A 57540-nucleotide genomic window follows, 5' to 3' on the forward strand; every position below is an offset into this window, starting at 1 on the left:
ATCCGTCGGCCGAGGCGGGCCGTGCGGCTTCGGGGGCCGCCGCCGGGGACTGCCGCCGGTCACCGCCGCGCCGCCGCGCGCCGGTGTCACGAGTGGCGGGCGCCGTGGGGACGGAGCCGGACCGGCGAACCCGGCACCGGCCATGGCGAGGGTCTGCGTCGCATACCCCGCTCCGGCGCGGGAAGGCGTGACGATCTCGGTGCGGGGCCGCCCGGCCGCCTTCTGGGCGGGCCCGGCGAAGTCCGGTGCGGTTCGGCAGCACCCCAAGGGGGCGCGGTCAACTGCGCGATCAGCCACGACGAACCCGCGGCTGGTGTACCGGACTTCCAGCGAAGCGCTCAGGCGGGGCCGCCGAGGGCCTCGGGGGTCGTCTCCCTGAGCCCGCCTTCCAGCAGCAGCCAGCGGGTGACCCCGATCGACTCCAGGAAGGGCAGGTCGTGGCCGGCCACGATCAGCGCGCCCTCGTACGACTCCAGGGCCGTGACGAGCTGCCGCACGCTCGCCATGTCGAGGTTGTTCGTCGGCTCGTCGAGCATCAGCAGCTGCGGTGCCGGCTCGGCTAGCATCAGCGCGGCCAGGGTGGCGCGGAAGCGTTCGCCGCCCGACAGGGTTCCGGCCGGCTGGTCGGCGCGCGCGCCACGGAACAGGAAGCGGGCCAGACGTGCCCGGATCCGGTTGCCGGTGGCGCCGGGGGCGAACCGGGCCACGTTCTCCGCGACCGACAGACCGTCGTCGAGAACGTCCAGCCGCTGCGGCAGGAAACGCAGCGGCACGTGCGCCGTGACCTCGCCCGCCACGGGTTCCAGCTCGCCCGCGATCGTGCGCAGCAGCGTGGTCTTCCCCGCGCCGTTGCGTCCGACGAGCGCGATCCGCTCCGGACCGTGCACATCGAGGCCGCCCTCCATACGGGCACCGTACGCCGGCTGCAGATCCCGCAGCGTCAGCACGGACCGCCCCAGCGGCACCGCCGTGTGGGGCAGGTCGACACGGATCTCGTCGTCGTCCCGCACCGCCTCGACCGCCTCGTCGAGGCGCTCCCTGGCCTCGGCGAGCCTCTCCTCATGCAGGATGCGGTGCTTGCCGGCGGACTCCTGGGCCGCCCGTTTGCGCGCCCCCATGACGATCTTCGGTTCGCGTTTGCTGTCCCACATCTTCTGGCCGTACCGCTTGCGGCGGGCCAGCTTCATCTGGGCCTCGGCCAGTTCGCGCTTCTGCCTGCGCAGGTCGGACTCGGCGACGCGCACCATGCGCTCGGCCGCCTCCTGCCCGACGGCCAGGGCCTCCTCGTACGCGGAGAAGGTGCCGCCGAACCAGGTGACCTCTCCGGCACGCAGATCCGCGATCTGGTCGACCAGATCGAGGAGTTCACGGTCGTGGCTGACCACGACCATCACTCCCGGCCATGCCTCGACCGCCGCGTACAGCCGCCGACGGGCGTACAGGTCGAGGTTGTTGGTCGGCTCGTCCAGCAGCAGGACGTCCGGGCGCCGCAGCAGCAGCGCGGCCAGCCGCAGCAGGACGGACTCGCCGCCGGAGACCTCGCCGATCGTGCGGTCCAGACCGATGTGGCCGAGGCCGAGTTCGCCGAGCATCGCCTCGGCGCGCTCCTCCACATCCCAGTCGTCGCCGACGGTCGCGAAGTGCTCCTCGGCCGCGTCGCCCGCCTCGATGGCGTGCAGTGCGGCGCGCCGCGCCGCGATGCCGAGCGCCTCGTCCACCCGCAGGGCGGTGTCGAGCGTGACGTTCTGCGGCAGGTAGCCGATCTCGCCGTGGACGTGCACGGTGCCGCCGGACGGGGTGAGTTCACCCGCGATCAGTTTCAACAGGGTGGACTTTCCGGCACCGTTGGCGCCGACGAGGCCGGTCCGGCCGGGGCCGAACGCGATCTGGAGGCCGTCGAAGACACGGGTGCCGTCGGGCCAGGAGAAGGACAGGGACGTACCGGTGAGTGAAGGGGAGAGTGACATGCGGGCCTCGCGACTGTTCGGGATGGGCGGGGGCGACGCGTGTGAGACACCGCACGGGGCGACGGCCGTGAACAGGGGAAGAGCCCTGCACCGGGGGACGGCTCGAATGCCGAGGTCGCACGCTACGCACACGGACGCGGACAGCGCCGTGTGACGCGGTGTCTCAAGACCTCAGACGAGCAACGTCCTTCTCCCCTCGACGGCGACAGAACCGCTGTACACCGTAGGAACGGGCCTGAGGGGTGTCAACGCATTAACGTGGTCGGCGGCCGGGGCGTGTCCACGGCCGCCCGAGGCGAGCCCGGACCGGCCGTGCCGCCCGACCCCGCAAGGAGACCTCGTGCCCGACGGCTCCCCCTCGCCGGCCGCGCTGTTGTACCTGCTGGCCTGGGACACCACCAGGCTCAGGCTCACCGGCGAGACCCGGCTCGCCTACCTGGTGCGGGCCGGCGCCCTCACCGAACTGGCCCAGCGCGGGCTGCTCGTCGACGTGGACGGCGTCGCCACCCCGGCAGACCCCGACGCCCGCACCGGTGACCCCGTCCTCGACGGTCTCCTGGAACTCGTCGAGGAGTCCCGGCCCCGCCGCTGGAAGACCTGGGTCACGCTGCGTGCCGGCGTCACCCTCGATGCCGTCCACGCCCAGCTCACCGCCGGCGGCTGGCTGCGCGCCGGGAAGAAGCGGACGCTCGGGGTCTTCCCTTCCGTGGAGTACGAGCTGGAGCGGGTGCCAGGGGTGGTGGCGCTGCAGCAGGAGGTGCGGCAGGTGATCGAAGGGCCGGTGCCCGTCACGGAGGTCTCCGACCGTGACGCCGCCCTCGCGGCCCTGGCCGCGGCGGCCGAACTGGGCACGGTCGTGACCGCCGCGGACCGCAAGCGTCACAGGGAGCGCATCGAGGCGCTGACGGAGCGGAGCGGTGCCGCGGCTCCCGCGCTGCGGAAGGTCGTCCACGAGGTCCGCACGGCCATGGTCGTCGCGGCCACGGCCGGCGGGGCCACGGCCGGCGGGGCGGGGGCGACGGCCGGCTGAGGCGGGCCGGGCGGACGTGGCCGTCGGATTCCCGCCAGCCGGCGCCCGGTGCCCGCTGGTCGACTCGTCCCCGGGAGCGACGACACCCTGCCGCACGAGCGGGCCCTGGCCTGGCCTTCCGCGCCCTGTACATCCCCGGCCGTCCCCTCGCCCCCAACGTCTGGGACGCCCCGGTGCGCGGCTCGTCGAGGAGGCGGGCGCGGCCGCCGTCGCCACCACCAGCGCCGGGCTCGCCCGGGAACCGGGGTCCGCCGACGGCGACCGGCTCTCCCGTGACGACGCCCTGGCAGCGCTCGCGCGGATCACGGACACGACGGACACGGTGGCGGTCCCGGTGAGCGCGGACACTGTGAACGGGCTACGCGCACGACCCGGCGGGCGTCGGAGACACGGACAGGGCGGTGCTCGCGGCGGGTGCCTTCGGCGTGAACATCGAGGACGGTCTGTACGGCGGCGAGAGCCCGCTGCGTCCGGTCGCCGGACAGGCCGCGCGCATCGCCGCGGCGCGCGCGGCCGCCGACGCGGCCGGGGTGCCGCTGTTCGTCAACGCCCGTGTCGACACGTATCTGCGGGGCGCCGGGGGCACGGCGGACACGCCGGAGCGGGCCGCCGCCTTCCTCGCCGCCGGAGCGGACGGCGTCTTCGTCCCCGGGGCCGTCGACCCGGTGACCGTCAAGGCGCTCGCCGAGGGCATCGAGGGGCCGCTGAACGTGCTGGCCGGGCCCGGTGCGCCGACCGTCGCCGAACTGGCCGCCCTCGGGGTCGCCCGGGTCAGTGCCGGGTCCGGTGTCGTGCAGGCCGTCCGCGGCCCGGTCCGCCGCGCCGTACGGGAGCTGCTGGTCGCGGGGACGTACGAGGCGCTGTCCGGCGGGCTCGACCACGAGGAGCTCAACGGGCTGCCCGGCGCCGGACGTCGGCCCCCACGGGGTGGGTCCGGTCGCTGAACGGCCGCCTCCGGCGGCCCCTCAGCAGGCGTCGCGTATCAACTCGGCGAGATCGCGGTCCAGATCCACCTGCAGATGCTCCAGACCGACCGGCACCAGATCCGTGGTCCGCCGCAGGAAGCGGCGGATCTCGCCCGAGTGGACGTGCACCACGGCGGTCCCCTCCGGCGCGTGGAACTCCAGCACGGTGCGGTCGTAGCCGTACGGCCGCACCCGGACGTCGCCGTGGCCCTCAGGGCCCTCCAGGCCCGCCGTGAGCAACTCGCGGGCGAAGGTCCAGCAGACCTCCACACCTTCCAGGGTGGCCGGGGCCGGGAAGGTCATGCGGACGGCGAACGGGTCGCGCCGGTCGTAGTGGAGCGTGGCCGGAATGCTCGGCATCCGCGGCGCGGCGGCGACGAGACGGGCCTCCACGGGCTGCTCGATGACGGTGGACAACGCCTTGCTCCCTTGTGACGGCTGGACGGGCTGCGTGCGGGTGAGGCCGGGCACTTGACGAGACGATGAATGGAGCCGACCCGTGCACATGAAACCCGAGTGACCTCTGTCACCGAGACCATGCCGACGGGCGATCCGGGGTGACGGTCCGCTCCGTCCCGAGACCACCGGAACACCGGAGAGGACACCGGGGAACGGGCGTACGGTTCCCGGGCGAGGACGTCTGGACGTTCCCCGCTGAGGCCGTCTGGACGGCGCCGGGGACTGGGCTGGCTTCGCGCGCCTGGGCGCCGCCGTCGGTGGTGCGCAGCACTACGCCTGCCTCGCCTTCTTCGACCGGCGCCACGGCCTGGCGGTGAGCGACCCGGTCGACGGCGGGTTCCGCATTCTGCCCACCGGCGTCGGCGGCCGCCCCTGGAGGACCGTCGACACGGGCTCGTACGACACGGTGGACTGCGGCCCCGACCTCGGGTGCCGGGCCGCTGGGGAGCGGTGCTGGGCCGCCGGGGAGCAGGGACGGGTGGCGCATCTGGAGCCCTGACGGTGGTCCCGGTGGAAATCGGGTACCCGGTGGTCCCGCACCTGAGAGGAAGTGACCTGTCATGCCACGCGGCTCCAGCCCGAAGCGGGAACGCCAGTACGAGCACATCAAGGAGAGCGCTCTCGACCGCGGGGAGAGCGAGCGGCGCGCCAAGGAGATCGCGGCTCGGACCGTGAACAAGGAGCGTGCCCGTTCCGGCGAGTCCAAGACCGCGAGCCGCACGTCCACGCAGGACATCTCGTCCGGCAGGCGAGGCGGTCTGCGCTCGGGGAAGGGCTCGCAGGGGCCCACCTACGACCAGCTGTACGAGGAGGCGAAGCGGCGCAACATCCGCGGCCGTTCGGACATGAACAAGAGCGAACTGCGGCGCGCGCTGGGCGGTAAGTGACGGCAGCCCGCGGGGCCGTACGCTCGGCATCACCATGACGACCGTACGCATCCCCGCGGGCTGGCCCGCGACCGAAGAAGAAGCCCGAGCCGTGCAGGACGAGTTGCGCGGCCGGGTCATCCTCGACGAGCCGGGGCCGCCACCCGGAGCCGGCACCGTGACGGGGGTCGACGTCGCCTACGACGACGAGCGGGGAGTGGTCGCGGCGGCTGCCGTCGCCCTGGACGCGGCCACGCTCGGCCAGGTCGCCGAGGCCACCGCGGTCGGCGAGGTCTCCTTCCCGTACGTGCCCGGCCTGCTGGCCTTCCGCGAGATACCCACCGTTCTGGCAGCCCTGGCGGCCCTGGACCGCGACCCCGGTCTGGTCGTCTGCGACGGCTACGGCCTCGCCCACCCGCGCCGGTTCGGCCTCGCCTGCCACCTGGGCGTCCTCACCGGGCTGCCCACGATCGGGGTCGCCAAGAACCCCTTCACCTCCACCTACGAGGAGCCCGCCGCTCCGCGCGGCAGCAGCAGCCCCCTGCTCTCGGGCGGTGAGCGGGTCGGCCGGGCTCTGCGCACCAGGGCAGGCGTCAAACCGGTCTTCGTCTCCGTGGGCCACCGGACCGGCATCGACAACGCGTGCGCGCACACCCTCGCACTCACCCCGAGGTACCGCATCCCCGATACCACACGGCGCGCCGACGCCCTGTGCCGGCTGGCCCTCCGGAACGCCGTCGGCCGGCCGGGTGCGCCGGGCTGACCCCGTACCGGGCACCCGTGGTGGATACCCGTTCCGACTACCCGTACTGAGTACCCGTGCTGAGTATCTGTACGGATGTGGCCGTGCCGTCGTCATCGGCAGGCTGTGCCCATGACGACGCAGCGTCCCTCCAAAGCCATGAGCAACCCCGCCCAGCCCGTCGAGCGCGCCGTGACGGCCGTGCTCCTGCTGGGCGTGATCACCGGGATCGCCTGGATCGGCGGGATGATCTACACAGTCCTGGAGTGACGGTCCCAGCACCCCTACCGCCGGGCCGCCACCCGGAAGGTGATGCCGGCGGTGCGGAGGCGCTCGATGAGCGCGTTGCCCATCGCTTCCGCCGGGGTGACCTGGCCGGACGTGCGGGGCAGATCGTCGAGGGCGAGGGACAGGGCCGACTCGGCGAACATCTTCGCCGTCTCGTCGTATCCCGGATCGCCGCCCGCGACCTCCGTGAACACCCGCCGCCCGCCGCCCTCGCCCACGAACCGCACCGAGAACCAGCTCTTCGCCCGCTTCTCGGGCCCCGGCCCGTCCCCGGGCCTGAGCCGGTCCGACAGCCATCGCCGGGCGGGCGGCACCTGCGCCGCCGTCAACAGCGCGCCGACGGCCGCGACCCCTGCCACCGCGTACGGCAGGGTCTCGACCGCCGCGTAGTGCCGGTAGCGGAAGTCGGGGCCGTAGCGCTCCAGCACCCGCGCCGAGCGGCGCACCACCTGGGGGTCGATGGTCGGCAGCGGCAGCGCCCAGGCACCGACCTCCGCCGCGTACCGCGGAGCGCCGAACGGCGCCTGCGCCCGCCGCCCCAGCAGCCGAGGCTCGTGGCGGGCGCGGTCGCGGGCCGCGGCCAGCATCTGCGGACCGCGCGCGAACTGGCCGAGCGCGGAGGCGAGCGTTCCGCCCGAGAACATCGCCTGCGAACGGACGTATCCGTCCACCCTGAGCGGCACCCCTTCGGGAAGCTGCTGCACGGTGAAGTACGCCCCCAGGTCGTGCGGTACCGAGTCGAAGCCGCAGGAGTGCACGAGCCGTGCACCCGTCTCCCGCGCCCGGGCGTCGTGCCGCACATACATGAGGTCGACGAATTCGGGCTCACCGGTCAGGTCCAGGTAGTCGGTGCCCGCGTCGGCGCAGGCGGCCACCAGCTCCTCGCCGTACCGCAGATAGGGTCCGACGGTGGTGGCCAGTACACGCGTGTCGCGGGCGAGTCCGGCCAGCGACTGCGGGTCCTGGGCGTCCGCCTGGAGCAGCCCGGGCTCGGCGCCGCCCGCGAGGCGTTCCCGCAACCGCTCCAGCTTGCTGCCGCTGCGTCCCGCGATCGCCCAGCGCAGTCCCTCGGGCGCATGCGCGGCGAGGTAGTGCGCGGTCAGCGCGCCCACGAAACCCGTGGCCCCGAAGAGCACGATGTCGTACGCGCGATTAGATTTCCGCCTGTTCATGACACCTCTCCGCCCCAGCGTCGTTGCCGGGCCTGAGGCTAGCGTGAGGCGGCCGTGGCCGGACGGCGAGGTCGGCGTGGCGCCACCGGCAACCCCCGCTCACCCCGTTTGCCTGTGGTATGAGACGGTTTGACGGCGGGAATTCGACTAAGCGCTTGCTCGTTGAGGTATTGCCCGTGGGGCGGCCTGTTCATAACATCACCGATGTCACATCAGTTGTGTCACAGAGAGCCTGGAGGCTGGATGACAGGGCCAGGGACGCCGGGACACGGCCCGCTCGCCGACGTGCGCGTCATCGAGCTGGCGGGCATCGGGCCCGGCCCGTTCGCCGGGATGCTCCTCGCCGACCTGGGCGCCGACGTCGTCCGCGTGGACCGGCCCGACGGCTCGGGGCTCGCGATCAATCCCGAGTACGACGTCACCAACCGCAACAAGCGCTCGGTGGTCGTCGACCTGAAGGCACAGGACGGCCCGGCCCGCGTCCTGGACCTGGCCGAGCGAGCCGACATCCTCATCGAGGGCTACCGCCCCGGCGTCGCGGAACGCCTCGGCGTCGGTCCCGAGACCTGCCACGCCCGCAACCCGAGGCTCGTCTACGGCCGTATGACCGGCTGGGGCCAGGAGGGCCCGCTCGCCCCGCGCGCCGGACACGACATCGCCTACATCGCGCCCACCGGCACCCTCGGTCTGATCGGAGACCCGGACGCGCCGCCCGCGATCCCCGCCAACCTGGTCGGCGACTACGCGGGTGGCTCGCTCTACCTGGTCGTCGGCGTCCTCGCGGCCCTCCACCACGCGCGTGAAACGGGCACCGGACAGGTCGTGGACGCGGCCATCGTCGACGGCGCGGCGCACCTGGCCTCGATGATCCACGGCATGCTCGCCGCCGGTGGCTGGCAGGACCGGCGGGGCGCCAACCTCCTCGACGGAGGCTGCCCCTTCTACGGCACCTACGAGACCGCCGACGGCCGGTACATGGCCGTCGGCGCCCTGGAGCGGCAGTTCTTCGAGGAGTTCGTGGACCTGCTGGGCATCGGGCACCTGGCCCCGGCCCACAAGGACGTCGCCCGCTGGGGGGAACTGCGCGAGGCGGTCGCGGACCGCTTCAAGACCCGCACACGGGACGAGTGGACGGCCGTCTTCGATGGCTCCGACGCGTGCGTCGCGCCCGTCCTCTCGCTCCGCGAGGCCCCGGCGCACCCCCACCTCGCCGCCCGCGGCACATTCGTGGACCACGGCGGCATCACCCAGCCGGCGCCGGCACCGCGTTTCTCGAACACCCGCACGTCGGTACGCGGCGGGCCCGCGCGGCCCGGCGCCGACACCGCCGGCGTCGCACGCGACTGGGATGTGCCCCGGCTCCTCGGGGACGGAGCCTGATGCAGCCGCCGACGGCACTCGTCCCCACGGCCGCCCGAGCGCGCTCTTCCAGGGCTCCCGCGGCCCCGGGCCCGGCGGTCGCCCGCACCGAGCGCCCGAAGACCGCCGACGGCCCCACGCACCTCCCGGTCCTGCCCGGGAAGACCCACGAGACGCGGGGCGCGGACCGCATCGGGGGCACCGCGCACCCGGGGACGGCCCCGGGTGCGCCCCGGAGCGCCGTCGGCTCCCCGCCCGCGCCCGGTGTCGGCACGGTGTCTGGTGCCGGCACGGCGCCCGGCGTCGGCACCGCCCCCGGCGTCGGCACCGCGCCCGGCGGTGACATCGCCGCCGTCCGCCGCCGTCCCGTTCGCCCGGAAGCCGCCCGGGACCGCGCCGTGCCGGGCCGGGAGGCCCGCCCGATAGCGCGCCGTGGCATGCCGTGCCGTGCGCGCCCCCATGCACCCCGTCAGGCCGGCCGGCCCGGAGCCGGCCCGGCTGGTCGAAAGCGTCGAGAACCGGCTCCCAGGAGGGCGAGCGCGACATGAAGCGGCAGATCTTCACCGCCGACCACGAGGCGTTCCGCGAGACCGTGCGCACCTTCCTCGCCAAGGAGGTGCTGCCGCACTACGAGCAGTGGGAGAAGGACGGCATCGTCTCCCGCGACGCCTGGCGGGCGGCAGGAAAGCAGGGCCTGCTCGGACTCGCCGTGCCCGAGGAGTACGGAGGCGGCGGCACCCCCGACTTCCGCTACAGCGCCGTACTCGTGGAGGAGTTCACGCGCGCGGGAGCCTCCGGGCTCGCGCTCGGGCTGCACAACGACATCATCGGGCCGTATCTGACGGGCCTCGCCACCGAGGAGCAGAAGCGGCGCTGGCTGCCCGGCTTCTGCGACGGCTCGATCGTCACCGCCATCGCCATGACGGAGCCCGGCGCGGGCTCCGACCTCCAGGGCATCAGGACCCGCGCCGAGGACAGGGGCGACCACTGGCTGCTCAACGGCTCCAAGACCTTCATCTCCAACGGGATCCTCGCCGACCTGGTGGTCGTCGTGGCCCGGACGACCCCCGAGGGCGGGGCGCACGGGCTGTCGCTGCTCGTCGTGGAGCGGGGCATGGAGGGCTTCGAACGCGGCCGCAACCTCGACAAGATCGGCCAGAAGGCGCAGGACACGGCCGAGCTGTTCTTCCATGACGTGCGCGTGCCCAAGGAGAACCTGCTGGGCGAGCTCAACGGCGCCTTCGTGCACCTGATGACGAACCTCGCCCAGGAGCGGCTGAACATCGCCGTCGCCGGGATCGCCGCCGCCGAGCACCTGCTGGAGATCACCACCGAGTACGTCAAGGAGCGCGAGGCGTTCGGACGACCCCTCGCCAGACTCCAGCACATCCGTTTCGAGATAGCCGAGATGGCGACCGAGTGCGCCGTCACCCGCGCCTACCTCGACCGCTGCATCGCCGACCACACCAACGGCGAACTGGACGCCGTACACGCCTCCATGGCCAAGTGGTGGGCGACCGAACTGCAGAAGCGGGTCGCGGACCGCTGCCTGCAACTGCACGGCGGCTACGGCTACATGACGGAGCACCGTGTCGCCAGGGCCTTCACCGACGGCCGCATCCAGACCATCTACGGCGGGACCACCGAGATCATGAAGGAGATCATCGGTCGTTCCCTGCTCGGCTGACCCTCCCCGAAAGGCTTACCCGTGAGCACCGAAGCGTACGTGTACGACGCGATCCGCACCCCGCGCGGGCGCGGCAAGGCCAATGGCGCCCTGCACGGCACCAAGCCCATCGACCTCGTGGTCGGACTCATCCACGAGATGCGGCGGCGTTTCCCGGACCTCGACCCGGCCGCGATCGACGACATCGTCCTCGGCGTCGTCGGGCCGGTCGGTGATCAGGGCTCCGACATCGCCCGCATTGCCGCCATCGCCGCCGGCCTGCCCGACACGGTGGCCGGCGTCCAGGAGAACCGCTTCTGCGCGTCCGGTCTGGAGGCGGTCAACCTGGCCGCCGCCAAGATCCGCTCGGGCTGGGAGGACCTGGTGCTCGCGGGCGGTGTCGAGTCGATGTCGCGAGTCCCCATGGCCTCGGACGGCGGCGCCTGGTTCGCCGACCCGATGACCAACATGGCCACCAACTTCGTGCCGCAGGGCATCGGCGCCGACCTGATCGCCACGATCGAGGGCTTCTCCCGCAGGGACGTCGACGAGTACGCGGCACTGTCCCAGGAGCGGGCCGCGACCGCCTGGAAGGAAGGCCGCTTCGAGAAGTCCGTGGTCCCTGTGAAGGACCGCAGCGGACTCGTCGTCCTGGACCACGACGAGCACATGCGGCCCGGCACGACCGCCGACTCGCTCGGCAAGCTCAAGCCGTCCTTCGCGGACATCGGCGACCTGGGCGGCTTCGACGCCGTGGCGCTGCAGAAGTACCACTGGGTCGAGCAGATCGACCATGTGCACCACGCGGGCAACTCCTCCGGCATCGTCGACGGCGCGTCGCTCGTCGCCATCGGCTCCAAGGAGGTCGGCGAGCGCTACGGGCTGCGGCCGCGGGCCCGGATCGTGGCGGGCGCGGTGTCCGGCTCCGAGCCGACCATCATGCTGACCGGACCGGCCCCCGCGACGCGCAAGGCGCTCGCCAAGGCCGGGCTGACGATCGACGACATCGACCTGGTCGAGATCAACGAGGCGTTCGCCGCGGTCGTCCTGCGCTTCGCGAAGGACATGGGGCTGCCGCTGGACAAGATCAACGTCAACGGCGGCGCCATCGCCCTGGGGCACCCGCTGGGCGCGACCGGCGCGATGATCCTCGGCACCCTGGTGGACGAACTGGAGCGGCAGGACAAGCGGTACGGGCTGGCCACGCTGTGCGTGGGCGGCGGCATGGGCATCGCCACCGTCGTCGAGCGCCTCTGACCTTCCCCAACGGATTCCTACGGAGCACCCCTGATGAGCACTGAGTCCACCACCATCCGCTGGGAGCAGGACGACACCGGCATCGTCACCCTGGTCCTCGACGACCCCAACCAGTCCGCGAACACCATGAACCAGGCGTTCAAGGAGTCCATCGCCGCGATCGCCGAGCGCGCCGAGGCCGAGAAGGACTCGATCCGCGGCGTCATCTACACCTCCGCCAAGAAGACGTTCTTCGCGGGCGGAGACCTGAAGGACATGATGAAGGCCGGCCCCGAGGACGCCCAGCAGGCGTTCGAGACGGGTGTGGCGATCAAGAACTCCCTGCGCCGCATCGAGACGCTCGGCAAGCCGGTCGTCGCCGCCATCAACGGCGCGGCCCTGGGCGGCGGCTACGAGATCGCGCTCGCCTCCCACCACCGTGTCGCCCTCGACGCCCCCGGCTCCAAGATCGGCCTCCCGGAGGTCACGCTCGGCCTGCTCCCGGCGGGCGGCGGCGTCACCCGCACCGTGCGCCTGATGGGCATCGCGGACGCCCTGCTGAAGGTGCTGCTCCAGGGCACCCAGTACTCGCCGCGACGCGCCCTGGAGAACGGTCTCGTGCACGAGGTGGCCGCCACCCGCGAGGAGATGCTGGACAAGGCCCGCGCCTTCATCGACGCCAACCCCGTCTCGCAGCAGCCCTGGGACAAGCCGGGCTACAGGATTCCGGGCGGTACACCGTCCAACCCGAAGTTCGCCGCCAACCTGCCCGCCTTCCCGGCCAACCTGAGGAAGCAACTGGGCGGCGCCCCCTACCCGGCCCCGCGCAACATCCTCGCGGCGGCCGTGGAGGGCTCCCAGGTCGACTTCGAGACCGCCCTGACCATCGAGGCCCGCTACTTCACCGAGCTGGTCACCGGCCAGACGGCGAAGAACATGATCCAGGCGTTCTTCTTCGACCTCCAGGCCGTCAACTCCGGTGCCAACCGTCCGGGGGGCATCGAGCCGCGCCAGGTCCGCAGGGTCGCCGTCCTCGGCGCCGGGATGATGGGTGCGGGCATCGCCTACTCGTGCGCCCGCGCGGGCATCGACGTCGTCCTCAAGGACGTCTCTCCCGAGGCGGCAGCCAAGGGCAAGGGCTACTCCGAGGAGCTGTGCGCCAAGGCGGTCGCGAGGGGGCGTACGACCCAGGACAAGGCGGACGCGCTGCTCGCCCGCATCACCCCCACCGCCGAGGCCGCCGACCTCGCGGGCTGCGACGCCGTGATCGAGGCCGTCTTCGAGGACCCGGCGCTCAAGCACAAGGTCTTCCAGGAGATCGAGCACATCGTCGAGCCCGACGCGCTGCTGTGCTCCAACACCTCCACCCTGCCGATCAGCGCGCTTGCCGAGGGCGTGGAGCGGGAGCCCGACTTCATCGGCCTGCACTTCTTCTCGCCTGTCGACAAGATGCCGCTCGTCGAGATCATCAAGGGGGAGCGGACCGGAGACGAGGCACTGGCGCGCGCCTTCGACCTGGTCCGGCAGATCAACAAGACGCCGATCGTCGTCAACGACTCGCGCGGCTTCTTCACCTCGCGGGTCATCGGCCACTTCATCAACGAGGGTGTCGCGATGGTGGGCGAGGGCATCGAGCCCGCGTCCGTGGAGCAGGCGGCCGCCCAGGCGGGCTACCCCGCCAAGGTGCTCTCCCTCATGGACGAGCTGACCCTCACACTTCCCCGCAAGATCCGCAACGAGACCAGGCGGGCCGTCGAGGAGGCGGGCGGCACCTGGACCCCGCATCCGGCCGAGGCCGTCATCGACCGCATGGTCGACGAGTTCGGCCGCACAGGACGCAGCGGCGGCGCGGGCTTCTACGAGTACGGCGAGGACGGCAAGCGCGGGCGGCTGTGGCCGGGCCTGCGCGAACACTTCACCAAGCCGGGCCACGAGATCCCCTTCGAGGACATGCAGGAGCGCATGCTGTTCTCCGAGGCGCTGGACACCGTCCGGCTGCTGGAGGAGGGCGTGCTGACGTCCGTCGCCGACGCCAACATCGGCTCCATCTTCGGGATCGGCTTCCCGGGCTGGACCGGCGGCGTCCTGCAGTACATCAACGGCTACGACGGCGGCCTTCCCGGGTTCACGGCCCGCGCGCGGGAACTGGCCGAGCGGTACGGCGAGCGGTTCACCCCGCCCGCGCTGCTGGTGGAGAAGGCGGAGAAGGGCGAACGGTTCACCGACGCGCGCTGAGGCGTTCCGCGGGTACCCGCAGCGGGCTCCCCCTGGGCCTCTGCGGGTACCCTCCCGGGTCAGGACTCCGGTGCGGGCCGTGCGTCCGTCAGCCACTCCCGCAGCTCCTGCTTCAAGGAGCGCTGGAAGGCGGTGAGCAGGGCCTGGACCACCAGCGGATGCATGTGCGCGGACAGGGACTTCACGGCTGTGGCGTCACGTTCTGCGACCGCGTCCCGGAACAGCTGTGACAACTCGCGGGCCGCCGCACGCGAGTGTTCGATGAGGACGCGGCGGGCGGCGAGGATCGACTCCAGGGCGAGGGGCACGTCGAGGAGCTGGACGCCGAGCCGCAGCAGGCCCGGATCCACTCGGAACGCCCCCTCGTGCGGCGCCACCACGTCCATCGCCCCGAGCCGCTCCAGGTCCTCCTCCCGAAGCGGCCGCCCCGCGCGCCGCTCCAGCTCCTCGCGCGTCATGGTCTCCACCGCGTCCGGAGCCCAGGACGCCACGACGGCGCGGTGCAGGGCGAGGTCCCGGGCGCTCAGGTCCGCCGGCAACTGCTGCAGATAGCGTTCGATCGCGGCCAGCGTCATGCCCTGGTGCTGCAGTTCCTCGATGAGCGCCAGCCGGGCCAGGTGCTCGGGCCCGTAGTGGCCCACGCGCCGGGGGCCGATCACGGGCGGCGGGAGCAGCCCCCTGCTGCTGTAGAAGCGGACGGTGCGGACCGTGACGCCGGCCCGCGCGGCCAGCTCGTCGACGGTGAGCGTCGGCTCCTCGGTCTCGGTCGTCATGTGCAGCAGTATCGCTGTCTCACCAGTACTGTGAAACCTCAACGGCACGCCTCACATCCCGCGCGCTGCACCCCGACCGCGGCATCCCGTTCACCGCGGTGCCGCAGCCCGCCGGCACCAGGCGGGCCGTGGACCTCGTCGACCAGGACGGCAGACGGCTGTCCCTCCACGACGCGACCCGCTCCCACGAGACGGACCCGCCGCCCGAGCCGGCGGTCCGGGCGCCGGGCGGCGCGAGCCACCACGTCCACGTCGCCATCACCCGCCCGTACGCGCACGCGCTGTCCGAGCTGTGTGAGATCGGTGCGTCGTCTTCTGTCCGCGCCGGTGCCGCCGGCCGGCCCGGCGCGCACCATGCGCCGCACCGCTGGGCGGGGCCGGGCCCGGACGGTCGTCGCCACGGCCGACGCCGGGTGCGTGCCTTCTGGCCGGCGGTGGGCTGGCCCGTGCGCTGCCCGTGACGCCGCCCGCCCCGGTGGTGGGCTCCCATGGGGCGGGCGACGCCCTCGCCGCCGGTCTCTCTCCGGCCGCCTGCGCGGTGAGCCACCGCTGCGCTGCGCCCTTTACGGCGCGGGGGCCGCGGCGTACGCCTGCACGGTGCCGTCCACGGGGACGGCCGCGACCGGCCGCGAGGACCTGCTCGCCCGGGCGGCAGCGACCGGGACCCTAACGCGCTGCGGCGCGCAAGCCCGCCCCGGGCCGCCCCGTCCCGGAGGGGTCAGCCCCCGTGCACGCCGTTCGTCGCCGCGATCTCCTTCCAGGACTTCGGCTGTGGCACGGTGGCCGACGTCCTTGCGAGGGACACGGTACGGGCCGCGGACACGGCGGGCTTGGACGGCTGGAACAGCCAGGTGTCGAAGAGCGCGTCCAGCGGCTTCCCGGACACCTTCTCGGCGTACGCCCGGAAGTCCGCGACCGAGGCGTTGCCGTACGCGTGCTCCTTGGGCCAGCCCTTCAGGATGGCGAAGAACGCATCGTCGCCGACCTCGTTGCGCAGGGCCTGGACGGCGAGCGCACCCCGGTCGTAGACCGCGATGTCGAACTGGTTGTCGGGTCCCGGGTCACCCGGCGCGACCGTCCAGAACGGATCGTCCGCCGGGTGCGAGGCGTACACGTAGTCGGCCAGTTCCTGCGTGGTGCCCTCGCCCTCGTGCTCGGACCACAGCCATTGCGCGTAGCGGGCGAAGCCCTCGTTGATCCAGATGTCCCTCCATCCCTTGAGTGACACGTCGTCGCCGTACCACTGGTGTGCCAGCTCGTGCACGACGACGGACGTGTTGGAGCCGTTCGCGAACTGCCTCGGGCTGTAGTAGACGCGGGTCTGGGTCTCCAGGGCGTACCCGGTGGTGGTGTCGGGCACGTACCCGCCGACCGAGTCGAAGGGGTACGGCCCGAAGTATCCGGTCAGCCAGTCGACGAGTTCCCCGGTCCGCTCCACGCTCGCCCGCGCGGCCCCGTCGTTGTCGCCGAGGTTCCTGCTGTAGGCGTTGACGACCGGCACGCCGCCCTCCGACCTACCGGTCGTGACGTCGAACCTCCCGATCGCGAGCGTGGCGAGATACGTCGCCTGCGGTGCGCGGGACCGCCAGGTGTAGCGGGTCCAGCCGAGCCTGGAACTCGTGGACTGCAGTGTGCCGTTGGAGATCGCCTGGGTGCCGTCCGGCACGGTCACCGACACGTCGTAGGTCGCCTTGTCGCTCGGGTGGTCGTTGCTCGGGAACCACCACCAGGCAGCCTCGGGCTCGTCCGCCGCGACCGCGCCGTCCGGGGTGCGGTGCCAGGTGGTGAAGCCGTATGCGCTCTTCGTGGAGGGAACCCCCCGGTAGCGGACCACGACGGTGACCGGCGTGCCCTTCCGCAGCGGGGCGGCGGGGGTGATCTCCAGTTCGTGCTGGCCGGACGTGGCGAAGGCCGCCTTCGCGCCGTTCACCCGCACCTCGCTGACGTCCAGCAGGAAGTCCAGGTCGAAGCGGGACAGATCCTGCGTGGTGGTGGCCAGGACGGTTGCCGTGCCTTCCAGTTCGTCCGTCCGCGGCTGGTACTTCAGCCGCAGGTCGTAGTGCGAGACGTCGTATCCGCCGTTGCCGTAGTACGGGTAGTAGGGATCGCCGATACCCGGAGCGCCGGGCTGGTAGGCGGCGGCCGATGCCGGGACCGCCAGCAGCAGGGAAGCCGCCGCGAGCGCGCCCGGGGCGATGAGTCTGCGATGCACGAGAACTCCAAGTCGTAGGAGCACGAGGTCCGTTCGGAGCCCATTCAGACCCGGTGACCCCCGGCGTGTCCATGGCCACCGCCGTCCCACGATCGCCATCCGGCCGTCACGGGAGCGGCCGTCCGGCGGTGCCCGGCGTGGCCGGGGCCACCCGGACCGACGGCGGCATCTCCGCCGGGCACCCCCACCTGACCGCCGGCCCGGGTGCCGTTCGCCGGAGGGGCCGCCGCGTTCGCCCGCGCCACCGCAGGGCCCGCCTCCACCGGACCGGGGACCACCCGCCGCGACGGTGGGACCCGGCACACCGTCCGCCGGGTTCCCCGAGGCGGGTGCCGCTCAGGCGCCCGGGCGTGCCAGCCCCGCCGCCTCGCGCGCGCAGCCCCAGGCCACCGTGACGCCCGCGCCGCCGTGTCCGTAGTTGTGCACCAGCACTCCGCCGCCGGCCAGCGGTTCCCGCTCCAGCCGGACGGCGTCCCGGGCCGGCCGCAGCCCCACCCGGTGATCCAGGACCCGGGCGCCGGCTATCTCCGGCCGCACCGCGGCGCACCGCGCCACGATCTCCGCTGCCGTCCGCGGATCGGGCGTCAGGGACCAGGCGTCCTCCTCGGCGGTGCCGCCCAGGATGAGCCCGTCGGGCTGCGGGAAGAAGTACGTGCTCACGTCGGCCGTGTGGTCCACCGACGTCAGCCAGGTGGTGATCCCGGGGTTCTCCACCACGACGAGCTGGCCGCGCACCGGGCGCAGCCGCGGGTCCGGTACCAGTTCGCGGGCGCCCAGGCCCGTGCAGTTGACCACAACGGGCGCCTCCGCTGCCGGTTCCGCCAGGTTCGCGACGGCCCGCTCCTCGACCCGCCCGCCGGCCCGCAGCAGCCGCTCGCGCAGCCACGGCAGATGCCTGCCCATGTCGATGAGGGGCAGTCGGGCCCACAGACCGGTCCCGGCGTACTCGGCGTCCGTCGACGGCCTGAGTCCCTCGACGCCCGAGGCCCACGGCCCGAGGCCGTCCAGCCGCGTCTCCCCGTGTACGCCCTCGACCATGCGTACGCCCGTCTCCTCGGGCCGCAGCGCCAGTTCCCCGTACACGACGAGGGAGTCCAGGGCCCATGCACCCACCAGGGACTCCGGTTCGATCCGGTAGGGCCACCACACCGCGCCCGCGACCGCCGAGGTCGTCCGCTCGGCGGGCTCACGCGTCCACACCCGCACGCGCCGGCCGCTCTCCGCCAGGACGATCGCCGTCGTCAGCCCGATGACGCCGCCGCCCACCACGATCACATCACCGCTCTGATCTCTCTCCACGCGGGGACGGTAGCGGAATGCGGGCTGCCGTGCTCATATCACTGTCGGTGTGGGGATACTCACGGGATGTCTGACGCGTACGCGACCTTCGGCCTGGCACCGGCGATGCGTGCCGGCGGTCTCCTCACCGACGGTGACGTCCGGCTGCACCGGGACTTCGTGGACTTCGTCGTCGACGGGCGCTCGCCGCTGTTCCGGCTCTCCGCCCCGGACGCGGTGTCCCCGCTCGCCTCCGACATGCCCCCGGGATCTTCACCGCGCAGGTGCGCGGACTCCTGCTGGAGGCCGACGCCCCGCCGGCGGGCGGCCGCTGCGTCATCCACGGCTGCCCGGAGTGCCAGGACCCGGCTTGCGGGGCCGTCACCGCGGTCGTCCAGCGGGACGGCGACGATGTCGTGTGGCGGGACTTCGCCCGGCAGACCGGCCAGCGGGAGGACCTGGAGCTCAACGGCTACGACGGAACGAGGCCGTTCCGCTTCCGGGGTGAGGAGTACCGCCGCGCCCTCGACGCACTGCTCGACGGCGGTTCGGCCCGGCGGCGCCGGATCCTGCTGCTCGGCGCGCGCGTCGCCGTCCTCGCCCGGCTCGCCGCCGCACTGCGCACCATCGGCATCGGGGCGGAGATCGCGCAGGACGCCACGGACGTGCCCGCCGGCGAACTGCGCGGCCACGGCGCGCTGGTCTTCGGCCGGGTGGCCGGCGAGCGGGAACGTGCCGCAGTACGGTGGGGCTGCGCGGACGCCTGCGTCGACGTGGCGTATGCCGGCGGGCTCGCGCCGATCGTTCCGCTCCTGGTCGCCCGGATCGAGCACGCCCCGGACGGCAGCCCCGGGCAGCAGCACCGCCTCACCCGCCTGACCGCCGCCGCCGCCGGCGGTCAGGCGGACGTCGAGGTCACCTCCACATGCCGGGGCCGCGTCACCACCTACCGTCAAGGCCGCCTGCACGGCGTCCACGCCCAGGAGGTCCTCGACGCGGTGCCGGGGCCGGGCCGCCATCGAGTCGTCCTCGGTCCCGGGACGGCGAAAGGGGCCTCCTTCGTGGTGGTCAGGACCTCGGGGAGCGTGCTGGTGGCCGCGGTGGCGGGCTGAGCACCCGGCGGGCCCGTCCCGTCCGCCGGCCCCGCGACGCGCTCGTTAGGATCGGCGTCTGATGACTGCCACCCTCGTCGCCAAGAACCTCGCCGCCGGGCACGGCGACCGCTCGCTCTTCTCCGGGCTCGACCTCGTCGTCGCGCCCGGTGACGTGATCGGGCTCGTCGGTGCCAATGGAGCCGGCAAGTCCACCCTGCTGCGGATCCTCGCCGGGCTGCTCGCCCCGGAGCAGGGGGAGCTGCTGCTGTCCCCGCCCACCGCGACGGTCGGGCACCTGCCGCAGGAGCCGGAACGGCGGCCGGGCGAGACGGTGCGGGAGTTCCTGGCGCGCCGCACGGGCGTGGCGCAGGCCCAGCGCGTGTTGGACGAGGCCACGCAGGGGCTCGTCGACGGGAGACCGGGTGCCGACGACGCGTACGCGCTGAGCCTGGAGCGCTGGCTCGGTCTCGGCGGCGCCGACCTGGACGAGCGCGCCGAGGACGTCGTCGGCTCGCTCGGTCTGACCGTCGGCCTGGACCAGCCGATGACATCCCTGTCCGGCGGTCAGGCGGCCCGCGCAGGACTGGCCTCGCTGCTGCTGTCCCGCTACGACGTCTTCCTGCTCGACGAGCCGACCAACGACCTGGACCTGGGCGGGCTGGAACGGCTGGAGCGCTTCGTCGGCGGACTGCGGACCGGGACGGTCGTCGTCAGCCATGACCGCGAGTTCCTCACCCGCACGGTCACCAAGGTCCTCGAACTCGACCTGGCGCAGCGGCAGATCAACCTCTACGGCGGCGGATACGCGGCCTACCTGGAGGAGCGCGAGAGGTCCCGTCGGCACGCCCGCGAAGACTACGAGGAGTACGCCGACAAGAAGGCCGCCCTCCAGGAGCGGGCCCGGACGCAGCGGGCCTGGATGGACAAGGGCGTGCGGAACGCGCGGCGCAAGGCGGGCAGTGACAACGACAAGATCGGCCGCAAGTTCCGCAGCGAGGCCAGCGAGAAGCAGGCCGCGAAGGCCCGGCAGACCCAGCGCATGATCGAGCGACTGGAGGTCGTCGAGGAACCCCGCAAGGAGTGGGAACTGCGCATGGAGATCGCGGCCGCCCCCCGCTCGGGTGCGGTCGTCGCGAGTCTGCGGGACGCCGAGGTGCGGCGCGGCGGCTTCACGTTCGGGCCGGTGACGCTGCAGATCGACTGGGCGGACCGGGTCGCGGTGACGGGCGCGAACGGAGTCGGCAAGTCGACCCTGCTCGGCGCGCTGCTGGGCCGTGTCCCGCTGGACGCGGGCCACGCCGCCCTCGGCTCGGGCGTCCTGGCCGGCGAGGTGGACCAGGCGCGTGGGCTGTTCCACGGCCCGGAGCCCCTGCTGGACGCGTTCCGCGCGGCGGTCCCCGACACGGAGCCGGTCGACGTGCGCACGCTGCTCGCCAAGTTCGGCCTGAAGACGGACCACGTCCTGCGCCCGGCGGCGACCCTCTCGCCCGGCGAACGGACGAGGGCCGCCCTGGCGCTGCTGCAGGGCAGGGGCGTGAACCTCCTGGTCCTGGACGAGCCGACCAACCACCTCGACCTTCCGGCCATCGAACAGCTGGAGTCGGCCCTGGACTCCTACGAGGGCACGCTGCTCCTGGTCACCCACGACCGCCGGATGCTGGACGCGGTACGGGTGAGCCGCCGGCTGGAGGTGGCCGACGGCAAGGTGAGCGAAGCCGGGTGACCGGGCGCGGGGGAGCGGGCAGGGGTGAGCGGGTGCCCGGCCCGGCTTCCCCGGCGGCACGCTGCGGCCGGACCCGGGCCCGGCCGCAGCGTGCCGCCGGACCCGGACCGCGGTTGCCTCAGCGGCGGCCGGGCTTCTGGCCGAGCAGACCCGCGCGGCGCAGCGCGTCGGCCATCGCGCTGTTGGTCGGCGGGGGCGCCTGACGCGAGCCGCGGCCACCGCCGCGCCCCTGCCGCTGTCCCTGACCCTGCCGCTGTCCCTGACCCTGCCGCTGCTGGGGCGGCCGTCCACCGCGCTGGCCCTGTGCGGCGGCCTCGTCGTCCAGCCGCAGCGTCAGCGAGATCCGCTTGCGCGGAATGTCGACGTCCAGCACCTTCACCTTGACGATGTCACCCGGCTTCACCACGTCCCGCGGGTCCTTGACGAACGTCTTCGACATCGCGGACACATGCACCAGGCCGTCCTGGTGGACACCGACGTCCACGAACGCCCCGAAGGCGGCGACGTTCGTGACGACGCCCTCCAGGATCATCCCGGACGACAGGTCGGAGATCTTCTCGACACCCTCCTTGAAGGTCGCGGTCCTGAACGCGGGGCGGGGGTCGCGCCCAGGCTTCTCCAGCTCCTTCAGGATGTCGGTCACCGTCGGCAGACCGAACGTCTCGTCCACGAAGTCGGCCGGCCGCAGGGAGCGCAGCACCGACGTGTTGCCGATGAGGGAGGCCACCTCCTGGCCCGTGGTCTTCACCATGCGCCGGACCACCGGGTATGCCTCCGGGTGCACGCTGGACGCGTCCAGCGGATCGTCGCCGCCCCGGATCCGCAGGAAGCCCGCACACTGCTCGTACGCCTTCGGCCCGAGTCGTGCCACGTTCTTCAGCTCCGCGCGGGACGTGAACGGGCCGTTGGCGTCACGGTGCGCCACGATGTTCTCCGCGAGTCCCGAGGAGATGCCGGAGACCCGGGCGAGGAGCGGGGCCGACGCCGTGTTGACGTCCACACCCACGCCGTTCACACAGTCCTCGACCACCGCGTCCAGCGAGCGCGACAGCTTCACCTCGGACAGGTCGTGCTGGTACTGGCCGACGCCGATGGACTTCGGGTCGATCTTCACCAGCTCGGCGAGCGGGTCCTGGAGGCGGCGGGCGATGGACACCGCGCCGCGCAGCGACACGTCCATGTCGGGCAGCTCCTGCGAGGCGAACGCCGACGCCGAGTACACCGACGCACCCGCCTCCGAGACCATCACCTTGGTGAGCTTCAGCTCCGGATGCCTCGCGATGAGTTCACCGGCGAGCTTGTCGGTCTCGCGGGACGCCGTGCCGTTGCCGATCGCGACCAGCTCGACCGCGTGCTCCCGGGCGAGGCGCGCCAGCTTGGCGATCGCCTCGTCCCACTTGTTGGCCGGCACGTGCGGGTAGATGACGTCCGTGGCCACCACCTTGCCGGTCGCGTCCACCACGGCCACCTTCACGCCTGTGCGGAAACCGGGGTCCAGGCCCAGCGTCGCGCGGGTGCCGGCCGGGGCGGCGAGCAGCAGGTCCCGCAGGTTCGCCGCGAACACCGCCACCGCCTCGTCCTCGGCGGCCGTCCGCAGACGCAGCCGCAGGTCGATGCCGAGGTGCACGAGGATGCGGGTGCGCCAGGCCCAGCGGACGGTGTCCGCCAGCCACTTGTCCGCGGGGCGGCCGCGGTCGGCGATCCCGAAGCGGTGCGCCACTGTCCCCTCGTACGACGACGGGCCGTCCGTGGGCTCCTCCGGCTCCAGGACCAGGTCGAGCACCTCCTCCTTCTCGCCGCGCAGCATGGCGAGGATCCGGTGCGAGGGCAGCTCGGTGAACGGCTCGGCGAAGTCGAAGTAGTCGGCGAACTTCGCGCCCGCCTCCTCCTTGCCCTCCCGCACCTTGGCGGCGAGACGCCCGCGCACCCACATCCGCTCGCGCAGCTCGCCGATGAGGTCGGCGTCCTCGGAGAACCGCTCCGTCAGGATCGCCCGGGCGCCGTCGAGCGCGGCCTGCGGATCGGCCACCCCCTTGTCCGGGTCGACGAAGGCGGCGGCCGCGGCGAGAGGTTCCACCGTGGGGTCGCCGAGCAGGCCCTCGGCCAGCGGCTGAAGACCGGCCTCGCGCGCGATCTGCGCCTTCGTGCGCCGCTTCGGCTTGAACGGCAGGTAGATGTCCTCCAGGCGCGCCTTGGTCTCGGCGCCCCGGATCTGCGCCTGAAGCTCCTCGGTCAGCTTGCCCTGCTCGCGCACCGACTCCAGGATCGCCGTGCGCCGCTCCTCCAGCTCCCGCAGATAGCGCAGCCGCTCCTCGATCGTGCGCAGCTGCGCGTCGTCGAGCATCTCGGTCGCTTCCTTGCGGTAGCGGGCGATGAAGGGCACCGTCGAACCGCCGTCGAGCAGTTCGACCGCGGCCCTCACCTGCCGCTCCCGTACGCCGAGCTCCTCGGCGATCCTGCCTTCGATGGACCCTACGAGGGGTGTCGTCACGATCCCGTACCGCCTTCTCCACTGAGGTTGCGCGGCAATTGTGGCAGGTGGCACCGACAACCGGGGGGCAGGGCGGGTGTCGGGGCGACACGGGGCGGTCGCGGAACCCCGCGGCCGTGTGGGACGGGCCCCTCAGACCGGGCGGGCGCCACGCCGTGTCGGGGCCGAAGCCCCGCCCAGCAGCCGGGCGACGGCCCGGCATGGCAGGGTCACGACCGCGGCGACAGGCGCCGCCGATCTGGCGCCGTACGTCTGCGATCGCACGGAACACGGGTCTCTGCCTTCGTCCCCCCGGCGCGCTGCCGGGACGACGTCCGGTTGCCTCAGCTCTTCCCGATCAGGCCCTCGGGGAAGGCGCCGGCCGCGAGCGCCCTGGTCAGAAGCTCGCCCGCCAGTGCCGTGAGCCGCTCGACGCCCGCGGCGCCGAGATGCTCGTACGGGGCCCGGTCGAGGAGGTCCGTCTCCTCCTCGATCCGCGCGCGCAGCGCGGCACCCTTCTCGGTCAGCTCGCCCTCCGCGTCGAGCAGGCCCCGCTCGCGCAGCCGTGCGGTCGCCGCGTCCCAGTCCTCACTGCTCCAGCCGCGGGTGGCCAGGGCCCACTTCGGGGCTATGCCCTTGCCGGTCGCGGTGTGGCTCGCCAGCGCCTCCAGCGGGTCGAGCTCCGCGTGCAGCAGCACCGCGAGATGGCCGTCGCCGCGGTGCTCGCGCAGCAGGGTGGCCGCGTGCCAGAACGCCAGGTGCGGCTCGTCGGGCACGGGCAGATCGGCGTGGGCGGCGTACAGGGGGCGCGCGTGCGGAGTACACGCCTCGGCCGCGCGCAGCGCGAGTTCGGCCGCCTCGGCCATCTCCTTGGAGGCGACGGCCTCCTCGCCGAGCAGCCTCCGCAGCGTCGCGTCGACGGCGCGCAGGCGTGCCGCCAGCACCACCTCGGGGGAGGCCGTCTCCCACACGGCGGGGACGTGCCGCGCCACCAGTCCGGGCCGGAAGTTGGAGAACGTCGCCGTCACGACGCCCGCGCCCACCGGGCCCAGGGCGGCTGCCCGCACCGCGAAGTAGGCGGCCCGCTGGTCGGTGACGCCCACGGCGGTCAGTTCCCGTTTCAGGTCCGGGGAGAAGTAGTGCGTCGAGTGCAGCGGATTGATCACGTTGTGGCAGCGCCGGCCGGCGCGCTCGGGCAGAGGAGAGGTCATGCCCGGCAGATTACCGACTGGTTGGTACGTTGGGAACGGAGGGGCGCCCGATGGCACGGCGTCCGCTCACCTCGTCGAGGAGTCCCGCGCCGGGCGCCGCCTCATCCCGGCGCGGACCAGGTGAACCGCGGGGTCCTGCGCTCCAGGAAAGCGGCGACGCCCTCCGCGGTGTCGCCGCTGCCGCGCGCCTGCTCGGCCCAGTACGCGTCCCGGTCGGTCCGGCCGTTCGTGAACTCCTTGGCGGCGGCTTGTGTCAACTGCGAGCGGGCGACCAGTACGCGAGTGAAGTCCGCCACACGCTTGCCCAGTTCCCCCTCCGGCAGCACCTCGTCGACCAGACCCGTCCGCAGCGCCCGCTCCGCGTCGATCAACTCTCCCGAGAACAGCAGGTACTTGGTCGTGCCGGGACCCGCCAGGGCCACCAGCCGGCGGGTGGCGGAGGCGGGGTAGACGATGCCCAGCTTGGCCGGCGTCACCCCGAACAGCGCGCCCTCCTCGGCGAACCGGAGGTCACAGGCCGCGGCGAGCTGCGACCCGCCGCCCACGCAGTGACCGCGGATCGCCGCCAGCGTCGGCTTCGGGAAGGCGGCCAGCGCCTCCTCGGCCTCCACGGCCAGGGCCTGGGCCGTATCCGGTGACTTCCGCAGCGTGGAGATGTCGGCGCCCGCGCAGAACGTTCCGCCCTCCCCGGTGAGCACCAGCGCCCGGACCGCAGGCTCGGCGGCCAGGTCCGCGAGCAGCGGTGGCAGCGCCCGCCACATGCCGGCCGTCATGGCGTTGCGCCTGGCCGGGTGGTGGATGACGACGGTCGCGACCCCGTCGGTGACGCTGTGCAGCAGCTGCGGATCCATGGGCCGGATGGTATCCGCACCCCCCGCACTCCCGATCAAGAAGGGGCGGGGGGACGGGCGGGGAGAGCCAGGGGCAAACCCGTACAACCCGAAGAGTTCCGAAGTCGGCGCAACGGCGGTACGGAGTGGTCACACAACTGACGGCGTCATACGCCAACGGTCAGATGCCGTCGATACCGGCTGACTTGTGTTCAGTCTTCCGGTACGGACCAGCACATTCCCAACACTCGACATGTGGTGACGATCGAGCGCAAGGGCGGCGAGCGGACGATGGAGAACCGAGGGCGAGGGTACGGCCCGCGCCCTGCGGGCGGCGGGAACGGGACGGGCGGCGGCAGACCGACGGGACCGCTGCCGTACGAGGGCGTGTGGAGGTTCACCGCCGCCGCCGTGGACGCCTCGGTGCCGCAGGCCCGGCACGCCGTACGGGACCTGCTCGCCCGCCAGGGCGTGCCCGTCTCGGACGACACCGTGCAGGCTCTGCTGCTGATCGTCTCAGAACTGGTCACCAACGCCGTCCGGCACGCGGCGCTGCTGTCGCCGATGCTGGCGGTGGAGATCGCGGTCGGACCCGAGTGGGTGCGGGTGGCCGTGGCGGACGACCACCCCTACCGTCCGAGCGCCCTGGAGGCCGATCACGGCCGCACCGGCGGCCGCGGTCTGCTCCTGGTCCGCGAGATCACCCGTGAGGCGGGCGGAGTGTGCGACGTGGAGCACACGGCGAGTGGCGGCAAGGTGATCTGGGCCGCCCTGCCGCTCAAGCCCGTGGGGATCGGCTGAGTCCGTCCGGCCGCGTGGACCGGACGGACCCCGGGGTCACCAGCCCGCGGACGGGCCCGTCAGCTCCCTGACCGCCGGCCGCGCCGCGTCCAGGACCGTCATGAACCACGACGAGAACGTGTCCCTCGCGTGCCGCTCCGCCAGCTCCTCGGCGGTCACGAAGGCCGTCGCCCCGACCTCCTCCGGGTCCGGGCGCACGGCGGACTGCACCAGACCGACGAAGAGATGGTTGTACTCCTGCTCCACCAGACCCGAGTCCGGGTCCGGGTGGTTGTAGCGCACCGTGCCCGCCTCGGCGAGCAGCGACGGGGAGACCCCCAGCTCCTCGTGTGTCCGCCGGGCCGCCGCGGCGAACGGCGCCTCGCCCGGGTAGGGGTGGCCGCAGCAGGTGTTCGACCAGACGCCGGGGGAGTGGTACTTGCCCAGGGCCCGCTGCTGGAGCAGCAGCCGGCCGCGGTCGTCGAACAGGAATACCGAGAACGCCCGGTGCAGCTGCCCCGGCGGCTGATGGGCGGCGAGCTTCTCCGCCGTGCCGATCGTGGTGCCGTCCTCGTCGACCAGCTCCAGCAAGATCGCGTCAGCGGTGCCGTTCGACGAACGGTGCGTCGCGGTGGCAGGTGTGATCGGCATACCCATCCTTCGCATCGGTTGTCCAGCCCAAGTCTGCCGTACGAATCCGGCACTCCCGGCACTTCGCGACTTCCCGCATGTCCCCGCCCCGCCCGTCGGGACGGGCCGTACGGCCCTCACGGAACAGACGCCGGAAGCGGCCGGATACCTGATCGTTTCCCGGTGTCACCCGAGGGGAACCGTCCGCCCGGCGGGGAATGATCACCGCCGGCGTGTCCGGCCCCGGTCCGGGTCCCGGCTCTGGTTCCCGCCCGGCACCGCGACCGGCCGCCGCGGTCAGCCGAGGTTCGCCTCCCGGTGGCGCAGCCGCCGACTGCGCCAGGTCGACTCCCCGCCGATCACCGCGACCGGTCGCCCCGGTCAGCCGAGGTCCGCCTCCGGGTGGTGCAACCGCCAGCCGAGCCAGGCCGACTCCACCATCTCGCGTACCCCGTGCCGGGCGTGCCAGCCCAGCTCCCGCTCCGCCAGCGCGGACGACGCCACCGCGCGCGGGGCGTCGCCGGGGCGGCGCGGCTCCACGACTGCGGGCGTACGGTCACCGGTCACCTCGCCGATGATCGTGACCAGTTCGCGCACCGAAACACCTTCACCGCGGCCGATGTTGACGGTCAGATCACCCCTCGCGCCCCCTGCCAGCCGCCGGGCCGCCGCGAGGTGTGCGTCGGCGAGGTCGGCGACATGGATGTAGTCGCGGACGCAGGTCCCGTCCGGTGTCGGATAGTCGTCGCCGAAGATCCTCGGGGCCTCGCCGCGGGTCAGCCGGTCGAAGACCATGGGTACGACGTTGAAGACGCCCGTGTCCGCGAGTTCCGGCCGGGCCGCGCCCGCCACGTTGAAGTAACGCAGGCACACGGTCGCGATGCCGTGTGCCCGGCCCGCGGCGCGCACCAGCCACTCGCCCGCGAGCTTCGTCTCGCCGTACGGGCTCATCGGGGCGCAGGGCGTGCCCTCCGTGATGAGGTCCGTGTCGGGGTTGCCGTAGACGGCCGCGGACGAGGAGAACACGAACCGCCCGATCCCGGCGCCCGCGACCGCGTCCAGCAGCGTCGCCAAGCCGCCCACATTGTCCAGGTAGTAGCGCGTCGGCTGGGCCACGGACTCGCCGACCTGCTTGCGCGCGGCGAGGTGCACCACGCCCGTCACCGCGTGCTCGGCGAAGACCCGCTTCAGCAGTTCGCCGTCCCGCGCGGAGCCCTGGACCAGCGGAACACTTTCGGGGAGCCGTCCGGGCACCCCGGCCGAGAGGTCGTCGAGGACCAGGACGCGCTCACCCTCGGCGGCCATCGCCCGTGCCACGTGCGCCCCGATATACCCGGCCCCGCCGGTGATCAGCCATGTCATGGCACCTCACCCTATGCCCGTCCGGCGACCACCGGTCGGCGTCGGTCCGTCCTCGCCGCGGCAGGTACGGGGACATGGGCTCCGCCGAAGCGCAGCGGCGGCCCCGATGTCGAGAATGTCCCGATCTGTATCCGGTGGTTTGTGGCGTGCCCCTCCGATCCCCGATGATGATCGCGGCAGTGGCCGCCCAGACCGGGTTGATCGTCCCGTGAACGGGTGGTGAACACCGGCTTCCAGCTATCCGATAGCCTCTGCCGACATGCCGTCCGGCCCCTGTCCCGGGCGCCCCACACCACACACACGACCGGCGCCCGCGCGCGTCGGGACTCAGGGAGTGAGTTCGTCTGTCGACCGCCATCCTCACCGGCCAGCCGGTCCCCGGATCGTCGCTCGAGGGCGATCTGCGGTCCCTCGGCTTCGACGTGCGGGTCGCCACCGACGCCGGTGACGCAGAGACACTCCTCGCCGCCGTGCCGGCGAACCAGCGGGTCGCGATCGTCGACGCCCGGTTCGTGGGCCATCCGCACGCGCTGCGGCTCGGCCTCACCGACCCCCGCTTCCCGGCCGCGGCGCTGCCGGGCGCCGTCACCGCCCAGCCCGCAGCCCGTCAGGCGCTGACGCGGGCCCTCGCCCGCGAGAACTCCGCGGCGGCCGGCCACGCGACCGTCGTCACCGGCGATCTCGCCGAGCGCATCACCGAGGCCCTCGACGCCGACGGCGTTCCCGTGCACCGCACCGAACTCGGCACGCTGGTCGCCGTCGTCCCCGCCGACCCCCAGGCCCGCAACGAGGCCCGCCAGGCGGTCTTGGCCGTCGACGACGAGGCCGTGCGACTGAGTAGCGCCGTCAAGGCCCGCGACGGCTTCTTCACCACGTACTTCATCAGCCCGTACTCGCGCTACATCGCCCGCTGGTGCGCCCGCCGCGGACTGACTCCCAACCAGGTCACCACCGCCTCACTGCTCACCGCCCTGATCGCGGCGGGCTGCGCGGCCACCGGCACCCGCGGCGGCTTCGTCGCCGCGGGCATCCTCCTCATCCTCTCTTTCGTCCTCGACTGCACCGACGGCCAGCTCGCCCGCTACTCCCTGCAGTACTCGACGCTCGGCGCCTGGCTCGACGCCACCTTCGACCGCGCCAAGGAGTACGCCTACTACGCCGGCCTCGCCCTCGGCGCGGCCCGCGGCGGAGACGACGTCTGGGCGCTCGCGCTCGGCGCCATGGTGCTGCAGACCTGCCGGCACGTGGTCGACTTCTCCTTCAACGAGGCGAACCACGACGCGGCCGCCAACACCAGCCCCACCGCGGCCCTTTCGGACCGCCTCGACTCCGTCGGCTGGACGGTCTGGGCGCGCCGGATGATCGTCCTGCCGATCGGTGAGCGCTGGGCGATGATCGCCGTCCTGACCGCGGCCACCACTCCCCGTATCACCTTCTACGCGCTGCTCGTCGGATCCGCGTTCGCGGCGACCTACACGACCGCGGGCCGCGTACTGCGCTCGCTCACGCGCAAGGCCCGGCGGACCGACCGGGCGGCGCGAGCGCTGGCCGACCTGGCGGACAGCGGGCCGCTCGCCGAACTGCTGCTGCGCGTGGCCCGCGGGACGTCGCACCGTGCGGCGTCCTACCTCGCCCTGGCGGGCGCCGTGCTCGTGGTCGGCTCGGCCCTGCTGTGGGGCGCCGGCTGGCAGACCGTTCTGTGCGCCGTCGGCTACGCCCTGGCTTCGGCCATCGCCGTCGCCCGCCCCCTCAAGGGCGCCCTCGACTGGCTGGTTCCCCCGATCTTCCGCGCCGCCGAGTACGGCACCGTCCTGGTACTGGCGGCCGAAGCGGACGTGAACAAGGCGCTTCCCGCGGCTTTCGGGCTGGTGGCCGCGGTCGCCTACCATCACTACGACACGGTGTACCGCATCCGCGGCGACGCCGGGGCGCCACCGCGCTGGCTGGTGCGCGCGACCGGGGGACACGAAGGCCGGACACTGCTGGTCACGGTGCTGGCCGCGCTGCTCACCGCAGCACAGTTCACGGTCGCGCTCACGGCCCTGGCCGGGTACGTGGCCCTGATGGTGCTCGCCGAGAGCATCCGCTTCTGGGTGGCCGCTCACCGGGCCGGCGCGCCCGCCGTACACGACGAAGGAGAACCCGCATGATCGGCCTCGTGCTGGCGGCCGGCGCCGGACGGCGTCTGCGCCCCTACACCGACACCCTGCCCAAGGCTCTGGTGCCGGTGGGGCCCGCGGGCATAGAGGACGGCCCGACGGTCCTGGACCTCACACTCGGCAACTTCGCCGAGATCGGTCTGACCGAGGCCGCGATCATCGTCGGCTACCGCAAGGAGGCCGTGTACGAGCGCAAGGCGGCCCTCGAACAGAAGTACGGTCTCAAGCTCACCCTCATCGACAACGACAAGGCCGAGGAGTGGAACAACGCCTACTCCCTGTGGTGCGGCCGTGACGTCCTCAAGGAGGGCGTGATCCTCGCCAACGGCGACACCGTGCACCCGGTCTCCGTCGAGAAGACGCTGCTCGCCGCCCGCGGTGACGGCAAGAAGATCATCCTCGCCCTCGACACGGTGAAGAACCTCGCCGACGAGGAGATGAAGGTCGTCGTGGACCCCGGCAAGGGCGTCCAGAAGATCACCAAGCTGATGGAGCCGTCCGAGGCGACCGGCGAATACATCGGCGTCACCCTCATCGAAGGCGACGCCGCCGCCGACCTCGCCGACGCGCTGCGGACGGTCTGGGAGACCGACCCGCAGCAGTTCTACGAGCACGGCTACCAGGAGCTGGTCAACCGCGGCTTCAAGATCGACGTGGCGCCGATCGGCGACGTCCCGTGGGTCGAGATCGACAACCACGACGACCTGGCCCGGGGACGGGAGATCGCGTGCCGGTACTGACGAGGCTCATCCCCTCGCCGGTCGTCGTGGACATCCGCCCAGGTGCCCTGGACGACCTGGCCTCCGTGCTCGAGGACGAGCGCATCTCGCACTCGGGCAAGCTCGCGGTCGCGGTCAGCGGCGGCTCCGGGGCCAGGCTGCGCGACCGGCTCGCCCCGGCCCTGCCCGGCGCCAGCTGGTACGAGGTCGGGGGCGGCACCCTCGACGACGCGATCCGGCTGGCCGGCGAGATGAAGGCCGGCCACTACGACGCGGTCGTGGGCCTGGGCGGCGGCAAGATCATCGACTGCGCCAAGTTCGCCGCGGCGCGCGTCGGCCTGCCGCTGGTGGCCGTGCCCACGAACCTCGCGCACGACGGTCTGTGCTCGCCGGTGGCGACCCTCGACAACGACGCCGGCCGCGGCTCCTACGGCGTGCCGAACCCCATCGCGGTCGTCATCGACCTGGACGTCGTCCGCGAGGCCCCGGTGCGGTTCGTGCGCGCGGGCATCGGTGACGCCGTGTCCAACATCTCGGCGATCGCGGACTGGGAGCTGGCCAACCGGGTCAAGGGCGAGAAGATCGACGGCCTTGCCGCGGCGATGGCGCGCCAGGCCGGCGAGGCCGTGCTGCGCCACCCCGGCGGCGTCGGTGACAACGGTTTCCTCCAGGTACTGGCCGAGGCGCTGGTCCTCAGCGGCATCGCCATGTCGGTGTCCGGCGACTCCCGCCCGTCCTCCGGCGCGTGCCATGAGATCAACCACGCCTTCGACCTCCTCTTCCCCCGGCGTGCGGCCGCCCACGGCGAGCAGTGCGGCCTGGGCGCCGCCTTCGCGATGTACCTGCGCGGGGCCCACGAGGAGTCCGCGTACATGGCGCAGGTACTGCGCCGCCACGGGCTGCCCGTGCTGCCGGAGGAGATCGGCTTCACGACGGACGAGTTCGTCCGGGTCGTGGAGTTCGCCCCGCAGACCCGGCCCGGCCGCTACACGATCCTCGAACACCTCGACCTGAAGACCGACCAGATCAAGGACACATACGCCGACTATGTCAAGGCCATCGGTAGCTGAACTGCGTCCCGTCGTCCACCCCGCGGGAGTGAAGGACCGGCGCAGCGGCGAGCACTGGGCGGGACGCCTCTACATGCGGGAGATCTCGCTGCGGGTGGACCGCTACCTGGTCAACACCAGGGTCACGCCCAACCAGCTGACCTACCTGATGACCGTCTTCGGGGTCCTCGCCGCCCCGGCACTGCTGGTGCCGGGCGTGGCGGGCGCCGTGCTCGGCGTGGTGATGGTCCAGCTCTACCTGCTGCTCGACTGCGTCGACGGCGAGATAGCCCGCTGGAAGAAGCAGTTCTCCCTCGGCGGCGTGTACCTCGACCGGGTCGGCGCCTACCTGTGCGACGCCGCGGTCCTCGTCGGCTTCGGCCTGCGCGCCGCCGATGTCTGGGGCCCGGGACGGATCGACTGGCTGTGGGCCTTCCTCGGTACCCTCGCCGCGGTCGGCGCCGTCCTGATCAAGGCCGAGACCGACCTGGTGGGCGTCGCCCGCCACCAGGGCGGACTGCCGCCGGTCAAGGAGGCGGCGTCCGAGCCGCGCTCGTCCGGCCTGGCGCTGGCACGCCGGGCCGCAGGTGCGCTGAAGTTCCACCGGCTCGTGCTCGGGATCGAGGCGTCCCTGCTGATCCTGCTGCTGGCGATCCTGGACGCGGTCCGGGGAGACCTGTTCTTCTCCCGGCTCGGTGTCGCGGTGCTCGCCGGCATCGCCCTGCTGCAGACGCTGCTGCACCTCGTGTCCATCCTCGCGTCCAGCAGGCTGAAGTGAGCGGGGCCACCACAGTCGGGGCCGTCATCATCACGATGGGCAACCGGCCCGCCGAGCTCCGCGCCCTCCTCGACTCGGTGGCCAAGCAGGACGGCGACCCCGTCGAGGTCGTCGTGGTCGGCAACGGTTCGCCCGTCCCGGACGTCACGGAGTTCTCACCGGCCGTCCGGACGGTGGAGCTGCCCGAGAACCTCGGCATCCCCGGCGGCCGCAACGCCGGCATCGAAGCCTTCCGGTCCAAGGGCACCGACGGCTACGACGTCGACGTCCTGCTGTTCCTGGACGACGACGGGCTCCTCGCCCGCACCGACACCGCCGAGCTGTGCCGCCAGGCCTTCGCCGCCGACCCGGACCTCGGGATCATCAGCTTCCGCATCGCCGACCCCGACACCGGCCGGACCCAGCGTCGGCATGTGCCGCGGCTGCGTGCCTCCGACCCGATGCGCTCGTCCCGGGTCACCACCTTCCTCGGCGGCGCCAACGCCGTCCGTGCGGCGGTCTTCGCCGAGGTCGGGGGGTTGCCGGACGAGTTCTTCTACGCCCATGAGGAAACCGACCTGGCCTGGCGGGCGCTGGACGCGGGCTGGATGATCGACTACCGGTCCGACATGGTGCTGTACCACCCGACGACCGCCCCCTCCCGGCACGCGGTCTACCACCGTATGGTCGCCCGCAACCGGGTGTGGCTGGCCCGCCGCAACCTTCCCGCCCCCCTCGTCCCCGTCTACCTGGGCGTCTGGATGCTCCTCACGCTGCTGCGCCGCCCCTCGCGGGCTGCCCTGAAGGCGTGGTTCGGAGGGTTCAAGGAGGGCTGGACGGCCCCGTGCGGCAGCCGGCGTCCCATGAAATGGCGTACGGTGTGGCGGCTGACCCGACTGGGCCGGCCTCCGGTCATCTGACAAGCTCGGTACTCGGAACCACGCGGGCGGGACCCACGACCCGGCTCCCGCCCGTGCGCGGGCAGACCGCGCATCCCGAACACGGAGAGTTTGCCAACCTGTGAGTGATACAACGCACGGCGGTGTCGCGGTAAGCGCCCCGTCGCCCGATGACGGACTGACCGCCGCCGAACTGGCCGCGAAGTACGGGCTCTCGGTCAGCGGAGCCCGGCCCGGACTCGTCGAGTACGTCCGCCAGCTGTGGGGACGGCGCCACTTCATCCTGGCCTTCTCTCAGGCGAAGCTCACGGCCCAGTACAGCCAGGCCAGGCTCGGCCAGCTGTGGCAGGTGGCCACGCCACTGCTGAACGCGTTCGTTTACTATATGATCTTCGGGCTGATCCTGAAGGCCGGACGGGGCATGACGACGGGCACGTACATCCCGTTCCTGGTGACCGGGGTCTTCGTCTTCACCTTCACCCAGAACTCGGCCATGGCCGGTGTGCGGGCGATCTCCGGGAATCTGGGCCTGGTGCGCGCGCTGCACTTCCCGCGCGCCTCGCTGCCCGTCTCGTTCGCGCTCCAGCAGCTCCAGCAGCTGCTCTTCTCGATGGTCGTGCTGTTCGTCGTGGCGGTGGGGTTCGGCAACTACCCGAGCCTGTCCTGGCTGCTGATCGTCCCGATTCTGGCGCTGCAGTTCTGCTTCAACACCGGCCTCGCCCTGATCCTGGCGCGCCTGGGCGCCAAGACCCCGGACCTCGCCCAGCTGATGCCGTTCATCCTGCGGACCTGGATGTACGCCTCCGGTGTGATGTTCTCCATCCACACCATGCTGGTGGGCCGCCCGGCATGGGTCGTCCACGCCTTGCAGGTGAACCCCGCCGCCGTCTACATGGACCTGATGCGTTTCGCGCTCATCGAGGACTATGTCGCCGAGAACCTCCCGCCGCACGTCTGGGCCGTCGCGCTGTCCTGGGCCGTCGTCGTCCTCGCCGGCGGATTCGTGTACTTCTGGCGGGCCGAGGAACGATACGGCCGTGGCTGAGCAGTACACCGGAACCAGGGTGCCCACCGTCATCGCCGACGACCTGCACATCGTCTACCGGGTCAACGGCGCCAAGACCGGCAAGGGAAGCGCGACCGCCGCCCTCAGCCGCATCCTCAGGCGCGGGGAAGAGCGCGGTGCGCGCTCGGTGCACGCGGTCCGGGGCGTCTCGTTCGTCGCCTACCGCGGTGAGGCCATCGGCCTCATCGGCTCGAACGGCTCCGGCAAGTCCACGCTGCTGCGGGCCGTCGCCGGTCTGCTGCCCGCGGAACGGGGCAGGGTCTACACCGATGGCCAGCCGTCCCTGCTCGGGGTGAACGCGGCGCTGATGAACGACCTGACGGGCGAGCGGAACGTCATTCTGGGCGGCCTCGCGATGGGCATGTCCCGCGAGGAGGTCGACGCCCGCTACCAGGAGATCGTCGACTTCTCCGGCATCAACGAGAAGGGCGACTTCATCACACTGCCCATGCGCACCTACTCCTCCGGCATGTCGGCGCGGCTGCGGTTCTCCATCGCGGCCGCCAAGAACCACGACGTGCTGCTCATCGACGAGGCCCTCGCCACCGGCGACCGCAAGTTCCAGACACGGTCCGAGGAGCGCATCCGGGAGCTGCGCAAGGAGGCCGGCACGGTGTTTCTGGTCAGTCACAGCAACAAGTCGATCAGGGACACGTGCGACCGTGTCCTGTGGCTGGAGCGCGGCGAGCTGCGGATGGACGGTCCGACCGACGAGGTCATCAGGGAGTACGAGAAGTTCACGGGCAGATAGGAGGCATTCACCCGGGCCCCGCCCGAACGCTCCGGCAGGGCCCGGCGTCTGCAAAGGAAACGCCAACTCCCGTTTGGCTTAGGAATCTTGAGGCCAATCGGTGTGTTGTTGTGATGCGCCGGACACCCCGACGAAGCGTGCCGCGTTGTACAACGTAAGCTGTACCGGTGCTGATTCGCGGCAAGTGGGGCGATAATGCCCCACACCCTCATACCTGCCGCGTTGTGCGGGCAGCCGGGCGGCGTGTCCGAAATGGGATGTAATGGACTAGCGGTGTAGAACGGGAGATGTGACGGCAATGGCTACGGAAAGTCTCCAGCTCCGCGAGGCATGTGCCGTCTCCGCGCCGGGCGGCGAGCGGTGACCGAAGCCGCGACGGTGAGCGCCGGTGACCCGGAGCGTGTCACCCTCGACAAGGCCGCGGACGAGAACTTCCCCGTGGCGCCGTTCTTCCTGCCCAGGGACTGGCGCGCCGACCTGATGGCCGTCTACGGCTTCGCGCGTCTCGTCGACGACATCGGTGACGGCGACCTCGCCCCCGGAGGTGCCGACGCCCGCCTCCTCGGCGTGTCGCCCGACGAGGCCGAGGACCGCCTCATCCTCCTCGACGCCTTCGAGGCCGACCTGCGCAGGGTCTTCGACGCGACGCCCCGTCACCCCCTGCTCCGGCGCCTGCAGCCCACGGTCCGGCGCGCCGGCCTCACCCCCGAGCCGTTCCTCGGCCTGATCGCGGCCAACCGCCAGGACCAGCTCGTCACGCGGTACGAGACCTACGACGACCTCCTCGCGTACTGCGAACTGTCCGCCAATCCGGTCGGCCGGCTCGTCCTGGCCGTCACCGGTACCGCCACCCCGGAGCGCGTACGGCGCTCCGACGCGATCTGCACGGCGCTGCAGATCGTCGAACACCTTCAGGACATCGCGGAGGACCTGCGCCGCGATCGCATCTACCTGCCTGCGGAGGACATGAAGCGCTTTCATGTCCAGGAGGCGGACCTCGCCACGAAAACAGCAGGCGCATCGGTGCGCGCGCTGGTTGCATGCGAAGCGGAACGCGTACGCGGTCTCCTGAATGAAGGCGCCCCCCTTGTGGGTAGCGTCCACGGCAGACTGAGGCTGCTGCTCGCGGGGTTCGTGGCGGGGGGGCGAGCGGCGATCCACGCGATCGCTGCCGCCGAATACGACGTACTTCCCGGCCCGCCCAGGCCCGGCAAGCTCCGGTTGCTGCGCGAGGCGGGCGTGACTCTGCGAGGAGAGGGGTGATCCGGACCGTGGAGTCTCCACCACACGTGTCCCCACCGGTACTCGCCGCGTACAGCTACTGCGAGGCCGTGACCGGGCAGCAGGCCCGTAACTTCGCGTACGGCATCAGGCTCCTGCCGACGCCGAAGCGCCGCGCGATGTCGGCGCTCTACGCGTTCTCCCGGCGCGTCGACGACATCGGCGACGGCGCGCTCTTGGCGGACGTCAAGACGGCGAGGCTCGAGCGGACCCGGAAGCTGCTCGCCCGGGTCCGCGACGGGGAGGTGGCCGAGGACGACACCGACCCGGTCGCGGTCGCCCTCACCCATGCCGCCCGGCACTTCCCGATCCCGCTCGGGGGCCTCGACGAACTCATCGACGGTGTCCTCATGGACGTGCGTGGCGAGACCTACGAGACCTGGGACGACCTGAAGGTCTACTGCCGGTGTGTGGCCGGGGCCATCGGACGGCTCTCGCTCGGCGTGTTCGGCACGACGCCGGGGGCGCGCGGCATTGAGCGCGCGCCGGAGTACGCCGACACGCTCGGGCTCGCGCTGCAACTCACCAACATCCTCCGCGACGTCCGCGAGGACGCCGAGGGCGGGCGGACCTATCTGCCCGCCGACGACCTCGCCAAGTTCGGCTGCTCGGCCGGGTTCCGCGGGCCGACCCCACCCGAGGGCTCCGACTTCGCGGGCCTCGTGCACTTCGAAGTGCGTCGGGCCCGCGCCCTTTTCGCCGAGGGCTACCGGCTGCTGCCCCTGCTCGACCGGCGCAGCGGCGCCTGTGTCGCCGCGATGGCAGGCATCTACCGCCGGCTCCTCGACCGCATCGAACGCGATCCGGAGGCCGTGCTGCGCGGCCGTGTCTCGCTGCCCGGACGCGAGAAGGTGTACGTCGCCGCGCGCGGCCTGTCGGGCCTCGACGCCCGGCATGTGACCCGGCGGACGGTCAGGAGGCCCACATGACGGACAATCCGGTCCAAGGTGACTCCGCTACCGAAAAGCGGCACGCAACCCTCCGCTGCCGCGCGGCGTCCCTGAGTGCGACGGCCTGCCGTGCATCGTTCAGGCATCACGGCGGACCGGCAGGGGAGGAAGCTCCATGAGCGACGGCACACAGCCGGAGGACCGGGCGTCCGACGCCTCGGGCCGCCCCGTGACGCCGTCCGTCTCCGGGACCTCCGCCGTGGTGGTCGGCGCGGGCATCGCGGGAATCACGGCCGCGCTCGCGCTTGCCGACGCCGGGGTGCGGGTCACCCTGCTGGAGGGCCGGCCGCGGCTGGGCGGTCTCGCCTTCTCCTTCCAGCGCGGCGACCTGACCGTCGACAACGGCCAGCATGTCTATCTGCGCTGCTGCACCGCGTACCGCTGGTTCCTCGACCGCATCGACGGGACCGCGCTCGCGCCCCTGCAGGATCGTCTCGACGTGCCCGTTCTCGACGCGAACGGCACCCCCGGACGGCGGCTCGGCAGACTACGGCGCGACGCGCTGCCCGTGCCGCTGCATCTCGGCCGCAGCCTGGCCACCTACCCCCATCTCTCGTTCGCCGAGCGGGCCGCGGTGGGGCGTGCCGCACTGGCGCTCCGAGCACTCGACCTCGGGGATCCTGCGCTCGACGCGCAGGACTTCGGCAGCTGGCTGGCCGCGCACGGCCAGTCGGCGCGTGCCGTCGAGGCACTGTGGGACCTCGTCGGGGTCGCCACCCTCAACGCGGTGGCCGGCGACGCCTCGCTCGGGCTCGCCGCGATGGTGTTCAAGACGGGTCTGCTGTCCGCCCCGGGCGCGGCCGACATCGGCTGGGCACGCGTCCCCCTGGGTGAACTGCACGACAGGCTGGCCCGCAAGGCGCTCGACTCCGCGGGCGTGCGCACCGAGGTCCGTACACGCGTCACCTCCATCTCCCCCTACGAGAACGGGCGCTGGAGCGTTCAGGTTCCCGGCGACCGCATCGAGACCGACGCCGTGGTCCTCGCCGTGCCGCAGCGGGAGGCCCACGCGATGCTGCCCGCCGGAGCCCTGGACGCCCCCGACCGCCTGCTCGGGATCGGCACGGCGCCGATCCTCAACATCCACGTCGTCTACGACCGCACGGTGCTCACCCGGCCGTTCTTCGCCGCCCTCGGCTCCCCGGTGCAGTGGGTCTTCGACCGTACCGAGGCATCCGGGCTGCGCGAGGGCCAGTACCTCGCGCTGTCGCAGTCGGCCGCGCAGGACGAGATCGACGAGCCCGTCGCCGCGCTCCGCGAGCGCTATCTCCCGGAACTCCGGCGGCTGCTGCCCGCCACGCGCGGCGCCGAGGTGAAGGACTTCTTCGTGACCCGGGAGCGTACCGCGACGTTCGCCCCCACCCCCGGCGTCGGGCGGCTGCGGCCCGGCGCCCGCACCAACGCCCCCGGCCTCTGTCTGGCCGGAGCGTGGACCGCCACAGGGTGGCCCGCGACCATGGAGAGCGCGGTCCGCAGTGGCATCGGTGCGGCGGGCGCCGCGCTGAACGCCCTGGGCCGGTCCGGTGCCCACCTCCTCGACCTCTTCGAGGAGGCGGCATGAGCGTCGACCTGCACGGGACAGGCCCCCGCACCCCCGGTACCGCAACAAGAGGAGAGACTGTGCCCACTGTGCCCCCGGCCGAGACGGCTGCCGACGCGGTGGAGGTGTCCGCGCTCCTGGAGCGTGGCCGGACCCTGGCCACCCCGGTGCTGCGGGCGGCCGTCGACCGTCTGGCACCGCCCATGGACACCGTCGCCGCCTACCACTTCGGCTGGATCGACGCCCAGGGCAACCCCGCCGACGGCGACGGCGGCAAGGCCGTGCGCCCCGCGCTGGCCCTGCTCTCTGCCCAGGCCGCGGGCGAGGCCCCCGAGGTGGGCGTGCCCGGCGCGGTCGCGGTCGAACTGGTGCACAACTTCTCGCTGCTGCACGACGACCTGATGGACGGCGACGAACAGCGCCGCCACCGCGACACCGTGTGGAAGGTGCACGGCCCGGCCCAGGCGATCCTGGTCGGCGACGCCCTGTTCGCCCTGGCGAGTGAGATCCTGCTGGAACTCGGCACCGTGGAGGCCGGCCGCGCCGCCCGCCGGCTGACCGCCGCCACGCGCGCCCTGATCGACGGTCAGGCGCAGGACATCTCCTACGAGCACCGCGACCGCGTCAGCGTCGCGGAGTGCCAGGAGATGGAGGGCAACAAGACCGGTGCCCTGCTGGCCTGCGCCTCCTCCATCGGCGCGGTGCTCGGCGGCGCCGACGACCGCACGGCCGACAACCTGGAGACGTACGGTTACCACCTCGGCCTCGCCTTCCAGGCCGTCGACGACCTCCTCGGCATCTGGGGCGACCCGGAGGCCACCGGCAAGCAGACCTGGAGCGATCTGCGCCAGCGCAAGAAGTCCCTGCCCGTGGTGGCGGCGCTGGCGGCGGGCGGGCCCGCCTCCGAGCGGCTCGGCGGGATCCTCGCCGAGGACGCCAAGAGCAGTGACTTCGAGAACTTCTCCGAGGAGGAGTTCGCCGCGCGCGCCGCGCTGATCGAGGAGGCGGGCGGACGCGACTGGACGATCCAGGAGGCGCGCCGCCAGCACACGATCGCCATCGAGGCCCTGGACGCCGTCCGGATGCCCCCGGAGGTGCGCGCCCGGTTCACGGCGCTCGCCGACTTCGTCGTCGTACGGAAGAGATGATCATTATCGGTCGAAGACACCTCGCGTAGTCGCCGGCCGGCGCCTCCCCCCGGCTTCCGGTTCCGCTCGGGCCGGGAACCCCCTCGCGGACGCGCACCGGCCGACGGCGGACCCACAGCAGACGCACCGCTTGCACGACTGCACGAAGGGGAAGCCATGACAGCGACGACCGACGGAAGCACCGGGGCCCTGCCGCCCCGCGCCGCCTCGGCCAGCGAAACCAACGAACCACTCCCGGAAGTGGCCGGGACCCTCGGAACCCGAGACGCCGCCGTGCGCGCCATACGGCGTGCGACGGACTTCCTGCTCGCCCGCCAGGACGCCCAGGGCTGGTGGAAGGGCGACCTGGACACGAATGTCACGATGGACGCCGAGGACCTGCTCCTTCGTCAGTTCCTGGGGATCCGCGACGAGAAGACCACCCACGCGGCAGCCCTGTTCATCCGCGGTGAGCAGCGCGAGGACGGCACCTGGGCCACCTTCTACGGCGGGCCCGGCGAACTGTCCACCACCATCGAGGCGTACGTCGCCCTGCGCCTGGCCGGAGACGCGCCGGACGAGCCCCACATGGCGAAGGCGTCCGCGTGGATCCGCGAGCAGGGCGGCATCGCCGCCTCCCGGGTCTTCACCCGCATCTGGCTCGCCCTGTTCGGCTGGTGGAAGTGGGAGGACCTGCCCGAACTGCCGCCGGAACTCATCTACTTCCCGAAGTGGATGCCGCTGAACATCTACGACTTCGGATGCTGGGCGCGGCAGACCATCGTGCCCCTCACCATCGTGTCCGCCGAGCGCCCGGTGCGGCCGGCGCCCTTCCCGCTCGACGAGCTGCACACCGACGCGAGCAACCCCAGACCGGTCAGGCCGCCGGCACCGCTGACGAGTTGGAGCGGCGTCTTCCAGCGTCTCGACAAGGGGCTGCACCGGTTCCGCAAGGTCGCGCCGCGCCGGCTGCGCAAGGCAGCCGTGAACACCGCGGCCCGCTGGATCATCGAACGGCAGGAGAACGACGGCTGCTGGGGCGGGATCCAGCCTCCCGCGGTGTACTCGATCATCGCCCTGCACCTGCTCGGCTACGACCTCCAGCACCCGGTCATGCGCGAGGGCATGGCGTCGCTCGACCGCTTCGCCGTGTGGCGCGAGGACGGCGCCCGCATGATCGAGGCCTGTCAGTCCCCGGTGTGGGACACCTGTCTGGCCACCATCGCGCTGGCCGACGCGGGCGTGCCCGCGGACCACCCGCAGCTGGTGAAGGCCGCGGAGTGGATGCTCGACGAGCAGATCGACCGGTCCGGCGACTGGGCGGTGCGCAGGCCGGGGCTGCCACCGGGCGGCTGGGCGTTCGAGTTCCACAACGACAACTACCCCGACATCGATGACACCGCCGAGGTCATCCTCGCGCTGCGCCGCGTCCGGCACCCCGACTCCGAGCGGGTCGAGAGGGCCATCGGGCGCGGTGTGCGGTGGAACCTCGGCATGCAGTCGAAGAACGGGGCCTGGGGCGCCTTCGACGTCGACAACACCAGCGCCTTCCCCAACCGGCTGCCCTTCTGCGACTTCGGCGAGGTCATCGACCCGCCGTCCGCCGACGTCACCGCGCACGTCGTCGAGATGCTGGCGGTCGAGGGTCTCTCCCACGACCCGCGCACCCGCCGCGGCATCGAGTGGCTGCTGGCGGAGCAGGAGCCCGACGGCTCCTGGTTCGGGCGCTGGGGCGTCAACTACGTCTACGGCACCGGCTCGGTGGTGCCCGCCCTGATCGCCGCCGGCATCCCGGGGGCGCATCCGGCGATCCGCCGCGCGGTCGCCTGGCTGGAGAACGCGCAGAACGACGACGGCGGCTGGGGTGAGGACCTGCGCTCCTACCGGGACGCCACGGAGTGGAGCGGCCGGGGCACCTCGACCGCCTCGCAGACGGGGTGGGCGCTGCTCGCGCTGCTTGCCGCGGGGGAGAGCGATTCCAAAGCCGTGGAGCGCGGCATCGAGTTCCTCGCCCAGACCCAGAACGAGGACGGCTCCTGGGATGAACCGTACTTCACCGGCACCGGCTTCCCCTGGGACTTCTCCATCAACTACCACCTATACCGGCAGGTCTTCCCGCTCACCGCGCTCGGCCGTTACGTCCACGGCGAGCCGTTCGCCGAGGCCAAGGGGAGCTGATGAGCCAGCAGCCCGATCCGGTCCCGCTGCTGATCGCCTGCGCGCTCGGCATCGAGCACTTCGCCCTGCGCAGCGGCGACCGGAGCGGCGCCGACGGGCCCGTCACCCTGCTCCGTACGGGCATGGGACCCAGGGCCGCCGAGCGTTCGGTCACCCGGGCGCTCGCCGACCCGGGCCACGCCCGGGCAGCCGTCCTCGCCACGGGTTTCTGCGCGGGACTCGCCCCCGGAATGCACCCCGGTGACCTGGTCGTCGCCGAGGAGGCCCGGGACCCGCGCGGCACCACCCCCTGTGTGGGCACCGACCTGCTCGTCAAGGAACTGGCGCGCACCGTCCCGGGGCGCACCGTGCACACCGGACCGCTCACCGGCTCGGACCACATCGTCCGTGGTCACAGGCGGGCGCACCTGCTGGCGACCGGTGCCGTCGCGGCCGACATGGAGTCGGCCGCTACGCTGCACACCGCCGTGCGCACGGCTGAGCGCCCGGTTGCGGCCGTCCGGGTGGTCGTGGACGCTCCAGAACATGAACTCGTCCGGATCGGCACCTTGCGCGGTGGAATATCAGCTTTCCGTGTTCTCCGTGCCGTCCTTCCTGCTTTCTTCGAATGGCACCGATCCCTGCCGCTCCCCAGGAGGTGAGCCAGATGGCCATGCCGCTGCGCCAGTCCATCAAGGTGGCGACCTATCTCTTCGAACAGAAGCTGCGCAGGCGGGACAAGTTTCCGCTCATCGTCGAGTTGGAACCCCTCTTCGCCTGCAACCTGAAGTGTGAGGGCTGTGGCAAGATCCAGCATCCGGCCGGGGTCCTGAAGCAGCGCATGCCCGTGGCCCAGGCGGTGGGGGCGGTCCTGGAGTCCGGTGCGCCGATGGTGTCGATCGCCGGCGGCGAACCGCTGATGCATCCGCAGATCGACGAGATCGTGCGACAGTTGGTCGCCCGCAGGAAGTATGTGTTCCTGTGCACCAACGCCCTGTTGCTGCGCAAGAAGATGGACCTGTTCGAGCCGTCGCCGTACTTCGCGTTCGCCGTGCACATCGACGGCCTGCGGGAGCGGCACGACGAGTCGGTGGCGAAGGAGGGCGTGTTCGACGAGGCCGTGGAGGCCATCAAGGAGGCCAAGCGCCGCGGCTTCCGGGTCACCACCAACTCGACCTTCTTCAACACCGACACCCCGCAGACCGTCATCGAGGTGCTCACCTTCCTCAATGACGAGCTGAAGGTCGACGAGATGATGATCTCGCCCGCGTACGCCTACGAGAAGGCGCCCGACCAGGAGCACTTCCTGGGCGTGGAACAGACCCGCGAACTGTTCAAGAAGGCGTTCTCCGGCGGCAACCGGCGCCGCTGGCGGCTCAACCACTCGCCGCTGTTCCTCGACTTCCTCGAAGGCAAGGTCGACTTCCCCTGCACGGCCTGGGCGATCCCCAACTACTCGCTCTTCGGCTGGCAGCGCCCCTGCTATCTGATGAGCGACGGATACGTGCCGACGTACCGGGAGCTGATCGAGAAGACCGACTGGGACAAGTACGGCCGCGGCAAGGACCCGCGCTGCGCCAACTGCATGGCGCACTGCGGCTACGAGCCCACCGCCGTGCTCGCCACCATGGGCTCTCTGAAGGAGTCCCTGCGGGCCATGCGGGAGACCGTCTCCGGGAACAACGGGTGAGGCCATGACCGCCGTCTCCCTGGGCGTCCCCGAGGTACCGGTCCGGCCGATCGCGACGCGTCGCGCCTCGCGGCGGATCCATGTCGGACCGGTGGCGGTCGGGGGCGGGGCCCCCGTGTCGGTGCAGTCGATGACGACGACCCGTACGTCGGACGTCGGCGCCACGCTGCAGCAGATCGCCGAGCTCACCGCGTCCGGCTGCCAGATCGTCCGTGTCGCCTGCCCCACGCAGGACGACGCGGACGCCCTCCCCGCCATCGCGCGCAAGTCGCAGATCCCGGTGATCGCCGACATCCACTTCCAGCCGAAGTACGTGTTCGCGGCGATCGAGGCCGGGTGCGCGGCCGTCCGCGTCAACCCGGGCAACATCAAGCAGTTCGACGACAAGGTCAAGGAGATCGCCAAGGCGGCCAAGGACCACGGCACCCCGATCCGGATCGGGGTCAACGCGGGCTCGCTCGACAGGCGGCTGCTGCAGAAGTACGGCAGGGCCACCCCGGAGGCGCTGGTCGAGTCCGCCCTGTGGGAGGCGTCCCTGTTCGAGGAGCACGGCTTCAGGGACATCAAGATCTCGGTCAAGCACAACGACCCCGTCGTGATGGTCAACGCCTACCGCCTGCTGGCCGAGCGGTGCGACTACCCGCTGCACCTGGGCGTGACGGAGGCCGGTCCCGCCTTCCAGGGCACGGTCAAGTCGGCCGTCGCCTTCGGCGCGCTGCTCTCCGAGGGCATCGGCGACACCATCCGCGTGTCGCTGTCGGCGCCGCCCGCCGAGGAGGTGAAGGTCGGCATCCAGATCCTTGAGTCCCTGGGGCTTCGGCAGCGGCGTCTGGAGATCGTCTCCTGCCCGTCGTGCGGGCGTGCCCAGGTCGACGTCTACCGGCTGGCCGACGAGGTGACGGCCGGCCTCCAGGGCATGGAGGTGCCGCTGCGGGTCGCCGTCATGGGCTGCGTGGTCAACGGTCCCGGCGAGGCGAGGGAGGCAGACCTGGGGGTGGCCTCCGGCAACGGCAAGGGCCAGATCTTCGTCAAGGGCGAGGTCATCAAGACCGTGCCGGAGTCGAAGATCGTGGAGACCCTGATCGAGGAGGCCATGAAGATCGCCGAGCAGATGGAGCAGGACGGCGCCGGCGCCGGAGAGCCGGCCGTCACCGTGAGCTGAACAGCACGGACCGAGAGGGGGCCGAGCGTGACGATCCTGGAGAACATCCGGCAACCACGAGACCTGAAAGCGCTGTCCGAGCGGCAGCTGAATCAACTGGCCGGCGAGATCAGGGAGTTCCTGGTCCATGCGGTTGCCAGGACCGGTGGTCATCTGGGGCCCAACCTGGGCGTGGTGGAACTGTCCATCGCGCTCCACCGGGCCTTCGAGTCGCCGGTCGACCGCATCCTGTGGGACACCGGCCACCAGAGCTATGTGCACAAGCTGCTGACGGGGCGCCAGGACTTCTCCAAGCTGCGTGGGAAGGGAGGGCTGTCCGGCTATCCCTCGCGCGAGGAGTCCGAGCACGACATCATCGAGAACAGCCACGCGTCCACCGCGCTCGGCTGGGCCGACGGACTCGCCAAGGCCCGCCAGGTGCAGGGGGAGAAGGGCCATGTCGTCGCGGTCATCGGCGACGGCGCGCTGACCGGCGGCATGGCCTGGGAGGCTCTCAACAACATCGCCGCCGGCAAGGACCGCCCGCTGATCATCGTCGTCAACGACAACGAGCGCTCGTACGCGCCGACCATCGGCGGCCTCGCCAACCACCTCGCCGCCCTGCGCACCACAGACGGCTACGAGAAGATGCTCGCCTGGGGCAAGGACGTGCTGCATCGCACGCCCGTCGTCGGCAACACCCTCTACGAGGCCCTGCACGGCGCGAAGAAGGGCTTCAAGGACGCGTTCGCGCCGCAGGGACTGTTCGAGGACCTGGGCCTGAAGTACGTGGGCCCGATCGACGGACACGACATCCGGGCCGTCGAGTCGGCGCTGCGTCGCGCCAAGCGGTTCCACGGCCCGGTGCTGATCCACTGCCTCACCGAGAAGGGCCGCGGCTATGAGCCCGCGCTCGCCCACGAGGAGGACCACTTCCACACTGTCGGCGTGATGGACCCGCTGACCTGTGAGCCCCTCGCCCCGTCCAACGGCCCGTCGTGGACCTCGGTGTTCGGCGACGAGATCCTGCGGATCGGCGAGGAGCGCGAGGACGTCGTGGCGATCACGGCTGCCATGCTGCACCCGGTGGGTCTGACCAAGTTCGCCGAGCGGTTCCCCGAGCGGGTGTGGGATGTCGGGATAGCGGAGCAGCACGCGGCGGTGTCCGCCGCCGGACTCGCGACCGGCGGACTGCACCCCGTCGTCGCCGTCTACGCGACCTTCCTCAACCGTGCCTTCGACCAGCTCCTGATGGACGTCGCCCTGCACCGCTGCGGGGTCACGTTCGTCCTGGACCGGGCCGGGGTCACGGGCGTGGACGGACCGTCGCACAACGGCATGTGGGACATGTCGGTCCTGCAGGTCGTACCCGGCCTCAGGATCGCGGCGCCGCGCGATGCCGGCCAGTTGCGGGCGCAGCTGCGGGAGGCGGTCGCGGTCGACGACGCACCGACCCTGATCCGCTTCCCGAAGGAGTCGGTGGGGCCCGCGATCCCGGCAGTGGACCGGGTGGGCGGCCTGGACGTCCTGCACCGCGCCGACCGGTCGCAGGTGCTTCTGGTCGCCGTCGGTGTCATGGCACCCGTCTGCCTCCAGGCCGCGGAGCTGCTGGAGGCCCGGGGCATCGGCTGCACGGTCGTGGACCCGCGGTGGGTCAAGCCCGTCGACCCGTCGCTGCCGGGCCTGGCCGCCGAGTACCGGATCGTCGCCGTGGTCGAGGACAACAGCCGGTCCGCCGGCGTCGGCTCCGCCGTCGCGCTGGCGCTCGGGGACGCCGACGTCGACGTACCGGTGCGGCGGTTCGGTGTCCCGGAGCAGTTCCTCGCGCACGCCAAACGCAGCGAGGTGCTCGCCGACATCGGTCTCACGCCCGTCGAGATCGCCGGTCGGATCAGCGCCTGCCTGGTGCCCCGACGGGCAGCGTCCGCCCCGTCACGACGCCCGGCACACTCCCCGGGGCTCTTCGGACAGGGGGCACCCCAACTCGCCGCACCGGCCGAAGACCCGAATACGTCGACGCCGCTCCTTGACGGGCGAACGCTGCCTGCCGGGGCACCGGCGGCCCAGGATGAGCCGTCCAAGGAGAAACAGGAATGACCACCCAGTCCGGGAACCGGGAGTTCGACCTCGGCGCGCTCCTGGCCGAGCGTGGGGCCGAGCGCTACGAGCTGCATGCGAAGTACCTCAACCACCAGCTCCCGCGCATGCTGCACACCATCGGCTTCGACAAGGTGTACGAGCGGGCCGAGGGCGCCCACTTCTGGGACGCGGACGGCAACGACTACCTGGATATGCTGGCCGGGTTCGGGGTGATGGGCCTGGGCCGTCACCACCCCGTCGTCCGCCGGGCGCTGCACGACGTGCTGGACGCGCAGCTCGCCGACCTCACCCGCTTCGACTGCCAGCCGCTGCCCGGGCTGCTGGCGGAGCGGCTGCTCGGCCACAGCCCGCACCTGGACCGGGTGTTCTTCGGCAACAGCGGGACGGAGGCGGTGGAGACCGCGCTGAAGTTCGCGCGCTACGCCACCGGCAGGCCGCGGATCCTCTACTGCGCCCACGCCTTCCACGGGCTGACCACCGGTTCCCTGTCCGTGAACGGCGAGTCCGGCTTCCGTGACGGCTTCGCCCCACTGCTGCCCGACACGGCGGTTCCGCTCGGCGACCTCGACGCCCTGTCGCGGGAGCTGGCGAAGGGAGACGTGGCGGCGCTCATCGTCGAGCCGATCCAGGGCAAGGGCGTCCATGAGACGCCGCCCGGCTATCTGACGGCCGCCCAGGAGCTGCTGCACAGGCACAAGGCGCTGCTGATCGCGGACGAGGTGCAGACCGGCCTCGGCCGGACGGGTGACTTCTACGCCTATCAGCACGAGAGCGGCGTGGAGCCGGACCTGGTGTGCGTGGCGAAGGCGCTCTCCGGCGGCTATGTGCCGGTCGGCGCCACCCTCGGCAAGGAGTGGATCTTCAAGAAGGTCTACTCGTCGATGGACCGGGTGCTGGTGCACTCGGCGAGCTTCGGCTCCAACGCGCAGGCCATGGCGGCGGGGCTCGCGGTCCTCTCGGTCATGGAGAACGACCAGATCGTGGCGAACGTCCGCGCCGTCGGGGAGCAGTTGAAGTCCCGGCTGGCGGCGCTCGTCGACAAGTACGAGCTGCTCAGCGACGTCCGCGGCCGCGGCCTGATGATCGGCATCGAGTTCGGGCGGCCCAGCTCACTGCGGCTGCGCAGCCGTTGGACCATGCTGCAGGCCGCCCGTAAGGGCCTGTTCGCCCAGATGGTCGTGGTACCCCTGCTGCAACGGCACCGGATCCTCACCCAGGTCTCCGGCGACCATCTGGAGGTGATCAAACTGATCCCGCCGCTGGTCATCGGCGAGAGGGACGTCGACCGGTTCGTGGAGGCGTTCACGGCGGTCATGGACGATGCGCACGGCGGCGGGCTGATGTGGGACTTCGGGAAGACGCTGATCAAACAGGCGGTGGCCAACCGGTAGCGGCGTCGGCGAATGCGATCTTGCCCCATTGGCAAAAAATTTGCCCGTGAGGCAAGGCTCGGGCTGAATGGAAGGCATGAGCCATTCCGAAGAGGGCGGACCCGGGCCGGTCGAGAGCCTGCCCGCCGTCGCACCGCAGCTGCGTGCGCTGCGCCGGCGCGCCTCGCTCACCCTGGAGGCCGCGGCCCGTGCCGCGGGGCTCTCACCCGCGCACCTCTCCCGCCTGGAGACCGGGCAGCGCCAGCCCTCGCTGCCGATGCTACTCGCGCTGGCGCGTGTGTACGGTACGACGGTCTCCGAACTGCTGGGCGAGACCGTCGCCGACCGGGCCGCGGTCGTGCGCGGCGCCGAGACGGAGCCCACCCGGGCGGGCGGCTGGACGTACTGGCAGGCGGGCGCACCGGGCCGCGGGATGCAGGCCCTGCGTGTCCATGTCCCCTTCGGCCCCCAGGCCGACATCGTGCGCGTCCACCCCGGCGAGGAGTGGCTGTACGTCCTCACGGGGCGGCTGCGGCTGCGCCTCGGCGACAGCACGCACCTGCTCGGGCCGGGCGACAGTGCGCACTACGACTCGCTGACCCCGCACCGTCTGGCGGCCACCGACCAAGACGGGGCCGATCTGCTCTACGTCCACACCCTGCTGCAAAGCCCCAGAACCGCGCTTTGCCTCGGCCTGCCCCCTGGAGAGATGCCATGACCGAGCACCCGGATACCCGCCCCCAGCCGGCTGCGATGGAGGACAAGTTCCCCCGCTCCCTGTGGATCCGTCTGATCATCTACATCGCCGCCGGTCACCTTTTCGCCGGCTTCCTCTACTTCCTGTTCGCGGTGGGCGCGAAGTAGGCGGTGTCGTCCACCGGGCGGGAGCGCGGGCGGCTCAGTCCAGCAGCCGCTCGCGCAGCCGCTCCCGCAGCCGGGGTGTGACCCTGAGCCCCTGCTCCAGATAGACCTCCACGCTGCCCCAGGTCTCCTCGACGGTCTCGAACGCCGCCGCCAGATACTCTGCCCGGGCGTCGAACAGCGGGCTGATCAGCTCCATCACCTCGGGCGAGTAGGCGTCGGCCGACGAGCCGTTGCGGTGCACCTTGTAGCGGCGGTGCTTGGCGTTCGACTCCAGGTAGTCCGCGACGATCGCCTCGCGTTCGACCCCCACCGCGAGGAGGGTCACCGCGATCGACAGACCCGCGCGGTCCTTGCCCGCCGCGCAGTGCATCAGGGCGGGCACGCTGTCCTGCGCCAGAGCGTGCAGCACGTGGGAGTGCTCGGCCGTGCGCTCCTTGATGATCCTGCGGTACGAGACGATCATGCGGTTGGCGGCCTGGCCGTCCGCGAGGAGTCCGCGCAACTGATCGAGGTCGCCGTCGCGGACCATCTTCCAGAACTCGGCGCCGTCCGCCGGATCGGACAGCGGGAGGTTGACGTTCCGCACGCCCGGCAGGTCGATGTCCGGTCCCTCCAGCTTCTTGTCCGCCGCGTTGCGGAAGTCGAAGACCGTGTGCAGGCCGAGGGAGGCGAGGAACGCGGCGTCCTTCTCCGTCGCGTGCGCGAGGTGGCCGCTGCGGAAGAGCACCCCCTGCCGAACCCGCCGTCCGTCCAAGGTCGGCAGACCGCCCACGTCACGGAAGTTGCGCACTCCGGCCAGTTCCGGCTCGGTCGACGGCACCTGCTGCGTCACGGGGGCTCCTCCCATCCGTCCGTCGGCGCTGCTCGTCGACGGGCCCTTTGACGATACGACATCGGTTCATCGGGCAATCATCGATGACCGACACCGCGGCGAACCTGGGCCGAAGCATTGCCGACGGGCCACTCCACCCCCGATGATGTTGAGACCTGATCGCACCTGTTCGGATATGTGGGGGTTTGAATGTTGGAGATCGGCGCGGACGGCCGTACCTGGCTGCTGTCGGGGCCCACGAGCAGTTACGGCCTCCGGCTCACGGGAGGCGGCGAACTGCTGCACCTGCACTGGGGCCCGCGGATCGCCCTCGCTGACGCCGAGGCCCTGGCCGCGCTGCCCGCACCGCCGTACCGGCCCTTCGAGTCCCCGCTCGACGGCCGCGAGGAGTACCCGGTCGAGGGTGGTCCCCGCTTCACCCGTCCCGCCCTGTCCGTCCGCACCGAGGAGCGCCGGGGCACCGAGTGGGTCTTCGAGGCGTACGAGGCCGACGGCGAGGAACTGCGACTGCGGTTCACCGACGACGGGCTCGCGATCACCCTCCACTACCGGATGCGCGGGGATGTGGTCGAGCGCTGGGTGACCCTCGCCAACACGGGTCCCGGCCCCGTCGAACTCCTGCGGGCCGACTCCGCGACCTGGACCCTGCCCGAGCGTGACGGCTGGCGGCTGTCGCAGTTGCACGGACGCTGGGCGGCCGAGTCCCGGCTCGTACGCTCCCCCCTCACCTACGGTGAGAAGGTCATCGGCAGCCGGCGCGGCCACACCGGGCACCAGCACCTGCCCTGGGTCGCGCTCGACGTCGACGCGACCGAGGAGCACGGCGAGGTCTACGGCTGTGCGCTCGCCTGGTCCGGTACCTGGCGGATCGCGGTGGCCCAACTCCCCGACGCGCGCGTGCAGATCACCGGTGGTGTCGGGTACGACGACTCCGGACTGCTGCGGCTGGCCGCGGGGGAGGCGTTCGTCGCTCCGGTCTTCGCGGGACTGTGGAGCGACGGCGGTCACGGCGGCGCGAGCCGCGCCTGGCACGCCTACCAGCGGGCGTACGTCATCCCGGACGCGGACCGTGACCGGCCGGTGCTCTACAACTCCTGGGAGGCCACCGGGTTCGACGTCTCCGAGGAGCAGCAGGCGGCGCTCGCACGACGGGCGGCGGCGATCGGTGTCGAGTTGTTCGTGGTCGACGACGGCTGGTTCGGCGCCCGCACCAGCGACCGTGCGGGACTCGGCGACTGGAGCCCCAACCCCGACCGCTTTCCGTCGGGCCTCAAGCCCCTCGCCGACCATGTGCACGCCCTCGGGATGCAGTTCGGCATCTGGGTGGAGCCCGAGATGGTCAACCCGGACAGCGACCTCTACCGCGCGCACCCCGACTGGGTGCAGCATCAAAAGGGGCGAAAGCGGACTGAATTTCGCAATCAGCTCGTGCTGGACCTCGCCCGCGACGACGTCCGGGAGTATCTGTGGCAGCAACTCGACGGGCTGCTCTCCAGCGCCCCGATCGATTATGTGAAGTGGGACTTCAACCGCTGCTTCACCGATGCCGGCCGGCCCGGCGAATCCTATCCGCAGCGCCTGTGGGTCGATCATGTGCGCGCCCTGTACGCGCTGGTGGACCGCTTGCGTGCGGCGCACCCCACGGTCGCCTTCGAGTCCTGCTCGGGCGGCGGCGGACGCGTGGACCTCGGGGTCATGAGCCGTACGGACCAGGTGTGGACCTCCGACAACACCGACCCGCTCGACCGGCTCGCCATCCAGCACGGCTTCAGCCAGATCCATCCGGCCCGGGTCATGGCCGCCTGGGTCACCGACAGCCCGAACACGCAGCTCAACGGGCGCGTCAGCGCGCCGCGCTTCCGGTTCGTGAGTGCCATGGCCGGGGTGCTCGGCGTCGGCGGCGACCTCATGGAGTGGAGTGAGGAGGAGCTGGCCGAGGCTCGGGACTGGGTCGGTCTCTACAAGGAGATCCGCCCCGTCGTCCAGCGCGGCGAGCTGTATCGGCTGCGCCCCCCGGCGGGCGGGCTGAGTGCGGTCCAGTACGTGCTCGATGAGCAGGCGGTCGTTCTCGCCTGGCTCCAGGCGCAGCACTACGGTGAGCCGGTCGCTCCGCTGCGGTTGCGCGGACTCGACCCGGAAGCCAGGTATGAATGCCGCGAAACGGGCGAAGTGCATCGAGGTGCGGTGCTGCTGCATCACGGACTGCGGGCCGCTCTGCAGGGCGACTTCGATGCGACGGTTATCCGGCTGCGTCGCATCTGAGAGTGTTGTCCGAATTGATGCCTTCCTTCCAACTCTGCCTGGAATAGGGCCAGTAAAATCGCGGTACGTGAGCAGCGTCATATTTGTGACGGTCCGTTGTCGCCATGTTCACGTAATTGTGGCTTCTTTCCGGGGTGATTGAGGATTCCTCCGCATCTCGTGTCGACACAGGGTCACCGGTAATTTCCGCAAGGATCAAGAGAAATGGGCGCATGGGGGAAACCGAATGTTGTCCCCATGCGTCCGGGTCGCTTACGTTCCCCTCGATCCGGGTGGAACGCCGAATCCTGCCGCCGCCCGGTGCCCGCACTCTCACCCTTGCCCGGCAGGAGCGGGGGACCCACAGGCAAGACGCCTGTTCCGGTCTCCGGAACGGCTAGGGGTAAAGCCGCGCACCGCCGCGGCCGGACATCTCCAGTCCGCACCCGACAGCTCACCTCGCAGGCGCCGGAGAGGAATTCGACATGCCTGCAAAAGGTAAGCACCGCCGTCTCAAGCCCCGTCGCCTCCTGCGCTCCATGGCCGTCGTAGGAACCGGCGGCGCCGCGCTCGCACTGCCGTTGCTGGGCGCGACCGACGCGCATGCCGCCGCCCCCGCGGCATCCGTCTCCGGGAAGGCCGTCTCCGCGGCTCCGGTCGCCGCCAAGAAGGCCGCCGTCAAGGTCGCCGTCGTCAGCACCTACACGGTGAAGCCCGGCGACTGCCTGTCGCGGATCGCCGCGGACCAGCACGTCGCCGGTGGCTGGAAGAAGCTCTACCAGGACAACCGCGCGGTCATCGGCTCCGACCCGTCGCTGATCCGTCCCGGCCAGAAGCTGACGCTCGGCGGCACCGCCGTCGCGGCCGCTTCCTCCGCCGCGACGTCCCAGACCTCCGCGACCACGAAGACGACGGCACCCAAGACCGCGACCGCCGCCACCGGCTACACCCTGCCGGTCCAGGGCGTCGCCATCGGCACCAGGTACCGCGTCGCGGGCAGCATGTGGTCCAGCGGCTACCACACCGGCATCGACTTCGCCGTCCCGACCGGCACCAGCCTCAAGGCCGTGGGCGCCGGCACCGTCGCCTCCGCGGGCTGGGGCGGCGCGTACGGCAACCAGGTCGTCGTCAGGCTCGCCGACGGCTACTACGCGCAGTACGCCCACCTGTCGAAGCTGTCCGTCTCCGCCGGCCAGACCGTGACCGCCGGTCAGCAGGTGGGCCTCTCCGGCGCCACCGGCAACGTCACCGGACCGCACCTGCACTTCGAGATCCGTACGACCCCGAACTACGGCTCGGACGTGGACCCGGTCGCCTACCTGCGCTCGCACGGCGTGTCCATCGGCTGACCCGCACGGCCCGCCGGACACCGAAGGCCGGACCCCTCGTTCCCGGGGTCCGGCCTTCAGCCGTGCACTCGGTGCGCAGGACGGCCCTTTGCCCGGCGTCCCGCCCAACAGCCCCGCCCGGAGACGTGTTCCCGACGCGGCCGCCCACGCCCCGTGGCCCTTCTCACCGCCCGTCAACCCTTTCCTACGGTCGCGTAGCTCACATGGGAAGGTGAATCATGGGCCGACGTGGCAGACGATTCGAAGAATGACAACAGATCAGTGATCGGGTCGTACGTGGCGGTGGGGGACAGCTTCACCGAGGGCGTCGGCGACCCCGGCCCCGACGGGCAGTTCGTCGGCTGGGCCGACCGGTTCGCGGTCCTTCTCGCCGACCGGCGGCCGGAAGGCGACTTCAAGTACACGAACCTCGCGGTGCGCGGCAAGCTGCTCGACCAGATCGTCGCGGACCAGGTCCCGAAGGCCCTCGAACTCGCCCCGGACCTGGTCTCCTTCTGCGCCGGAGGCAACGACATCATCCGGCCCGGCACCGACCCCGACGACGTCGCCGAGCGCTTCGAGCGCGCCGTCGCCGACCTCACCTCCGCCGTCGGCACCGTCATGGTGACCACCGGCTTCGACACGCGCGGTGTGCCCGTGCTCAAGCATCTGCGCGGCAAGATCGCCACCTACAACGGGCACGTCCGGGCGATCGCGGACCGGTACGGCTGCCCGGTCCTCGACCTGTGGTCGCTCAAGACGGTCCAGGACCGGCGTGCCTGGGACGACGACCGTCTCCATCTCTCGGCCGAGGGGCACACCCGGGTCGCTCTGCGGGCGGGCCAGGTCCTCGGCATCGAGGTCTCCGCCGACCCCGATCAGCCGTGGCCGCCGCTGCCGCCGCGCGGCACGCTCGAGGTGCGGCGCGACGACATCCAATGGGCGCGTGAGCACCTGGTCCCCTGGATCGGGCGCCGACTGCGCGGGGAGTCCTCCGGCGACCGCGTCATGGCGAAGGGAGCCCTGTCCCCGGACGACATCAAGACGAGGATCGCGCAGGCCGTGTGACCCCGACCACCGCGACCGGCGCGGCCCGGGCCACGCGCCCGGGCCGCCGCCGGCGCATCCCCGAGGGGGAGCGGCCCCGGCCCTGCCGTCACGACGGGCCGGAACCCCGCGGATGCGACATCGCGTCCGCACATCGCGCGGCGGCACTTGCGACCCGGTGCTGTCAGCGGCGCCGCCCATAATGGGATGCCCGACTCGACTCCAACTGGAGGTGCCGTGACCGGTTTCCGTTCCCTGAGCTCCGGGCTCCGCTCGATGCGGCCCATCGCGTTCGGCGCGGACCCGAGCGGGGAACGCCTGGAGCGCATCCGCAGATCGCCGCATTTCGCGAACGGCGCCTTCGTGAACCCGGAGGGCACCCGGGTCCGGCCGTCCGGCAACTCCGCGGTGGAGCTGGCGAAGGTCTACTTCCGCAAGGAGGAGCGTGTCCGCCGCGCCCCGGCCGGCACGGTTCCCGTGCACCCGACCACGTACGCCGACCTGGCCCGTCCCCCGGCGAGCGGGTTGCGGCTGACATGGATGGGGCACGCCGGCGTGCTCGCCGAGATCGACGGACACCGGGTGCTCTTCGACCCGGTGTGGGGCGACCGCTGTTCCCCCTTCGGCTTCATCGGCCCCAAGCGGCTGCATCCAGTGCCCCTGCCGTCGGCCGCACTCGGTCCCGTCGACGTGGTCGTCATCTCCCACGACCACTACGACCACCTCGACCTGCCCACCATCAAGGCCCTGGCGGCCACGGACACCGTGTTCGCGATACCGCTCGGTGTCGGCGCCCACCTGGAGCACTGGGGCGTGTCTGCGGACCGGCTGCGCGAGCTGGACTGGCACGAGTCGACGAAGGTCGGCGGCATCACCCTGACCGCCACGCCCGCCCGCCACTTCTGCGGCCGGGGTCTGCGCAACGGACAGCACACGCTGTGGGCGTCGTGGTCCGTGGCCGGCGAGGAGCACCGTATCTATCACAGCGGTGACACCGGCTACTTCGACGGCTTCAAGGACATCGGCGCCGCGCACGGGCCGTTCGACGCCACGATGATCCAGATCGGGGCGTACTCGGACTTCTGGCCGGACATCCACATGACGCCCGAGGAGGGCATGCGCGCCCACCTCGACCTCCAGGGCGGGCAGCCGCACGGCGCGATGCTGCCGATCCACTGGGCCACCTTCAACCTGGCGCCGCACCCCTGGGCCGAGCCCGGCGAATGGACACTGGCCGCAGCCGGCGCGGTCGGACAGGCAGTCGCCGTCCCTGTCCCAGGCCAGCCCTTCGAGCCCGCCGGCGACCTCCCCGCACGCCGCTGGTGGCGGGATGTGTCCCCGCCGCTGAACCGCACATGGCCGGTTCCGCAGATCGCCCCGGAGGCGCCTCGCGACGATCTCGACCTCGTGGGGGAGGGCTGACCGAGGACGCACTGAAGCGGGTGAACGGGTGAATGGCGCCGAGACAGAGAGGACTGTGCTGGGCCGGCCACTGTCCTGACGGAGAACCACGAACGCGCGTGCCGAAGTGCTGTGGCGTGGCTACGCCGCCGTCAGCCCGGACGTGCGCGGGGCCGCCGACATGTACCTCCACGAGATCGCCACCACCCAGACCCGGGACCTATCGACCTGGCTCGGCAACCGCCAGACATGGCCAGAGGAATGGAACCGCACCTGGGACATGAGCAGCGCGACACTACGGCTGACGCCCGAGCTGACCCAGGAACTCGTCGAGAAGATGCACGCGCTCGTCGACGCCTACCGCGACCGGGCCGCCGACGAAGACGACGCCAACACCGCCCAGGTACGCATCCACACACACGCGTTCCCCCTCACCACGGAGTGAAAGGCCACAGCCCAATGCACCCCGAGACCCACCTTGCCCTGCACCACGTCCGCGCCGCCGAACTCCGCGCCGAAGCCGACGCGTGCCGTCTCGCCGCAGCGGCCCGGCACTCCCGGGACCTCCGTACCCGTCTCGGTTGGACCCTCGTAGAACTCGGCCTGCGGCTGGCCGCCGCCCCCAAGACGGCAGCCGCCATTCCTTAGCGCCGTTCGCGACCGCCGCCCCCATGGGGAAAGATGACCGCGAGGATGGGGAATTGGCTGACGCCGAACCCACCT

General features: G+C 71.8%; 50 protein-coding genes, 3 pseudogenes and 1 riboswitch. Of the genes and pseudogenes, 41 read left to right on the top strand and 12 right to left on the bottom strand.

Features of this window, described 5'->3' with window-relative positions:
* Positions 1-338: 338 nt before the first annotated feature.
* The gene (locus ACFSL4_RS08390) at positions 339-1967 is read right to left on the bottom strand and encodes an ABC-F family ATP-binding cassette domain-containing protein (RefSeq protein WP_381080155.1); all 1629 of its coding nucleotides are present in this window, start codon (positions 1965-1967) and stop codon (positions 339-341) included.
* A gap of 340 nt (positions 1968-2307) precedes the next feature.
* Here ACFSL4_RS08390 and ACFSL4_RS08395 point away from each other — a divergent pair, with 340 nt between their 5' ends.
* The 3 genes and pseudogenes from ACFSL4_RS08395 to ACFSL4_RS08405 all read left to right on the top strand — a co-directional run bounded on the left by ACFSL4_RS08395 (position 2308) and on the right by ACFSL4_RS08405 (position 3941).
* Entirely contained in the window at positions 2308-2997 is a 690-nt protein-coding gene (locus ACFSL4_RS08395) for a GOLPH3/VPS74 family protein (protein WP_381080157.1), read from the top strand.
* A gap of 16 nt (positions 2998-3013) precedes the next feature.
* Positions 3014-3289 (top strand): annotated as a pseudogene (locus tag ACFSL4_RS08400) (hypothetical protein); the annotation flags it as partial.
* 109 nt (positions 3290-3398) lie between these two features.
* On the top strand, positions 3399-3941 hold the full coding sequence (locus ACFSL4_RS08405; RefSeq protein WP_381080159.1) for an isocitrate lyase/phosphoenolpyruvate mutase family protein: 543 nt from the start codon (positions 3399-3401) through the stop codon (positions 3939-3941).
* Positions 3942-3962: 21 nt separating this feature from the next.
* On the opposite strand, the gene ssgD is transcribed toward ACFSL4_RS08405, so the two are convergent.
* Positions 3963-4379 carry a spore wall synthesis regulator SsgD gene (gene ssgD / locus ACFSL4_RS08410; RefSeq protein WP_381080161.1) on the bottom strand — a complete coding sequence of 139 codons (417 nt, stop codon included), beginning with the start codon at positions 4377-4379 and terminating at the stop codon, positions 3963-3965.
* Positions 4380-4734: 355 nt separating this feature from the next.
* Between ssgD and ACFSL4_RS08415 the strand changes: the two genes are divergently transcribed.
* The 4 genes from ACFSL4_RS08415 to mmpA all read left to right on the top strand — a co-directional run bounded on the left by ACFSL4_RS08415 (position 4735) and on the right by mmpA (position 6299).
* Complete coding sequence (locus tag ACFSL4_RS08415; protein ID WP_381080339.1) at positions 4735-4920, top strand: hypothetical protein; 186 nt, start codon at positions 4735-4737, stop codon at positions 4918-4920.
* Between the two features lie 61 nt (positions 4921-4981).
* Complete coding sequence (locus ACFSL4_RS08420) at positions 4982-5308, top strand: plasmid stabilization protein (protein ID WP_381080163.1); 327 nt, start codon at positions 4982-4984, stop codon at positions 5306-5308.
* A gap of 34 nt (positions 5309-5342) precedes the next feature.
* Positions 5343-6050 (top strand): endonuclease V, encoded by a 708-nt coding sequence (locus ACFSL4_RS08425; protein WP_381080165.1) that lies wholly within the window; start codon positions 5343-5345, stop codon positions 6048-6050.
* A 111-nt stretch (positions 6051-6161) separates the two neighbouring features.
* The gene (gene mmpA, locus ACFSL4_RS08430) at positions 6162-6299 is read left to right on the top strand and encodes a morphogenic membrane protein MmpA (protein WP_381080167.1); all 138 of its coding nucleotides are present in this window, start codon (positions 6162-6164) and stop codon (positions 6297-6299) included.
* A 14-nt stretch (positions 6300-6313) separates the two neighbouring features.
* On the opposite strand, the gene ACFSL4_RS08435 is transcribed toward mmpA, so the two are convergent.
* Positions 6314-7489 carry a saccharopine dehydrogenase family protein gene (locus ACFSL4_RS08435; protein ID WP_381080169.1) on the bottom strand — a complete coding sequence of 392 codons (1176 nt, stop codon included), beginning with the start codon at positions 7487-7489 and terminating at the stop codon, positions 6314-6316.
* Between the two features lie 243 nt (positions 7490-7732).
* On the opposite strand from ACFSL4_RS08435, the gene ACFSL4_RS08440 reads away from it, so the two are divergent.
* The 4 genes from ACFSL4_RS08440 (at position 7733) to ACFSL4_RS08455 (ending at position 13985) form a co-directional block, all read left to right on the top strand.
* Positions 7733-8869 (top strand): CaiB/BaiF CoA transferase family protein, encoded by a 1137-nt coding sequence (locus ACFSL4_RS08440; protein WP_381080171.1) that lies wholly within the window; start codon positions 7733-7735, stop codon positions 8867-8869.
* Positions 8870-9392: 523 nt separating this feature from the next.
* Positions 9393-10535, top strand: coding sequence for an acyl-CoA dehydrogenase family protein (locus tag ACFSL4_RS08445; protein ID WP_381080173.1), 1143 nt, complete (start codon positions 9393-9395; stop codon positions 10533-10535).
* 21 nt (positions 10536-10556) lie between these two features.
* Positions 10557-11771, top strand: coding sequence for an acetyl-CoA C-acetyltransferase (locus ACFSL4_RS08450; protein ID WP_381080175.1), 1215 nt, complete (start codon positions 10557-10559; stop codon positions 11769-11771).
* A 33-nt stretch (positions 11772-11804) separates the two neighbouring features.
* The gene (locus ACFSL4_RS08455) at positions 11805-13985 is read left to right on the top strand and encodes a 3-hydroxyacyl-CoA dehydrogenase NAD-binding domain-containing protein (protein WP_381080177.1); all 2181 of its coding nucleotides are present in this window, start codon (positions 11805-11807) and stop codon (positions 13983-13985) included.
* A gap of 59 nt (positions 13986-14044) precedes the next feature.
* Here the strand turns inward: ACFSL4_RS08455 and ACFSL4_RS08460 are convergent, their stop codons facing one another.
* On the bottom strand, positions 14045-14758 hold the full coding sequence (locus ACFSL4_RS08460; protein ID WP_381080179.1) for a MerR family transcriptional regulator: 714 nt from the start codon (positions 14756-14758) through the stop codon (positions 14045-14047).
* Between the two features lie 98 nt (positions 14759-14856).
* Between ACFSL4_RS08460 and ACFSL4_RS08465 the strand changes: the two genes are divergently transcribed.
* Complete coding sequence (locus ACFSL4_RS08465) at positions 14857-15219, top strand: hypothetical protein (protein WP_381080181.1); 363 nt, start codon at positions 14857-14859, stop codon at positions 15217-15219.
* A 257-nt stretch (positions 15220-15476) separates the two neighbouring features.
* Here the strand turns inward: ACFSL4_RS08465 and ACFSL4_RS08470 are convergent, their stop codons facing one another.
* Together ACFSL4_RS08470 and ACFSL4_RS08475 are read right to left on the bottom strand one after the other, a co-directional pair.
* Positions 15477-16970 carry a M1 family metallopeptidase gene (locus tag ACFSL4_RS08470; protein ID WP_381080183.1) on the bottom strand — a complete coding sequence of 498 codons (1494 nt, stop codon included), beginning with the start codon at positions 16968-16970 and terminating at the stop codon, positions 15477-15479.
* 336 nt (positions 16971-17306) lie between these two features.
* A complete protein-coding gene (locus ACFSL4_RS08475) occupies positions 17307-18269 on the bottom strand; it encodes an FAD-dependent oxidoreductase (RefSeq protein ID WP_381080185.1) in 963 nt (320 codons plus the stop codon).
* A 66-nt stretch (positions 18270-18335) separates the two neighbouring features.
* Here ACFSL4_RS08475 and ACFSL4_RS08480 point away from each other — a divergent pair.
* Together ACFSL4_RS08480 and ACFSL4_RS08485 are read left to right on the top strand one after the other, a co-directional pair.
* Positions 18336-19360: pseudogene (locus tag ACFSL4_RS08480) on the top strand (oxidoreductase).
* A 61-nt stretch (positions 19361-19421) separates the two neighbouring features.
* Positions 19422-21065, top strand: a complete 1644-nt coding sequence (locus tag ACFSL4_RS08485; protein ID WP_381080187.1) for an ABC-F family ATP-binding cassette domain-containing protein — start codon at positions 19422-19424, stop codon at positions 21063-21065.
* A gap of 118 nt (positions 21066-21183) precedes the next feature.
* Here ACFSL4_RS08485 and ACFSL4_RS08490 read toward each other — a convergent pair whose 3' ends face one another.
* The 3 genes from ACFSL4_RS08490 to ACFSL4_RS08500 all read right to left on the bottom strand — a co-directional run bounded on the left by ACFSL4_RS08490 (position 21184) and on the right by ACFSL4_RS08500 (position 25597).
* Positions 21184-23556 carry a Tex family protein gene (locus ACFSL4_RS08490; RefSeq protein ID WP_381080189.1) on the bottom strand — a complete coding sequence of 791 codons (2373 nt, stop codon included), beginning with the start codon at positions 23554-23556 and terminating at the stop codon, positions 21184-21186.
* A 323-nt stretch (positions 23557-23879) separates the two neighbouring features.
* A complete protein-coding gene (locus ACFSL4_RS08495) occupies positions 23880-24746 on the bottom strand; it encodes an SCO6745 family protein (protein WP_381080191.1) in 867 nt (288 codons plus the stop codon).
* Positions 24747-24847: 101 nt separating this feature from the next.
* Positions 24848-25597, bottom strand: coding sequence for an enoyl-CoA hydratase/isomerase family protein (locus ACFSL4_RS08500; RefSeq protein ID WP_381080193.1), 750 nt, complete (start codon positions 25595-25597; stop codon positions 24848-24850).
* Positions 25598-25867: 270 nt separating this feature from the next.
* Between ACFSL4_RS08500 and ACFSL4_RS08505 the strand changes: the two genes are divergently transcribed.
* Complete coding sequence (locus ACFSL4_RS08505) at positions 25868-26377, top strand: ATP-binding protein (RefSeq protein ID WP_381080329.1); 510 nt, start codon at positions 25868-25870, stop codon at positions 26375-26377.
* 36 nt (positions 26378-26413) lie between these two features.
* Here ACFSL4_RS08505 and idi read toward each other — a convergent pair whose 3' ends face one another.
* Complete coding sequence (idi, locus tag ACFSL4_RS08510) at positions 26414-27007, bottom strand: isopentenyl-diphosphate Delta-isomerase (protein WP_381080195.1); 594 nt, start codon at positions 27005-27007, stop codon at positions 26414-26416.
* A gap of 360 nt (positions 27008-27367) precedes the next feature.
* Positions 27368-28348 carry a UDP-glucose 4-epimerase GalE gene (gene galE, locus ACFSL4_RS08515; RefSeq protein ID WP_381080197.1) on the bottom strand — a complete coding sequence of 327 codons (981 nt, stop codon included), beginning with the start codon at positions 28346-28348 and terminating at the stop codon, positions 27368-27370.
* Between the two features lie 344 nt (positions 28349-28692).
* On the opposite strand from galE, the gene ACFSL4_RS08520 reads away from it, so the two are divergent.
* The 20 genes from ACFSL4_RS08520 to ACFSL4_RS08615 all read left to right on the top strand — a co-directional run bounded on the left by ACFSL4_RS08520 (position 28693) and on the right by ACFSL4_RS08615 (position 49968).
* Positions 28693-30498, top strand: coding sequence for a DUF5941 domain-containing protein (locus tag ACFSL4_RS08520; RefSeq protein WP_381080331.1), 1806 nt, complete (start codon positions 28693-28695; stop codon positions 30496-30498).
* Positions 30495-31247, top strand: a complete 753-nt coding sequence (locus ACFSL4_RS08525) for a phosphocholine cytidylyltransferase family protein (RefSeq protein ID WP_381080200.1) — start codon at positions 30495-30497, stop codon at positions 31245-31247. Before ACFSL4_RS08520 ends, ACFSL4_RS08525 begins: the two co-directional genes overlap by 4 nt.
* Complete coding sequence (locus ACFSL4_RS08530; protein WP_381080202.1) at positions 31235-32296, top strand: iron-containing alcohol dehydrogenase family protein; 1062 nt, start codon at positions 31235-31237, stop codon at positions 32294-32296. Before ACFSL4_RS08525 ends, ACFSL4_RS08530 begins: the two co-directional genes overlap by 13 nt.
* On the top strand, positions 32274-33053 hold the full coding sequence (locus tag ACFSL4_RS08535; RefSeq protein ID WP_381080204.1) for a CDP-alcohol phosphatidyltransferase family protein: 780 nt from the start codon (positions 32274-32276) through the stop codon (positions 33051-33053). Before ACFSL4_RS08530 ends, ACFSL4_RS08535 begins: the two co-directional genes overlap by 23 nt.
* Positions 33050-33952 (top strand): glycosyltransferase family 2 protein, encoded by a 903-nt coding sequence (locus tag ACFSL4_RS08540; RefSeq protein WP_381080206.1) that lies wholly within the window; start codon positions 33050-33052, stop codon positions 33950-33952. Before ACFSL4_RS08535 ends, ACFSL4_RS08540 begins: the two co-directional genes overlap by 4 nt.
* 100 nt (positions 33953-34052) lie before the next feature.
* The gene (locus ACFSL4_RS08545) at positions 34053-34976 is read left to right on the top strand and encodes an ABC transporter permease (RefSeq protein WP_381080208.1); all 924 of its coding nucleotides are present in this window, start codon (positions 34053-34055) and stop codon (positions 34974-34976) included.
* Positions 34969-35748 carry an ABC transporter ATP-binding protein gene (locus ACFSL4_RS08550; RefSeq protein WP_381080210.1) on the top strand — a complete coding sequence of 260 codons (780 nt, stop codon included), beginning with the start codon at positions 34969-34971 and terminating at the stop codon, positions 35746-35748. The genes ACFSL4_RS08545 and ACFSL4_RS08550 overlap by 8 nt, the downstream gene beginning before the upstream one ends.
* Positions 35749-36078: 330 nt before the next feature.
* Positions 36079-37011, top strand: a complete 933-nt coding sequence (gene hpnC, locus ACFSL4_RS08555) for a squalene synthase HpnC (RefSeq protein WP_381080212.1) — start codon at positions 36079-36081, stop codon at positions 37009-37011.
* Entirely contained in the window at positions 37008-37958 is a 951-nt protein-coding gene (gene hpnD, locus ACFSL4_RS08560) for a presqualene diphosphate synthase HpnD (protein ID WP_381080214.1), read from the top strand. The genes hpnC and hpnD overlap by 4 nt, the downstream gene beginning before the upstream one ends.
* Positions 37955-38098, top strand: coding sequence for a DUF6380 family protein (locus tag ACFSL4_RS08565; RefSeq protein WP_381080216.1), 144 nt, complete (start codon positions 37955-37957; stop codon positions 38096-38098). Before hpnD ends, ACFSL4_RS08565 begins: the two co-directional genes overlap by 4 nt.
* Entirely contained in the window at positions 38095-39540 is a 1446-nt protein-coding gene (gene hpnE, locus ACFSL4_RS08570) for a hydroxysqualene dehydroxylase HpnE (protein ID WP_381080218.1), read from the top strand. Before ACFSL4_RS08565 ends, hpnE begins: the two co-directional genes overlap by 4 nt.
* Entirely contained in the window at positions 39537-40667 is a 1131-nt protein-coding gene (locus tag ACFSL4_RS08575) for a polyprenyl synthetase family protein (protein ID WP_381080220.1), read from the top strand. The genes hpnE and ACFSL4_RS08575 overlap by 4 nt, the downstream gene beginning before the upstream one ends.
* A 156-nt stretch (positions 40668-40823) precedes the next feature.
* Positions 40824-42824, top strand: coding sequence for a squalene--hopene cyclase (gene shc / locus ACFSL4_RS08580; RefSeq protein WP_381080222.1), 2001 nt, complete (start codon positions 40824-40826; stop codon positions 42822-42824).
* A complete protein-coding gene (locus ACFSL4_RS08585) occupies positions 42824-43465 on the top strand; it encodes a phosphorylase family protein (protein WP_381080224.1) in 642 nt (213 codons plus the stop codon). The genes shc and ACFSL4_RS08585 overlap by 1 nt, the downstream gene beginning before the upstream one ends.
* A 5-nt stretch (positions 43466-43470) precedes the next feature.
* A complete protein-coding gene (hpnH, locus tag ACFSL4_RS08590) occupies positions 43471-44493 on the top strand; it encodes an adenosyl-hopene transferase HpnH (protein ID WP_381080226.1) in 1023 nt (340 codons plus the stop codon).
* Between the two features lie 4 nt (positions 44494-44497).
* Positions 44498-45655 carry a flavodoxin-dependent (E)-4-hydroxy-3-methylbut-2-enyl-diphosphate synthase gene (gene ispG, locus ACFSL4_RS08595; RefSeq protein ID WP_381080228.1) on the top strand — a complete coding sequence of 386 codons (1158 nt, stop codon included), beginning with the start codon at positions 44498-44500 and terminating at the stop codon, positions 45653-45655.
* Positions 45656-45682: 27 nt separating this feature from the next.
* Complete coding sequence (gene dxs / locus ACFSL4_RS08600; protein ID WP_381080229.1) at positions 45683-47731, top strand: 1-deoxy-D-xylulose-5-phosphate synthase; 2049 nt, start codon at positions 45683-45685, stop codon at positions 47729-47731.
* A complete protein-coding gene (locus ACFSL4_RS08605) occupies positions 47728-49125 on the top strand; it encodes an aspartate aminotransferase family protein (protein ID WP_381080230.1) in 1398 nt (465 codons plus the stop codon). Before dxs ends, ACFSL4_RS08605 begins: the two co-directional genes overlap by 4 nt.
* A gap of 76 nt (positions 49126-49201) precedes the next feature.
* Complete coding sequence (locus tag ACFSL4_RS08610; protein ID WP_381080232.1) at positions 49202-49822, top strand: helix-turn-helix domain-containing protein; 621 nt, start codon at positions 49202-49204, stop codon at positions 49820-49822.
* Positions 49819-49968, top strand: a complete 150-nt coding sequence (locus ACFSL4_RS08615; protein WP_381080234.1) for a DUF6126 family protein — start codon at positions 49819-49821, stop codon at positions 49966-49968. Before ACFSL4_RS08610 ends, ACFSL4_RS08615 begins: the two co-directional genes overlap by 4 nt.
* A 34-nt stretch (positions 49969-50002) precedes the next feature.
* Here the strand turns inward: ACFSL4_RS08615 and ACFSL4_RS08620 are convergent, their stop codons facing one another.
* Positions 50003-50800, bottom strand: a complete 798-nt coding sequence (locus ACFSL4_RS08620) for a tyrosine-protein phosphatase (RefSeq protein ID WP_381080236.1) — start codon at positions 50798-50800, stop codon at positions 50003-50005.
* A 189-nt stretch (positions 50801-50989) separates the two neighbouring features.
* Here ACFSL4_RS08620 and ACFSL4_RS08625 point away from each other — a divergent pair, with 189 nt between their 5' ends.
* From ACFSL4_RS08625 to ACFSL4_RS08650, 6 genes and pseudogenes are all read left to right on the top strand, one after another.
* Positions 50990-53062, top strand: a complete 2073-nt coding sequence (locus tag ACFSL4_RS08625; RefSeq protein WP_381080238.1) for an alpha-galactosidase — start codon at positions 50990-50992, stop codon at positions 53060-53062.
* A gap of 303 nt (positions 53063-53365) precedes the next feature.
* A riboswitch (cyclic di-AMP (ydaO/yuaA leader) is annotated at positions 53366-53522 on the top strand.
* A gap of 4 nt (positions 53523-53526) precedes the next feature.
* A complete protein-coding gene (locus ACFSL4_RS08630; RefSeq protein ID WP_381080240.1) occupies positions 53527-54390 on the top strand; it encodes a M23 family metallopeptidase in 864 nt (287 codons plus the stop codon).
* Positions 54391-54651: 261 nt separating this feature from the next.
* Positions 54652-55437, top strand: a complete 786-nt coding sequence (locus ACFSL4_RS08635; protein WP_381080333.1) for an SGNH/GDSL hydrolase family protein — start codon at positions 54652-54654, stop codon at positions 55435-55437.
* Between the two features lie 216 nt (positions 55438-55653).
* Entirely contained in the window at positions 55654-56838 is a 1185-nt protein-coding gene (locus tag ACFSL4_RS08640) for an MBL fold metallo-hydrolase (RefSeq protein WP_381080242.1), read from the top strand.
* 136 nt (positions 56839-56974) lie between these two features.
* A pseudogene (locus ACFSL4_RS08645) lies at positions 56975-57262 on the top strand (transcriptional regulator); the annotation flags it as partial.
* A gap of 14 nt (positions 57263-57276) precedes the next feature.
* Positions 57277-57465: a hypothetical protein gene (locus ACFSL4_RS08650; protein WP_381080244.1), complete on the top strand. Its 189-nt coding sequence runs from the start codon at positions 57277-57279 to the stop codon at positions 57463-57465.
* The last annotated feature ends 75 nt before the right edge of the window (positions 57466-57540 follow it).

The sequence above is a fragment of the Streptomyces caeni genome (assembly GCF_042678285.1).
GTDB lineage: Bacteria > Actinomycetota > Actinomycetes > Streptomycetales > Streptomycetaceae > Streptomyces > Streptomyces caeni.

Excerpts from the sequence above, each read along its gene's own strand:
- ispG (WP_381080228.1), top strand. The coding sequence starts at position 44,498 with ATGACCGCCGTCTCCCTGGGCGTCCCCGAGGTACCGGTCCGGCCGATC.
- idi (WP_381080195.1), bottom strand. The coding sequence starts at position 27,007 with ATGCCGATCACACCTGCCACCGCGACGCACCGTTCGTCGAACGGCACC.
- ACFSL4_RS08435 (WP_381080169.1), bottom strand. The coding sequence starts at position 7,489 with ATGAACAGGCGGAAATCTAATCGCGCGTACGACATCGTGCTCTTCGGG.
- ACFSL4_RS08525 (WP_381080200.1), top strand. The coding sequence starts at position 30,495 with ATGATCGGCCTCGTGCTGGCGGCCGGCGCCGGACGGCGTCTGCGCCCC.
- mmpA (WP_381080167.1), top strand. The coding sequence starts at position 6,162 with ATGACGACGCAGCGTCCCTCCAAAGCCATGAGCAACCCCGCCCAGCCC.
- ACFSL4_RS08615 (WP_381080234.1), top strand. The coding sequence starts at position 49,819 with ATGACCGAGCACCCGGATACCCGCCCCCAGCCGGCTGCGATGGAGGAC.
- galE (WP_381080197.1), bottom strand. The coding sequence starts at position 28,348 with ATGACATGGCTGATCACCGGCGGGGCCGGGTATATCGGGGCGCACGTG.
- ACFSL4_RS08485 (WP_381080187.1), top strand. The coding sequence starts at position 19,422 with ATGACTGCCACCCTCGTCGCCAAGAACCTCGCCGCCGGGCACGGCGAC.
- ACFSL4_RS08460 (WP_381080179.1), bottom strand. The coding sequence starts at position 14,758 with ATGACGACCGAGACCGAGGAGCCGACGCTCACCGTCGACGAGCTGGCC.
- ACFSL4_RS08495 (WP_381080191.1), bottom strand. The coding sequence starts at position 24,746 with ATGACCTCTCCTCTGCCCGAGCGCGCCGGCCGGCGCTGCCACAACGTG.
- ACFSL4_RS08455 (WP_381080177.1), top strand. The coding sequence starts at position 11,805 with ATGAGCACTGAGTCCACCACCATCCGCTGGGAGCAGGACGACACCGGC.
- ACFSL4_RS08650 (WP_381080244.1), top strand. The coding sequence starts at position 57,277 with ATGCACCCCGAGACCCACCTTGCCCTGCACCACGTCCGCGCCGCCGAA.
- ACFSL4_RS08575 (WP_381080220.1), top strand. The coding sequence starts at position 39,537 with ATGAGCGTCGACCTGCACGGGACAGGCCCCCGCACCCCCGGTACCGCA.
- ACFSL4_RS08610 (WP_381080232.1), top strand. The coding sequence starts at position 49,202 with ATGAGCCATTCCGAAGAGGGCGGACCCGGGCCGGTCGAGAGCCTGCCC.
- ACFSL4_RS08425 (WP_381080165.1), top strand. The coding sequence starts at position 5,343 with ATGACGACCGTACGCATCCCCGCGGGCTGGCCCGCGACCGAAGAAGAA.
- ACFSL4_RS08440 (WP_381080171.1), top strand. The coding sequence starts at position 7,733 with ATGACAGGGCCAGGGACGCCGGGACACGGCCCGCTCGCCGACGTGCGC.
- ACFSL4_RS08625 (WP_381080238.1), top strand. The coding sequence starts at position 50,990 with ATGTTGGAGATCGGCGCGGACGGCCGTACCTGGCTGCTGTCGGGGCCC.
- ACFSL4_RS08500 (WP_381080193.1), bottom strand. The coding sequence starts at position 25,597 with ATGGATCCGCAGCTGCTGCACAGCGTCACCGACGGGGTCGCGACCGTC.
- ACFSL4_RS08535 (WP_381080204.1), top strand. The coding sequence starts at position 32,274 with ATGTCAAGGCCATCGGTAGCTGAACTGCGTCCCGTCGTCCACCCCGCG.
- ACFSL4_RS08420 (WP_381080163.1), top strand. The coding sequence starts at position 4,982 with ATGCCACGCGGCTCCAGCCCGAAGCGGGAACGCCAGTACGAGCACATC.
- ACFSL4_RS08565 (WP_381080216.1), top strand. The coding sequence starts at position 37,955 with ATGACGGACAATCCGGTCCAAGGTGACTCCGCTACCGAAAAGCGGCAC.
- ACFSL4_RS08630 (WP_381080240.1), top strand. The coding sequence starts at position 53,527 with ATGCCTGCAAAAGGTAAGCACCGCCGTCTCAAGCCCCGTCGCCTCCTG.
- ACFSL4_RS08390 (WP_381080155.1), bottom strand. The coding sequence starts at position 1,967 with ATGTCACTCTCCCCTTCACTCACCGGTACGTCCCTGTCCTTCTCCTGG.
- ACFSL4_RS08505 (WP_381080329.1), top strand. The coding sequence starts at position 25,868 with ATGGAGAACCGAGGGCGAGGGTACGGCCCGCGCCCTGCGGGCGGCGGG.
- shc (WP_381080222.1), top strand. The coding sequence starts at position 40,824 with ATGACAGCGACGACCGACGGAAGCACCGGGGCCCTGCCGCCCCGCGCC.
- ACFSL4_RS08585 (WP_381080224.1), top strand. The coding sequence starts at position 42,824 with ATGAGCCAGCAGCCCGATCCGGTCCCGCTGCTGATCGCCTGCGCGCTC.
- hpnC (WP_381080212.1), top strand. The coding sequence starts at position 36,079 with ATGTGCCGTCTCCGCGCCGGGCGGCGAGCGGTGACCGAAGCCGCGACG.
- ACFSL4_RS08605 (WP_381080230.1), top strand. The coding sequence starts at position 47,728 with ATGACCACCCAGTCCGGGAACCGGGAGTTCGACCTCGGCGCGCTCCTG.
- hpnH (WP_381080226.1), top strand. The coding sequence starts at position 43,471 with ATGGCCATGCCGCTGCGCCAGTCCATCAAGGTGGCGACCTATCTCTTC.
- ACFSL4_RS08445 (WP_381080173.1), top strand. The coding sequence starts at position 9,393 with ATGAAGCGGCAGATCTTCACCGCCGACCACGAGGCGTTCCGCGAGACC.
- hpnE (WP_381080218.1), top strand. The coding sequence starts at position 38,095 with ATGAGCGACGGCACACAGCCGGAGGACCGGGCGTCCGACGCCTCGGGC.